At 74.2% G+C, this 57413-nt stretch carries 52 protein-coding genes (2 of these 52 cut by a window edge); 20 read left to right on the top strand and 32 right to left on the bottom strand.

Translation table 11 applies throughout. From position 1 onward, the window contains the following. On the top strand, window positions 1–900 hold the 3' portion of the coding sequence (locus ACFP6A_RS09330; RefSeq protein ID WP_379603220.1) for an MFS transporter. Its footprint begins 312 nt before the window's first position; the window shows 900 of its 1212 coding nt (coding positions 313–1212); the start codon falls outside the window, past its left edge; the stop codon is at window positions 898–900. On the opposite strand, the gene ACFP6A_RS09325 is transcribed toward ACFP6A_RS09330, so the two are convergent. The 10 genes from ACFP6A_RS09325 to ACFP6A_RS09280 form a co-directional block, all read right to left on the bottom strand. Then, a complete protein-coding gene (locus ACFP6A_RS09325; protein ID WP_379603219.1) occupies window positions 887–1672 on the bottom strand; it encodes a cytochrome c oxidase assembly protein in 786 nt (261 codons plus the stop codon). The genes ACFP6A_RS09330 and ACFP6A_RS09325 overlap by 14 nt on opposite strands. Beyond that, the gene (locus ACFP6A_RS09320; protein ID WP_379603218.1) at window positions 1665–2051 is read right to left on the bottom strand and encodes a DUF2243 domain-containing protein; all 387 of its coding nucleotides are present in this window, start codon (window positions 2049–2051) and stop codon (window positions 1665–1667) included. The genes ACFP6A_RS09325 and ACFP6A_RS09320 overlap by 8 nt, the downstream gene beginning before the upstream one ends. Window positions 2052–2166: 115 nt before the next feature. Then, the gene (locus ACFP6A_RS09315) at window positions 2167–2955 is read right to left on the bottom strand and encodes an SDR family NAD(P)-dependent oxidoreductase (RefSeq protein ID WP_379603217.1); all 789 of its coding nucleotides are present in this window, start codon (window positions 2953–2955) and stop codon (window positions 2167–2169) included. Then, window positions 2955–4430 carry an aldehyde dehydrogenase family protein gene (locus ACFP6A_RS09310; protein ID WP_379603216.1) on the bottom strand — a complete coding sequence of 492 codons (1476 nt, stop codon included), beginning with the start codon at window positions 4428–4430 and terminating at the stop codon, window positions 2955–2957. The genes ACFP6A_RS09315 and ACFP6A_RS09310 overlap by 1 nt, the downstream gene beginning before the upstream one ends. Further along, entirely contained in the window at window positions 4427–5515 is a 1089-nt protein-coding gene (locus tag ACFP6A_RS09305; protein WP_379603215.1) for a P1 family peptidase, read from the bottom strand. The genes ACFP6A_RS09310 and ACFP6A_RS09305 overlap by 4 nt, the downstream gene beginning before the upstream one ends. Further along, window positions 5512–6414, bottom strand: a complete 903-nt coding sequence (locus tag ACFP6A_RS09300; RefSeq protein WP_379603214.1) for an ATP-binding cassette domain-containing protein — start codon at window positions 6412–6414, stop codon at window positions 5512–5514. Before ACFP6A_RS09300 ends, ACFP6A_RS09305 begins: the two co-directional genes overlap by 4 nt. Beyond that, a complete protein-coding gene (locus ACFP6A_RS09295) occupies window positions 6407–7381 on the bottom strand; it encodes an ABC transporter ATP-binding protein (protein WP_379603213.1) in 975 nt (324 codons plus the stop codon). The genes ACFP6A_RS09300 and ACFP6A_RS09295 overlap by 8 nt, the downstream gene beginning before the upstream one ends. After that, entirely contained in the window at window positions 7378–8274 is an 897-nt protein-coding gene (locus tag ACFP6A_RS09290) for an ABC transporter permease (RefSeq protein WP_379603212.1), read from the bottom strand. Before ACFP6A_RS09290 ends, ACFP6A_RS09295 begins: the two co-directional genes overlap by 4 nt. Beyond that, window positions 8271–9221, bottom strand: coding sequence for an ABC transporter permease (locus ACFP6A_RS09285; RefSeq protein ID WP_379603211.1), 951 nt, complete (start codon window positions 9219–9221; stop codon window positions 8271–8273). Before ACFP6A_RS09285 ends, ACFP6A_RS09290 begins: the two co-directional genes overlap by 4 nt. Before the next feature lie 37 nt (window positions 9222–9258). Next, window positions 9259–10824, bottom strand: coding sequence for an ABC transporter substrate-binding protein (locus tag ACFP6A_RS09280; protein WP_379603210.1), 1566 nt, complete (start codon window positions 10822–10824; stop codon window positions 9259–9261). A 207-nt stretch (window positions 10825–11031) separates the two neighbouring features. Here ACFP6A_RS09280 and ACFP6A_RS09275 point away from each other — a divergent pair, with 207 nt between their 5' ends. Further along, complete coding sequence (locus ACFP6A_RS09275; protein ID WP_379603209.1) at window positions 11032–12474, top strand: amidase; 1443 nt, start codon at window positions 11032–11034, stop codon at window positions 12472–12474. A gap of 10 nt (window positions 12475–12484) precedes the next feature. Here ACFP6A_RS09275 and ACFP6A_RS09270 read toward each other — a convergent pair whose 3' ends face one another. The 5 genes from ACFP6A_RS09270 to ACFP6A_RS09250 all read right to left on the bottom strand — a co-directional run bounded on the left by ACFP6A_RS09270 (window position 12485) and on the right by ACFP6A_RS09250 (window position 20252). Continuing rightward, window positions 12485–13045 carry a hypothetical protein gene (locus ACFP6A_RS09270; protein WP_379603208.1) on the bottom strand — a complete coding sequence of 187 codons (561 nt, stop codon included), beginning with the start codon at window positions 13043–13045 and terminating at the stop codon, window positions 12485–12487. Next, window positions 13042–13269, bottom strand: a complete 228-nt coding sequence (locus ACFP6A_RS09265; RefSeq protein ID WP_379603207.1) for a helix-turn-helix transcriptional regulator — start codon at window positions 13267–13269, stop codon at window positions 13042–13044. Before ACFP6A_RS09265 ends, ACFP6A_RS09270 begins: the two co-directional genes overlap by 4 nt. A 55-nt stretch (window positions 13270–13324) precedes the next feature. Continuing rightward, complete coding sequence (locus ACFP6A_RS09260) at window positions 13325–14665, bottom strand: aspartate aminotransferase family protein (protein WP_379603206.1); 1341 nt, start codon at window positions 14663–14665, stop codon at window positions 13325–13327. A gap of 49 nt (window positions 14666–14714) precedes the next feature. Beyond that, window positions 14715–16211, bottom strand: a complete 1497-nt coding sequence (locus ACFP6A_RS09255; protein ID WP_379603205.1) for a CoA-acylating methylmalonate-semialdehyde dehydrogenase — start codon at window positions 16209–16211, stop codon at window positions 14715–14717. A gap of 117 nt (window positions 16212–16328) precedes the next feature. Continuing rightward, window positions 16329–20252 carry a replicative DNA helicase gene (locus ACFP6A_RS09250; RefSeq protein WP_379603204.1) on the bottom strand — a complete coding sequence of 1308 codons (3924 nt, stop codon included), beginning with the start codon at window positions 20250–20252 and terminating at the stop codon, window positions 16329–16331. 854 nt (window positions 20253–21106) lie between these two features. On the opposite strand from ACFP6A_RS09250, the gene ACFP6A_RS09245 reads away from it, so the two are divergent. Continuing rightward, a complete protein-coding gene (locus ACFP6A_RS09245; protein ID WP_379603203.1) occupies window positions 21107–22390 on the top strand; it encodes an MATE family efflux transporter in 1284 nt (427 codons plus the stop codon). A 93-nt stretch (window positions 22391–22483) separates the two neighbouring features. Here ACFP6A_RS09245 and rplI read toward each other — a convergent pair whose 3' ends face one another. The 6 genes from rplI to ACFP6A_RS09215 form a co-directional block, all read right to left on the bottom strand. Beyond that, on the bottom strand, window positions 22484–22933 hold the full coding sequence (gene rplI, locus ACFP6A_RS09240; protein ID WP_379603202.1) for a 50S ribosomal protein L9: 450 nt from the start codon (window positions 22931–22933) through the stop codon (window positions 22484–22486). Window positions 22934–22946: 13 nt separating this feature from the next. Further along, a complete protein-coding gene (gene rpsR / locus ACFP6A_RS09235) occupies window positions 22947–23177 on the bottom strand; it encodes a 30S ribosomal protein S18 (protein WP_379603201.1) in 231 nt (76 codons plus the stop codon). An 87-nt stretch (window positions 23178–23264) separates the two neighbouring features. Then, window positions 23265–23798, bottom strand: coding sequence for a single-stranded DNA-binding protein (locus ACFP6A_RS09230; RefSeq protein WP_379603200.1), 534 nt, complete (start codon window positions 23796–23798; stop codon window positions 23265–23267). Between the two features lie 64 nt (window positions 23799–23862). Beyond that, window positions 23863–24153, bottom strand: a complete 291-nt coding sequence (rpsF, locus tag ACFP6A_RS09225) for a 30S ribosomal protein S6 (RefSeq protein WP_379603199.1) — start codon at window positions 24151–24153, stop codon at window positions 23863–23865. Window positions 24154–24269: 116 nt separating this feature from the next. Further along, a complete protein-coding gene (locus tag ACFP6A_RS09220; RefSeq protein WP_379603198.1) occupies window positions 24270–25655 on the bottom strand; it encodes a glycosyltransferase 87 family protein in 1386 nt (461 codons plus the stop codon). Window positions 25656–25665: 10 nt separating this feature from the next. After that, the gene (locus ACFP6A_RS09215) at window positions 25666–27924 is read right to left on the bottom strand and encodes a transglycosylase domain-containing protein (protein ID WP_379603197.1); all 2259 of its coding nucleotides are present in this window, start codon (window positions 27922–27924) and stop codon (window positions 25666–25668) included. A gap of 292 nt (window positions 27925–28216) precedes the next feature. Here ACFP6A_RS09215 and ACFP6A_RS09210 point away from each other — a divergent pair, with 292 nt between their 5' ends. The 3 genes from ACFP6A_RS09210 to ACFP6A_RS09200 all read left to right on the top strand — a co-directional run bounded on the left by ACFP6A_RS09210 (window position 28217) and on the right by ACFP6A_RS09200 (window position 31314). Then, entirely contained in the window at window positions 28217–28834 is a 618-nt protein-coding gene (locus tag ACFP6A_RS09210; RefSeq protein ID WP_379603196.1) for a PadR family transcriptional regulator, read from the top strand. Between the two features lie 13 nt (window positions 28835–28847). After that, entirely contained in the window at window positions 28848–29927 is a 1080-nt protein-coding gene (locus ACFP6A_RS09205; protein ID WP_379603195.1) for an inositol-3-phosphate synthase, read from the top strand. Between the two features lie 100 nt (window positions 29928–30027). Next, window positions 30028–31314 carry an MFS transporter gene (locus tag ACFP6A_RS09200; protein ID WP_379603194.1) on the top strand — a complete coding sequence of 429 codons (1287 nt, stop codon included), beginning with the start codon at window positions 30028–30030 and terminating at the stop codon, window positions 31312–31314. Here ACFP6A_RS09200 and ACFP6A_RS09195 read toward each other — a convergent pair. Together ACFP6A_RS09195 and ACFP6A_RS09190 are read right to left on the bottom strand one after the other, a co-directional pair. Continuing rightward, a complete protein-coding gene (locus tag ACFP6A_RS09195; protein ID WP_379603193.1) occupies window positions 31208–32770 on the bottom strand; it encodes a hypothetical protein in 1563 nt (520 codons plus the stop codon). The two genes, ACFP6A_RS09200 and ACFP6A_RS09195, sit on opposite strands and share 107 nt — an antisense overlap. A gap of 102 nt (window positions 32771–32872) precedes the next feature. Beyond that, window positions 32873–34387 carry a CCA tRNA nucleotidyltransferase gene (locus ACFP6A_RS09190; protein ID WP_379603192.1) on the bottom strand — a complete coding sequence of 505 codons (1515 nt, stop codon included), beginning with the start codon at window positions 34385–34387 and terminating at the stop codon, window positions 32873–32875. A 75-nt stretch (window positions 34388–34462) separates the two neighbouring features. On the opposite strand from ACFP6A_RS09190, the gene ACFP6A_RS09185 reads away from it, so the two are divergent. From ACFP6A_RS09185 to ACFP6A_RS09140, 10 genes are all read left to right on the top strand, one after another. Next, entirely contained in the window at window positions 34463–34948 is a 486-nt protein-coding gene (locus ACFP6A_RS09185; RefSeq protein WP_379603191.1) for an NUDIX hydrolase, read from the top strand. Between the two features lie 10 nt (window positions 34949–34958). Then, window positions 34959–37001 (top strand): DUF6049 family protein, encoded by a 2043-nt coding sequence (locus tag ACFP6A_RS09180; protein WP_379603190.1) that lies wholly within the window; start codon window positions 34959–34961, stop codon window positions 36999–37001. After that, window positions 36998–38656, top strand: coding sequence for a murein biosynthesis integral membrane protein MurJ (murJ, locus tag ACFP6A_RS09175; protein WP_379603189.1), 1659 nt, complete (start codon window positions 36998–37000; stop codon window positions 38654–38656). The genes ACFP6A_RS09180 and murJ overlap by 4 nt, the downstream gene beginning before the upstream one ends. A gap of 43 nt (window positions 38657–38699) precedes the next feature. Beyond that, window positions 38700–39110 (top strand): hypothetical protein, encoded by a 411-nt coding sequence (locus ACFP6A_RS09170; RefSeq protein WP_379603188.1) that lies wholly within the window; start codon window positions 38700–38702, stop codon window positions 39108–39110. 127 nt (window positions 39111–39237) lie between these two features. After that, window positions 39238–40866 (top strand): protein kinase family protein, encoded by a 1629-nt coding sequence (locus ACFP6A_RS09165; protein WP_379603187.1) that lies wholly within the window; start codon window positions 39238–39240, stop codon window positions 40864–40866. Window positions 40867–40868: 2 nt separating this feature from the next. Continuing rightward, window positions 40869–41576 (top strand): RNA polymerase sigma factor SigM, encoded by a 708-nt coding sequence (gene sigM / locus ACFP6A_RS09160; protein ID WP_379603186.1) that lies wholly within the window; start codon window positions 40869–40871, stop codon window positions 41574–41576. Next, window positions 41573–42421, top strand: a complete 849-nt coding sequence (locus tag ACFP6A_RS09155) for an anti-sigma factor family protein (protein WP_379603185.1) — start codon at window positions 41573–41575, stop codon at window positions 42419–42421. Before sigM ends, ACFP6A_RS09155 begins: the two co-directional genes overlap by 4 nt. Window positions 42422–42523: 102 nt before the next feature. Beyond that, entirely contained in the window at window positions 42524–43549 is a 1026-nt protein-coding gene (gene trxB / locus ACFP6A_RS09150; protein WP_379603184.1) for a thioredoxin-disulfide reductase, read from the top strand. Window positions 43550–43637: 88 nt separating this feature from the next. Beyond that, entirely contained in the window at window positions 43638–43964 is a 327-nt protein-coding gene (gene trxA / locus ACFP6A_RS09145) for a thioredoxin (protein ID WP_379603183.1), read from the top strand. 131 nt (window positions 43965–44095) lie between these two features. After that, window positions 44096–45268, top strand: coding sequence for an N-acetylmuramoyl-L-alanine amidase (locus ACFP6A_RS09140; protein WP_379603182.1), 1173 nt, complete (start codon window positions 44096–44098; stop codon window positions 45266–45268). An 11-nt stretch (window positions 45269–45279) separates the two neighbouring features. On the opposite strand, the gene ACFP6A_RS09135 is transcribed toward ACFP6A_RS09140, so the two are convergent. Beyond that, entirely contained in the window at window positions 45280–45939 is a 660-nt protein-coding gene (locus tag ACFP6A_RS09135) for a GNAT family N-acetyltransferase (protein ID WP_379603181.1), read from the bottom strand. A 218-nt stretch (window positions 45940–46157) separates the two neighbouring features. On the opposite strand from ACFP6A_RS09135, the gene ACFP6A_RS09130 reads away from it, so the two are divergent. Beyond that, entirely contained in the window at window positions 46158–47453 is a 1296-nt protein-coding gene (locus ACFP6A_RS09130) for a PLP-dependent aminotransferase family protein (protein WP_379603180.1), read from the top strand. Between the two features lie 83 nt (window positions 47454–47536). After that, on the top strand, window positions 47537–48502 hold the full coding sequence (locus ACFP6A_RS09125; protein WP_379603179.1) for a D-alanine--D-alanine ligase: 966 nt from the start codon (window positions 47537–47539) through the stop codon (window positions 48500–48502). A gap of 307 nt (window positions 48503–48809) precedes the next feature. On the opposite strand, the gene ACFP6A_RS09120 is transcribed toward ACFP6A_RS09125, so the two are convergent. The 8 genes from ACFP6A_RS09120 to rpmH form a co-directional block, all read right to left on the bottom strand. Continuing rightward, complete coding sequence (locus ACFP6A_RS09120) at window positions 48810–49937, bottom strand: ParB/RepB/Spo0J family partition protein (protein ID WP_379603178.1); 1128 nt, start codon at window positions 49935–49937, stop codon at window positions 48810–48812. Between the two features lie 34 nt (window positions 49938–49971). Continuing rightward, entirely contained in the window at window positions 49972–51144 is a 1173-nt protein-coding gene (locus tag ACFP6A_RS09115) for a ParA family protein (RefSeq protein WP_379603177.1), read from the bottom strand. After that, window positions 51141–51791, bottom strand: coding sequence for a 16S rRNA (guanine(527)-N(7))-methyltransferase RsmG (rsmG, locus tag ACFP6A_RS09110; RefSeq protein WP_379603176.1), 651 nt, complete (start codon window positions 51789–51791; stop codon window positions 51141–51143). Before rsmG ends, ACFP6A_RS09115 begins: the two co-directional genes overlap by 4 nt. 73 nt (window positions 51792–51864) lie before the next feature. Further along, window positions 51865–52437 carry a protein jag gene (locus ACFP6A_RS09105; RefSeq protein ID WP_379603175.1) on the bottom strand — a complete coding sequence of 191 codons (573 nt, stop codon included), beginning with the start codon at window positions 52435–52437 and terminating at the stop codon, window positions 51865–51867. Between the two features lie 127 nt (window positions 52438–52564). Further along, window positions 52565–53569 (bottom strand): membrane protein insertase YidC, encoded by a 1005-nt coding sequence (gene yidC, locus ACFP6A_RS09100; RefSeq protein ID WP_379603174.1) that lies wholly within the window; start codon window positions 53567–53569, stop codon window positions 52565–52567. 66 nt (window positions 53570–53635) lie between these two features. Continuing rightward, the gene (gene yidD, locus ACFP6A_RS09095; RefSeq protein WP_379603245.1) at window positions 53636–53893 is read right to left on the bottom strand and encodes a membrane protein insertion efficiency factor YidD; all 258 of its coding nucleotides are present in this window, start codon (window positions 53891–53893) and stop codon (window positions 53636–53638) included. Between the two features lie 29 nt (window positions 53894–53922). Next, complete coding sequence (gene rnpA, locus ACFP6A_RS09090; RefSeq protein ID WP_379603173.1) at window positions 53923–54270, bottom strand: ribonuclease P protein component; 348 nt, start codon at window positions 54268–54270, stop codon at window positions 53923–53925. A gap of 37 nt (window positions 54271–54307) precedes the next feature. Further along, a complete protein-coding gene (gene rpmH, locus ACFP6A_RS09085) occupies window positions 54308–54445 on the bottom strand; it encodes a 50S ribosomal protein L34 (RefSeq protein WP_379603172.1) in 138 nt (45 codons plus the stop codon). A gap of 480 nt (window positions 54446–54925) precedes the next feature. On the opposite strand from rpmH, the gene dnaA reads away from it, so the two are divergent. Together dnaA and dnaN are read left to right on the top strand one after the other, a co-directional pair. Continuing rightward, window positions 54926–56377, top strand: coding sequence for a chromosomal replication initiator protein DnaA (dnaA, locus tag ACFP6A_RS09080; RefSeq protein WP_379603171.1), 1452 nt, complete (start codon window positions 54926–54928; stop codon window positions 56375–56377). 497 nt (window positions 56378–56874) lie between these two features. Further along, a protein-coding gene (gene dnaN / locus ACFP6A_RS09075; RefSeq protein ID WP_379603170.1) for a DNA polymerase III subunit beta crosses the window boundary here: on the top strand, window positions 56875–57413 show its start. The gene runs 592 nt beyond the window's last position; the window shows 539 of its 1131 coding nt (coding positions 1–539); it begins with the start codon at window positions 56875–56877; its stop codon lies off the right edge, out of view.

Here is a 57413-nt window from a genome sequence, read left to right as displayed (position 1 = left end):
CTGCTCGTGCTGCGCGGGCTCGGCGGGGTCGGGTCGGCGATGTTCACCGTCTCGGCGATGAGCCTGCTGCTCCGGGTGGCCCGGCCCGAGCAGCGCGGGCGGGCCACGAGCCTGTGGCAGGCCGGCTTTCTCGTCGGCGGGCTCGCCGGACCGGCCCTCGGCGGCATCGTCGCGACCATCTCCTTGCGGGCCCCGTTCTTCGTCTACGCCGGGACGCTCGCCCTCGGCGGCGTCGTCGCCGTCGCCACCCTCGCCGGCGCCCGGCTGCGCGACGACGTCGGCACGGGGGAGGGCGCGCCGCAGCGGATGACGCTGGGCGCCGCGCTGCGCCGGCCCGCCTACCAGGCGGCACTCGTGGTGAACCTCGGCACGGGCTGGGCGCTGTTCGGCGTCCGGTCGGCGGTGATCCCGCTGTTCGTCGCGGACGCGCTGGGCCGCGGACCGTTCTGGGTCGGCATCGGCTTCCTCGTCGGCTCCGCCGCCCAGGCCGCGCTGCTGTGGCCGGCCGCCCGGGTTGTGGACGCCGTCGGACGCCGCCCCGCGATGCTCGCCGGGACGGTGGTGACCACGGCGGGGGTGGCGGCCCTCGCCCTGTGGCAGACGCTGCCGGTGTTCCTCGTCGCGATGGCGGTGTACGGCGGGGGAGCGGCCTTCCTCGGTGCCGCGCCGGCCGCGGTCGTCGGGGACGTCGTCCGCGGCCGCGGCGGCACCGTCGTCGCCGCGTTCCAGATGTCCTCCGACGTCGGCGCCGTCGCCGGCCCGCTCGTCGCCGGCTGGCTCATCGACGGGATGTCGTTCGGGGCCGCGTTCTGGGTGACCGCCGCCGTCCTCGCCGTCGGCGCGGTGCTGAGCGTCCGGATGCCGGAGACCGGCGTCACCACCCGCGTCAAGCGGGCTTGACGCGAGCGACCCGGCGCTGCCGCAGACCCTGCCGTCGGTACCACCCGGCCAGCACGAGGACGGCGAGGGCGACCTCCGCGACGTCCCCGCCGTAGTACATCCACTGGGCGGCGGCCTGGACCTGCTCCACCGGGTGCATCCCGGCCAGCGGCGGCTCGGCGGCCCTCGCGTAGACGAGCTTCGCCAGCCAGGCGTGGGCACCTGCGGCGACGACGAGCACACCGAGCCGGGTCGTCGTCCCCGGCCTGCCGGGGGCCGGCTCGACCGCGGCGACCGACCACGTGAACAGGGAGCCGGCGAGCAGCAGGTGCAGGTTGACGAGGTGGTGCACGACGGGGTCGGTCATCGCCGCGTGGTACAGCGGGGTCAGGTAGAGCACGAACAGCCCGCCGATGTCGAGCACCGCCGCGACCACCGGGTGAGCCAGGACCCGCAGCGGCGCCGAACCGAGGACGGCGACAAGCCGGCGGCGGCCACCGGGCGACGACGCGCCGAGGGCGAGGGTGACCGGAGCGCCGAGGACCAGCCCGAGCGGCGCGTACATCGCCAGCAGCAGGTGCTGGAGCATGTGGCCACGCGCGTCGTGGGCGGCGAACCCGGCGACGGGAGGCGACAGCGCGACGGCGACGGCCAGGGCGCCGAGGAGGAACGCCGCCGTCCGCCACGCCGGCCACGAGCGCCGCAGCCGCCGCCTGGCGATCGCCGCAGCACCCAGGTAGCCCCCGGCCAGCAGGAGGCCGACGGCGGGCCCGAGGGGCAGCGGGTCACCCACGGCCTTCGTCCCGGCTGCGGCGCAGCATGACGAGGCCGGCGACGAGCAGGACGACGCCGACGAGGTTCCACGCCAGGTCGTAGGGCAGCAGGTCCACCCCGTAGCGGACCTGGTGCACCCGGAGCACCTTGTGGTCGACGATCCCGTCGAACAGCTGGAAGACGCCGAGCCCGGTGACGAACCCGGCCCAGGCGGACCGTACCGCCAGCGCCTGCCGGCGGCGCAGGTCGGCGACGAGGAAGAACCCGCCGACGATCGCCACCAGCTCCGCGGCGTGCAGCAGACCGTCGGACATGAGGCCCACCGCAGGAGTCGACCGGTCGTAGAAGTGCTGCCAGGCCAGCACCTGGTGGAAGACGATCTCGTCGATGGCGGCCATGATCCCGACGCCCGATCAGCAGCGCCGCCGTGACGGAGCGGCGCCGGTCGAGGTGTGTCGTGACGGTCCCGGTGTCCACGCTCATACCCGACCGGGTACCCCGCGGTGGCCGAGTTCACGCCTCCGGTGGGGTGAACCGCCCGTCGACCGCCGTCCAGCCCCCGTCCACGAACAGCTGGCTGCCGGTGACGAAGGACGACGCGTCCGAGGCGAGGTAGACGACCGCACCGGCCAGCTCGGACGGCGTCGACCAGCGGCCCAGCGCGCTCTTCGTGGCGTACGCCTGCGCCCACTGCGGCACGGCCCGGATCGGCGCGGTCAGCGGCGTCTCGACGACGCCGGGGGCGATGGCGTTGACCCGGACCCCGTGCGGCCCCAGCTCGGCGGCCGCGGTCCGCAGCAGCTGGACGAGCCCGGCCTTGGTGGCCGCGTACACCCCCTGGCCGGGTTCGACGGTGACGGCGCGGATCGAGGAGAAGGCGACGATGCTGCCCCGGCCGCGGTCACGCATCCCTGCACCGAACGTCTGGACGAGGTGGAAAGCGGCGCGCAGGTTGAGCGCGACGACCCGGTCGAAGTCCTCGGCCGTGTAGTCGAGCACGCGCCTGCGGACGTTCATCCCCGCGGTGACGACGAGCACGTCCGCAGGCAGCTCGACGGCCGCCCGGGCGACGGCGTCGGCGTCCAGGACGTCGAGGGGGTAGGCGCTCAGCGAACCTCCGGCCGTGGCCGTCGCCTCGGCAGCGGCCAGGTCCCGGTCGGCGCACACGACCCTCGCGCCGTGGGCGGCGAGGGCGTACGCGCTCTCGCGGCCGATACCGCTGCCGGCGCCGACGACGACGGCGGTGCGCCCGTCGAGGCGGAACAGGTCGGCGTAGCGGGCCACCTCCGGTGAGAGGTCCATCAGCTGCTCCTCGGGGTCGGCCGGATGACGGCCATCCGGGTGACGGTGAGCTCCTCGATCGCGAACCGCGGTCCCTCCCGACCGGTCCCGGAGTCCTTCACGCCCCCGTAGGGCATGACGTCGGAGCGGAACCCGGGCACCTCGTTGACGACGACGCCACCCACCTCGAGCTCGTCCACGGCCCGCAGCGCGCTCTCCAGCGACGAGGTGAAGACGCTGGCGTGCAGCCCGTAGCGGGAGGCGTTGACGGCGGCCAGCGCCGCGTCGAGGTCGGGCACCGACCGGACGGCGACGACGGGGCCGAAGACCTCCTCGTCCCAGGCGGCGACCCCGTCCGGGACGTCGAGCAGGACGGCCGGGGCCAGCACGCCATCCGGACCCACCCGGCCGCCGTGCACGAGGGTGGCGCCGGCGGCGACGGCGTCCCGGACCCACGCCTGCACCCGGGCGGTCGCGGCCGGGTCGATGAGCGCGGAGACCCGGGTCGCGGGGTCCCGCGGGTCGCCGACGACGACGCCGGCCACCCGGTCGGCGAGACGGCGCAGGAACTCCTCCCGGACGGCCTCGACGACGAGCACCCGCTGGACGCTGATGCACGCCTGCCCCGAGGCGTAGTACCCGCCGCGGACGACGGCGTCGGCGGCGGCGTCGAGGTCGGCGTCCGCGGCCACGACGAGCGCGGAGTTGGAGCCGAGCTCGAGCAGCACCTTCGTCGGTGCGGCGTCCCGGGCGATCCGGTGGCCGACCGCGGCCGAGCCGGTGAAGGACACCGCCCCCACCCGGCGGTCAGTGGTCAGGGTGCGCCCGACGTCCGGCCCGCCGGTGACCAGCTGGACGGCGGACGGCGGACCACCGGCCGCGGCGAGCGCCTCCCGGACGGCGTGCACGAGCAGCAGGGTGGCCAGCGGGGTCTGCGGGGCCGGCTTGACCACCACCGGGCACCCGGCGGCGAGCGCGGGGGCGACCTTGTGCGCGGCGAGCAGCAGCGGGTAGTTGAACCCGGCGATGCCGACGACGACGCCGACCGGCTTGCGGACCCAGAACCCGATCAGCCCCTCCCCCGACGGCAGCAGGTCCAGCGGGACCGTCTCGCCGTGCAGCCGGGCGACCTCCTCGGCCGCGGTCCGCAGGGTGAGCAGGGTGCGCTCGACCTCGACCCGGCAGTCCACCCGCGGCTTGCCGGTCTCCAGCACGAGCAGCTCGACGAGGTCCTCGCCGGCGGCGGCCAGGACGTCGCTCGCCTCCAGCAGCGCCCGGCGCCGGACGTGGGAGGGCAGCCGGCCGACCCGGTCGCGCACGGCGACCGCCGCGTCGAGGGCCGCCGTCGCCGTGGCGACGTCCCCCACCGGGGCGGCGGCGACCGGCGTCCCGTCGTATGGGAAGCGCACCTCGGCCCGCTCGGCGACCTGCACCCACCCGTCCCCGACCGGCAGGCCCGCGGGCAGCCGGTTAAGCAGCCGGGCCGCGCCGCTCACCGTCCGCCCCCGGTGGCGGGGCCGGCTGAGGTCCTGGTTGCGGCCCCGGCCGGGCGGCCCGCCGACGGGTACGCCTCGAGGTAGGAGGGCAGCCGGCCGTCGCGGGTGTCGGCGCCGTCGGCGGCGAGCAGCGCGTGCCCGACGGCGCGGGTCAGGCAGTCCCCGGCGGCGCCCAGGACGGACTGCAGCCCGGCCAGGTCCGGCTCGCCGCGCTCGCCGGTGGCCAGGGCGAACACGGTGTCCCCGTCGAGCATGGTGTGCACCGGCCGGATGCCGCGGGCCATCCCGTCGTGGGCGATGCCGGCGACCTTGGCGCACTGCGCCTTGGTCAGCGTGGCGTCCGTGGCGACGACCGCGAGCGTCGTCGCCAGCGACGGCGCCCCGGCGGCCGCGGCCGCCCTGGCCCGCTCGACGTCCGCGGGGTCGGGGGCGCGGACGGCGTCGAACTCTCCTGGCAGCCCGAAGCGGGTGGCGTACAGCTCGCCGGTGGAGGGGTCGACGCACGAGCCGACGGCGTTGACGACGACGAGCGCGGCGACCGTCGTCCCGTCGTCCAGGACGGCGCTGGCCGAGCCGACGCCGCCCTTGAGCGTGCCGGCGCGGGCGCCTGTGCCGACCCCGACGCAGCCCTGGGCGACCGGGCCGTCCCCGCCGTCGCCGTGGGCCGCGGCGTAGGCGGCGGCGCCGAGCTCGGGACCGGGCCGGCAGGTGAAGTCCCCGCCCCGGCCGAGGTCGAAGATCACCGCGGCGGGCACGATCGGCACCACCTCGCCGGGCCCACCGACCGGCAGCCCCGTGCCGTCGGCGGCGAGGGCGTCGGCGACACCGCTGGCGGCGGCGAGGCCGAACGCGCTGCCGCCGCTCAGCACGACGGCGTCGACGCGGGGGACCATCGCCCGCGGGTCGAGCAGGTCGGTCTCCCGGGTGCCGGGGCCGCCGCCGCGCACGTCCACGCCGGCGGTGGCGCCGCCGTCCGGGGCGAGGACGACGGTCGTGCCGCTGAGCCAGCCGCCGCCGCGCCGCTCGGCGTGCCCGACGCGCAGGCCACGGACGTCGGTGAGGGTGTTCGTCGGTCCGGGCCTCATGGCCGGTCCTCCTGGAGGTCGGGGTCGAGCTCGGGATCGGGGTCGGCGACGAGGTCGGCGGGGGTGGCGCCGGCCAGGGCCCGCTCGACCGTCGGGATGGCGGCGACGAGCCGCCGCGTGTAGGGGTGCTGGGGGTCGGTGTAGACCCGCTCGGTGGGGCCGGTCTCGACGACCAGGCCGTCGTACATGACCGCCACCCGGTCGCACACGTGCCGGACGACGGACAGGTCGTGGGAGACCAGCACCAGGGTGAGGGACAGCTCCTCGACGAGGTCCGCGAGCAGGTTGAGCACCTGGGCGCGCACCGACACGTCGAGGGCGCTGACCGGCTCGTCGGCGAGCAGGATCCGCGGCCGGGTCACCAGCGCTCGGGCGATGGAGATCCGCTGCCGCTGGCCGCCGGAGAACTGGTGCGGGTACCGGTCGGCGGCCTCGGGGCCGAGCCCGACCTCACGCAGTGCCTCCACGACCCGGGCGCGACGGTCACCGATCCCCTGGGCGACCAGCGGCTCGGCGACGATGTCACGCACCCGCATCCGCGGGTCCAGGGAGCTCATCGGGTCCTGGAAGACGAGCTGCAGGGTGCGCCGCAGCCCGCGCAGCCGGCGCTCGGGGACCCCGGCGATCTCCTCACCCTCGATGAGCACCGACCCGGACGTCGGGTGGTCCAGGCCGGCGAGGATCCGCAGCAGGGTGGACTTGCCGCAGCCGGACTCCCCGACGATGCCGAACCGTTCCCCCGCGGCGACGTCGAGGTCGATGCCGCGCAGCGCGTGCACCGGGGGGCTCGCCCGCAGCAGCGAGGTCCTGGGCCGCCGGTAGGTGCGGGTCACGCCGCGGACCCGGACCGCCGACGTGGGCTCGGCCGCGGCCGTCCCCGCGGGCACGGGCTCAGCCACGGCGGTCCCCGCCCGCGGGGTGGAAGCAGGCGTACCCGGTGTCCGGGCCGGTCGCCGTCCACGGGGGGCGCTGGGCGCACACGGCGGTGGCGGCCGGGCACCGGGTGCGGAACACGCACCCGGCCGGGAACCGGCCCGCCGGCGGCACGGAGCCGGGGATCGTGGCGAGGCGGCCGCGCTCGTCGACCGTCGTGAGGTCGGAGGCGCCGACGAGGCCCTCGGTGTACCGGTGCCGTGGCCGGGTGAGCACCTCGTGCACGGGCCCGGACTCGACGACCCGGCCGCCGTACATGACGAGCACTCGTTCGCACGCCGTGGCCACGACGGGCAGGTCGTGGGTGATGAGCAGCAGCGCCGAGCCGTGCCGACCGGCGGCGCGGACCAGGAGGTCGAGGACGAGCGCCTGGACGGTGACGTCGAGGGCGGTGGTGGGCTCGTCGGCGACGAGCACGGCCGGGTCGTTGGCCAGCGCGAGGGCGAGGACGATCCGCTGGCGCTGGCCGCCGGAGAACTGGTGCGGGTAGGCCGCCGCGGCGGCCCGCGGGTCGGGCAGGCCGACCTGGTCGAGCAGGTCGACGGCGCGCTCCCGGGCGGCGCGGCGGCTCGGTGCGGCACCGTGCACGCGCAGCGCCTCGGCGACCTGGCGGCCGACCCGCATCGTCGGGTCCAGCGCGGTCATCGGCTCCTGGAACACCATCGCGATCCGCCGTCCGCGGACCCGGGACAGGCGTCGCTCGCCGGCGCCGACGAGGTCGTGGTCGACGCCGGCGACCCGGACCGACCCGTGCGGGTGCAGCTCCTCCGGGAGCAGGCCCATCAGCGCGAGCGCGGTGAGCGACTTGCCGGAGCCGGACTCGCCGATGAGACCGACCCGCTCGCCGGCGCGCACCGTCATCCCGACGTCGTCGACGAGCCGGACGTCGCCGGCGGTGACGCCGAGCCCGGTCACGGTCAGCACGTCAGTCACCGGAGGTCCTCCAACCGGGGGTCGAAGCGGTCACGCAGCCCGTCGCCGAGCAGGTTGAAGCCCAGGACGGCGAGCGCGATCGCGACCCCGGGGACGACCGCCAGGCGCGGCGCCGTCCACAGCAGCTCCTGGCTCTCCTGCAGCATCCGGCCCCAGGACGGCGTCGGCGGCGGGGTGCCGAGCCCGAGGAAGGACAGCGCAGCCTCGGCGAGGACGGCGATCGCGAAGCTCACCGAGGCCTGCACGATGACCAGACCGGCGACGTTCGGCAGCACGTGCCGCACGCCGATCGCCACCGGGCGCCGGCCGGCGGCGCGGGCGGCGAGCACGTACTCGGTGCGCATGACCTGCAGCGTGCCGCTGCGGATGATCCGCGCAAAGCTCGGCACGGTGGCGATGCCGATGGCCACCATCGCGGTCAGCGTGCTGCCGCCGTAGACGGCGGCGAACATGATCGCCAGCAGCAGGGCGGGGAAGGCGAGCAGCAGGTCGTTGCCGCGCATGATGAGCTGGCCGGCCCAGCGCGGGGCCATCCCGGCCAGGATGCCCAGCGGGACGCCGACCACGGCTGCCACCCCGACGGCGACGACGCCGACGAACAGGGTGGTGCGGGCGCCGACGAGGATCTGGCTCAGCACGTCACGGCCGAACTTGTCGGTGCCCAGCCAGTAGGACGACGACGGGCCGAGCAGCCGGTCGGTGGCGTTGACGAGGGTGGGGTCGTGCGGCGTCCACAGGAACGACAGCAGCGCCGCGCCGAGGACGAGCGCGACGAGCGAGCCGCCGACGACGAGGTTGCCGCCGAGCCGCCGGCGGGACGTGGTGGGGCCCGGCTCCTCGGGCGGGCCGGCGGCGGGCTCGGCGGGCAGTCCCGCGGTCTCCGGTGCGCTCACGTCGCCACCGTCCTCAGCCGCGGGTCGATGGCCAGGTAGAGCAGGTCGACGACGAAGTTGGTCACGAGCACGGCGACGACGAGCACCATGACGACGTCCTGGACGACGATGAGGTCGCGGTTGGCGACGGCGTCCAGCAGCAGGCTGCCCAGACCGGGGATGACGAAGACCCGCTCGATGACGACGGCGCCGATGAGCAGCGTGGCCAGCTGGAGGCCGAGAACGGTGACCACAGGGATCGCGGCGTTGCGCAGCCCGTGCCGCACCAGCGCCTGACCCGGCCGCAGGCCCGTCGCCCGGGCGGTGCGCAGGTAGTCCTCGCGCAGCACGTCCAGGACGGCGCTGCGGACGTACCGGGTGAGGACGGCGCCCTGGACGAGCGCCAGGGACAGCACCGGCAGGACGAGCTGGCGCAGGAACATCCCCGGGTCGCGGTTCGGCGGCGTCCAGCCGTTCGCCGGCAGCCAGCCGAGCCCGACGGCGAACACGGTGATCAGCAGGATCCCGGCGAGGAAGGCCGGGACGGCGACGCCGACCTGGGACAGCGCGGACAGCACGACGCCGGAGAGCCGGCGGTGCCGGACCGCCATCAGCACGCCCACCGGGACGGCGACCACGACGGCCAGGACCATGGCCGTGACGACGAGCCACAGCGTGACCTGCAGCCGGTCGGTGATCTGCGGGCCGATCTCGGCGCCGGTGACGTACGACGTCCCCAGGTCCAGGGTGACCAGCCCGCCGACCCAGTCGAGGTAACGGGTGAGCGCCGGCCGGTCCAGACCGAACTCGGCCCGTAGCTGGGCGACGGCCTCCTCGGAGGCGTTGACGCCGAGCGCGACCCGGGCGGGGTCGCCCGGCAGCACGGCCATGAACGCGAACACCAGCACCGAGCTGACCGCCAGGCTCGCCAGCAGGACGGCGACACGCTGCAGCACCCGGACGGTCATCGGCTCGGTGGGCCCGACTGGCGCGGCGCAGGGACGGTCAGGACCGCGCCAGCCCGGTCAGGTCGAAGGACTCGCCGATCGCGTTCTCCGGCAGGCCGGTGATGCCCTGCTCGGCGACGATGAGGTTCGGCAGGAGGAACAGGAAATCGGCGACGGCCTCCTGGGAGATGAGGGCCGCCGCGGCCTTCATGTTCTCCACCTGCTCCTCCTCGGTGCCGCTGTCGGCCGCCTCGAGCAGCGCGACGAGCTCGGGGTCGCCGTAGCCGGTGTAGTAGTCGGGGTTGCCGAACACGGCGCCGAGGTCGCGCGGCTCGACGTGGGCGATGATCGACATGTCGTAGTCGTGGTCGGTGAACACGGTCTGCAGCCAGGCGGCCGGGAACTCGAGCTGGTCGAGCTCGATGGTGAAGCCGGCCTCCTCCAGCTGGCTCTCGACGACGGTGCCGCAGGACACCGCGTAGGGCAGGGCCGGGATCCGCAGCCGGATCGGCGTGCCCGCGACGCCGGACTCCTCGAGCAGGCGGCGCGCCTCCTCGACGTCGTACTCGTAGTCGCCGGTGCGGTCCTCGTACCACGGGTCGGTCGGGGGGACCATGCTGCCGATCAGCGTGCCGCGCCCACCCCAGCAGGTGTCGAGCAGCGCCTGGTGGTCGATGGCATGGCGCACCGCCTGGCGGACCCGCTTGTCGGTCATCGGCCCCTCGGCGTTGTTCATCGACAGGACGACCTCGCCGTTCGTCATCCCCTCGATGATCTGGAACCGGTCGTCGCCCTCGAACTGGCCGAGCGACTCGGGAGCCTGCACGGTGCCGACGACGTCGATGGTCTCGGTGAGCAGCGCGTTGTTCAGCGCGGTGGCGTCGTCGAAGTACCGCAGGGTGACCTCGGCGAAGTAGGGCGCCTCACCCCAGTAGTCGTCGTTGCGGACGAGGGTGATCGAGTCGCCGCGGGCCCACTCCCCCAGCAGGTACGGGCCGGTGCCTACCGGGTTGTTGGCCAGGTCCTCGACGCCCTCCTGGTCGAACATGGCGCCGATCCGGGTCGTCATCCGGTACAGCCAGTCGTTGCTGGGCCGGCTCAGGGTGACCCGCAGCTCGGTCGGGGAGACCGCCTCGGCGCTCTCCACCACGTCCATCCCGGCCTTCAGCGACGTCGTCCAGTCCTGCTGCACCCGTTCGATGGAGAACACGGCGTCCTCGGCGGTGAACTCCTCGCCGTTGCTGAACACGGCGTCCTCGACCAGCTGGAAGGTGTAGGTCCGGCGGTCCTCGGAGACCTCCCAGGACGTCGCCAGCAGCGGCTCGATGTCGCCGTCCTGGTTCAGCTTGACGAGGCCCTCGTAGACGTTGACGAGCAGCGCCTGCGGGATGGCGGCCCCGTCGGTGGTGGTGAAGTCCAGGTTGGCGGGCTCGGCGACGAGGCCGACGGCCAGCGTGTCGTCGCTGCCGCCGGAGCCAGTCGTGCCAGTGGTGCCGCTGGTGCCGGTGGTGCCGGTGGTCGCGTCGCCGTCCGGCTCGCTGCCGGACCCGGCCGAGCACGCGCCGAGCAGCAGGGTCGCGGCCGCGGCGGCCGCCACGGCGGCCCGCCTCCTGTGGTGCCTCACGTCAGGTCTCCGTCCTGTGCCGGTGGGCGCCGGCCCACCGCTGTCGCGGTCACCGTCCGCCGGAGCGGCCGGTGGTTGCGGCATTCTGACAGCCCGGACCTCGTCCGTGGTGAGACCTGGGACACACTTGACGTTGCGTTGTCCGGGCCGGTGTGCTCGCCCAGACGTGGCGAGCGGGGCGCCGGACCGACCGGGAGGTGCCGAAGGATGACGCAGCACGCGGACCCGCGGACCACGGCGGCGAGCCGGGACCGCGACCCGGCGACGCTCACCGCGCGGGAGCTGGTGGCCCGCTACCGGGACGGGACGCTGAGCCCGGTCGACGTCCACGACGCCGTGCAGGCGGTGATCGACCGGCGGGAGCCGGTGCTCAACGCGTTCTGGGTGCGGGACGCCACCGCGTCCCGGGCCCAGGCCCAGGCGAGCGCCCGCCGCTGGCGGTCCGGTGAGGCCCTCGGCCCGCTGGACGGCGTCCCGGTGACGCTCAAGGAGAACCTCGCCCGCCGCGGCGTCCCGATGCCCGCTGGCACGGCCGCCGTCGACCCCGTGGTTCCCGACGACGACGCGCCGGTGACCGCCCGGCTGCTGGAGGCAGGGGCGGTCGTCCTCGGCTCCACCGTGATGCCGGACTGGGGGATGCTCTCCTCGGGCGTGTCGAGCAGGCACGGCGTCACCCGCAGCCCGTGGGACCCGGCCTGGACGACGGGCGGGTCCAGCTCGGGGGCCGGGGCAGCCGCGGCCGGCGGGTACGGACCGGTGCACGTCGGCACGGACATCGGCGGGTCGATCCGGCTGCCGGGCACCTGGCTCGGCCTGGCCACCCTCAAACCGACCGGTGGCCGCGTCCCGCTCGCCGCGCCGTACCTGGGCCGGGTGGCCGGGCCGATGGCCCGCACCGTCGGCGACCTCGGCGTGCTGCTGTCGGTGATCGCCCGGCCCGACGCCCGGGACTGGACGAGCCTGCCACCCGCCGGGGACGCCGACCGGGTGGTGCGGCCCCGCCCGCCGCGGGGGCTGCGCGTCGCTGTGCACCTGGACGCGGGGTGCGGCGCACCGGTCGACCCGCAGGTGCGAGCAGTGGTGGAGCGGGCGGCGGCAGTCTTCGCCGACGGCGGCGCCCGGGTCGAGGAGATCCCCCCGTTCGCCACCCAGGACCTGCTCGACGACCTCGATCTGTTCTGGCGGGTGCGCTCGTGGAACGACGTGCGGTCGCTGCCACCGCAGCGGCGGGCTGCGGCGCACCCGTTCGTGGCGCAGTGGGCGCTCGGCGGCGCGGACCTGACCGGCGTCCGGGTGCTGCAGGCCTACCAGTCGATCGGTGAGCTGGCGGCCCAGACCACCGCCGCGACGTCCGGGTTCGACCTCGTGCTGTCCCCGGTGGCGCCGGTGGCCGCGTTCCCGGCGGAGCAGCCGATGCCGTTCACCGAGCCGGGCCGGGAGATGGCGCACATCGCCTTCACCGCGCCGTACAACATGAGCGGCCAGCCGGCGGCCACCGTCAACGCCGGGTTCACCGGCGACGGGCGGCCGGTGGGGGTGCAGCTCGCCGGGCGCCGGTTCGCCGACGCCGACGTGCTCGACGCGGCGGCCTGGTTCGAGGAGCAGCGGCCGGACGACGCGGTGCCCCGCTGGCCGGACGCGGCCGGCTGACTGCCGGTTGTCAGCCGACGGGGTCGCCGTCCCCCGAGGACGCGGACCGATGGGCCGCCCGCCGCATCCCCAGGACGCCGGCGACGACCGTGGCGAGTCCACCGACCACGCCTCCGGCGGCGCCGCCCTGAACGAACCCACCGACAAACCCCTCGCCCGGGACTACCTCGACCTCCGGCAGGCGGAGCAGGGGCCGGCCAGCGAACGCCAGGTAGGTGAGCGCCGTGAACGTCAGGGTGGTCCCGGCCCCGTACAGCACGGTCGCGGTGTATGCCGACCGAGTACCGGCGGTCTCGAGGAGCTGCTGCAGGTCGACCCCGCGCCTGCGCGCATACCAGACGGCCGCTCCGGCCGGCATGAAGACCATGACGAGCAGCGCCACCGCGACGACCGGGTGACCGGTAACCGCCGCCACCAGACTCCCGACCATCCCGGCGCAGAAGGCCACCCTCAGCCCCAACCCGCTCGCCTCGAGTGACACCGCCTTCTCCCGCTCGTCGCCGTAGGCCGGGCTGTCGAGGTCCATCACCCGTTCCGCCAGCCGGTCCAGTGCGCCGCGTCGTCCGCTCATCGTCCCTCTCCCGTCCCGTCGCCGAAGAGCTCCTCGACCGTGCCGCCGAGGACGCGTGCGATCCGCAGGGCGAGGTGGACCGAGGGGGCGTAGTCGCCCTGCTCCACGGCGATGACCGTTTGCCTGCTCACGCCCACCTCGCGGGCCAGCTCGGCCTGGGTGAGGCCCCGCCGAGTGCGGAGCTCACGGACCGGACCGGCCGGCGCGGACTGTCGGGGAACCACGACGGCAAGTCAAGTTGCCTTGACCTTGAATGTCAAGGCTACTTGACCTCCCCGGTCAGCGGACGTGGGCGTCGGCGGCCTCGAGCGCGACGTCCAGGGCCGCCAGGCCCTCCTCCGCCTCGGCGGCGGTGATCGTGCACGGTGGGACGACGTGCAGCCGGTTGTAGTTCGTGAACGGCAAGACGCCGTTCGCCCTGCAGGCCGCGACGAGGTCGGTCATCGCCTGGCTGGTGCCGCCGTAGGGAGCCAGCGGCGTCCGGGTCTGCCGGTCCTCGACGAGCTCGACGGCCCAGAACACCCCGAGCCCGCGGACCTCACCGACCGAGGGGTGCCGGTCGGCGAGCCGGGCCAGGCCGGGGCCGAGTACCTCCTCCCCGATCCGCGCGGCGTTCTCGACGATCTTCTCCTCGCGCATGGCGGTGATCGTCGCGACGGCGGCGGCCGTGGCCAGCGGGTGGCCCGAGTAGGTCAGCCCGCCGGGGTAGGGCCGGTCGGCGAACGTCGCCGCGATCGCCGGGCTGATCGCCACCCCGCCGAGCGGCACGTACCCGGAGTTGACGCCCTTGGCGAAGGTCAGCAGGTCCGGGACGACGTCCCAGTGGTCGACCGCGAACCAGGCGCCGGTGCGGCCGAAGCCGGCCATCACCTCGTCGGCGATGAGGACGATCCCGTAGCGGTCGCACAGCTCACGCACGCCGGCCAGGTACCCCGGCGGGGGCGGCATGATCCCGGCCGTGCCGGGGATGGTCTCCAGGATGACCGCGGCGATGGTCGCCGGGCCCTCCATCTCGATCACCTGCTCGAGGTGGGCCAGTGCGCGCTCGCTCTCCTCCTGCTCGGTGGTGGCGTGGAACACCGACCGGTAGAGGAACGGGCCGTGGAAGTGGACGACGCCGGCCGTGCCGGAGTCGGACGGCCAGCGGCGCGGGTCGCCGGTGAGGTTCACCGCCAGGTGGGTGCCGCCGTGGTAGCTGCGGTAGCGGGACAGCACCTTGGGCCGGCCGGTGTGCAGCCGGGCCATCCGGACGGCGTGCTCGACGGCGTCCGCGCCGCCGTTGGTGAAGAACACCCGGTCCAGGTCGCCCGGGGTCACCTCGGCGACGAGCCGGGCGGCCTCCGAGCGGGCGGCGTTGGCGTGCTGCGGGGCGATCGTGCACAGCAGTCCCGCCTGCTCCTGGATGGCGGCGACGACCGCCGGGTGCTGGTGCCCGATGTTCGTGTTGACCAGCTGGGAGGACAGGTCGAGCAGCCGGCGGCCCTCGCCGTCCCAGACGTAGCTGCCCTCGGTCCGGGTGATGACCATCGGGGTGATCCGCTCCTGCGCGGCCCAGGAGTGGAAGACGTGCTTGCGGTCGAGGTCGTAGACCTGCTGCGGGGTCAGGTCGGGGAGCGTCATGTCCGTCCTTACTGCTTAGGTCACTGCTGGGGTCACTGCTGGGGCTGGGTCACTGCTGGGTCGGGAAGCCGAGGTTGAGCCCGCCGTGGGAGGGTTCGAGCCACCGGGAGGTGACGACCTTGCCGCGGGTGAAGAAGTGCACGCCCTCGGTGCCGTGCGCGTGCGAGTCGCCGAAGAGGCTGTTCTTCCACCCCCCGAAGGAGTAGTACGCCATCGGCACCGGGATCGGCACGTTGACCCCGACCATGCCCACCTCGACCTCGTGCTGGAAGCGGCGGGCGGCGCCGCCGTCGTTGGTGAAGATGGCGGTGCCGTTGCCGTAGGGGTTGGCGTTGACGAGCGCGAGCGCCTCGTCGTAGGACGCGGCCCGGACCACGGACAGCACCGGACCGAAGATCTCGTCGGTGTAGACCGGCATCTGCGGGGTGACCCGGTCGAAGAGGGTCGGGCCCAGCCAGAAGCCGCCGTCCTCGCCGTCCGGGTGGACGTCCCGGCCGTCGACGACGAGCTCGGCGCCCGCCTGGACGCCGGCGTCGAGGTAGGAGGCCACCTTGTCCCGGTGGGCGGCGGTGACGAGCGGCCCCATGTCGCACCCGCGCCGCCCGTCGCCGGTGCGCAGGGTGGCCATCCGTTCGGCGATCCGGGCGACGAGCTCGTCGGCGACCGGCTCGACGGCGACGAGCACCGAGATCGCCATGCAGCGCTCGCCGGCCGACCCGAACCCGGCGTTGACGGCGGCGTCCGCGGCCAGGTCGAGGTCGGCGTCCGGCAGCACGACCATGTGGTTCTTGGCGCCGCCGAGGGCCTGGACCCGCTTGCCGTTCCGGGTGCCGGTCTCGTAGACGTAGCGGGCGACCGGGGTGGACCCGACGAAGCTGACCGACCGGACGTCGGGGTGCTCGAGCAGGCGGTCGACCGCCGGCTTGTCGCCGTGGACGACGTTGAGGACGCCGTCGGGCAGGCCCGCGTCCGCCCACATCTGCGCCATCAGCACCGCGGCGGAGGGGTCCTTCTCGCTCGGCTTGAGCACCACCGCGTTGCCGGCGGCGATGGCGACCGGGACGAACCACAGCGGGACCATCGCCGGGAAGTTGAACGGGGAGATCACGCCGACGACGCCGAGCGGCTGACGGATCGAGTAGCTGTCGATCCCGGTCGAGACGTTCTCCGAGAACCCGCCCTTGAGCAGGTGCGGGATCCCGCAGGCGAACTCGACGACCTCGAGGCCGCGGGTCACCTCGCCGAGCGCGTCGGAGACGACCTTGCCGTGCTCGGAGGTGATCACCTCGGCCAGCTCGGCCTTGCGCTCGTTCAGGATCTGCCGGACGGCGAACAGCACCTGGGTGCGCCGGGTCAGCGAGGCGTGCCGCCACTCCTGCCACGCCTCGTGGGCGGCGGCGACCGCCTCGTCGACGGTGCCGGCGTCCGCGAGGTCGACGTGACCGGTGACCTGGCCGGTCGCGGGGTCGTACACCGGGCCCGTGCGCGCCGCGTCGCCGGTCCAGGGCTTGCCGCCGATCCAGTGGGTGATCCGTCGCGTGGTCATGCGGCGAAGTCTGAGCGCTGGAGGGGTGCGGCGACAACCTGCCGGCCGTCACAGGTCACGGGACCTGCCGGCTCGGGGTCGTCGTCGGCTGTTCGTGGGCTCCTCGTGGTCGTCTCCTCACACGCCGTGCGCCATGTCGACGAAGCGCGAGTAGTGGCCCTGGAACGCCACGACGATGGTGTCCGTGGGGCCGTTGCGGTGCTTGGCGACGATGATGTCCGCCTCGCCGGCCCGCGGTGACTCCCGCTCGTAGGCGTCCTCCCGGTGCAGCAGGATCACCATGTCGGCGTCCTGCTCGATCGAGTTGTGGACGGCGATGCCGTTGGCCACGAAGTTGTGCGTGCCGAGGACGGTGGCATCGAAGACCTCCTCCTCGCCGTCCGGCTCGATCGCCACGACGCGGTCCCACAGCAGGTCGTTGACCGCCATCACCTCGAGCTCGGCGTCACCGAGGACGTCGGCGACACGCGCCAGGCGCTCGCGTGACGGGGCGGGCTTCCACATCGCGTTCCCGCAGAACTGCGTGCCCATCGCGAAGGCGAGCTCGCGGTGGCTCATGCCCTGCTCGGCGAGGACGTCGCGCACCCGGTCCCAGACCTGAACCGGGACGGTGTCGACGTTCGGGTTGCCGGACCGTGTCGTGACGACGGGCAGCAGTCGCGCCACCGCCTTGGCCCGCTCGCCGTGCACGCCGATCTCCTGCAGGAAGCGCCGCTGGTCGTCGACGCCGGAGATGTCGAGGGTGTACCCGCGCCGGTCGTCACCCTTCGCGGTCGCGGTACGCAGCCGGGCGGAGATGCCGAAGCGCAGCAGCAGGCGGGACAGGTCGTCGACCAGGCGACGGCTGGTCGAGGCGTAGGAGATGCGCCCACCCGCCCCGTCCTTCTGGACGGTCACCGACCCGTCAGTCGCCCAGAGGTGCCGCAGGAACAGCGCGATCTGGCGCTTCGGCAGGTGGAACACGCCCTCCGGCACGAACTTCTCGTGGCTGCGCAGGCCGAACAGGCCGAGGGTGTCGAGCCACGCCGCGATGGGATTCCGGCGCCCGTGGGTGAGGTGGTAGGGCGCGGGCAGCCGCAGCGTGGTGCACCGAGCCGCCGCGTGCTCGTCACGGACCGCGGTGACGCCGAAGTGCCGCGCCGCGTCCGTCACCGCCGTGAGGTTCGCCTCGTCCACACTGGCGTAGCGGATGGGCTGCCGCCGGACGAACGAGCCGTCACCCAGCAGGTGCGCCAGCAGCACCACCTCGGCGTCGTCCCAGACGGCGACGAGCTCGGGTGCCGGCACGTGCCGAGGCACGCCCAGCCGGTCGCCGACCCGCAGGTCGCCGAGCGCCGTCCACCCGTCGTAGGTGAGGAACGGGTGGTTCGCGGTCGCCCGCACCTGCTTGCCCGAGGCGAGCCGCAGCCGGAAGACAGGCTTGCGGCCGGTCGGGAAGACATGGGTGAGGTGACGGCGCACGTACCGCAGCGAGTCGTCCAGCGCCCACACCGGCACGTCGGTGGTGCCGGCGGCGTACAGCTCACCCATCGTCGTCTCGGCACCGGTGTCCGCCCGCAGGATCCGCGTGTCGGCGGTGAGACACCCCGACTCGCGCAGGTCCGACATCGCGGGCCGCTTGTCGGTGCGCTGCTCCGGGCCGCGGTTGAGCTGGGAGATGGCGATGACCGGCACCTCGAGCTCCTTGGCGAGCAGCTTCAGCGCGCGGGAGAACTCCGAGACCTCCTGCTGGCGGGACTCGACCCGCTTGCCCGAGGTCATCAGCTGCAGGTAGTCGACGATGACGAGCTTGAGGTCGTGGCGCTGCTTGAGCCGGCGGCACTTGGCCCGGATCTCCATGAGCGTCATGTTCGGGCTGTCGTCGATGAACAACGGCGCCTCGGAGACCTGGCCCATCGTGCGGGCGAGCTTGGTCCAGTCCTCCTCGCGCATCGTGCCCTTGCGCATGTTCTGCAGCGGGATCCGCGCCTCGGCGGACAGCAGCCGCATCGTGATCTCGTTGCGGCTCATCTCCAGGGAGAAGATCACGGTGGCGAGCTGGTGGCGGATCGCGGCCGACCGGGCGATGTCCAGGCCGATCGTCGAGTTGTGGACGACGACGTCGTCGGCGACGAAGTTGTGCGTGCCCTCCACGGTGAGGTCGTAGACCCGCTGGACACCGGCCGGCTCCACCGCGACCACCTCGTCCCACCACACGTCGGACGTCGCGAGCGCCCGCAGCTCCCCGGCGTCCAGGCCCCCGGCGTCCAGGTCCCCGGCGGCCAGGCCCTCGGCGGCCAGGTCCTCGGCTGCCTGGGCCAGGTCGGCCCGCCCGAGACCCGCGCCCCGGGAGTGACCGCTGGCCCCGTCACCGGCGGCGGCTGGGGGGGTCACGTCGTCCGTCGCGGCCCCGGCCTTGACCAGCAGCCGGGTGACCTCGGCCGGCAGGGTCTCCACCAGTGCCGCCTGGGCGCAGGCGGCGAGCACCTCGGCGCAGCGGTTCTCCTGGCCGAGCACGCCGACGTCTCGGCAGAAGGTGGCCACCTGCTCCGGGTCGCGGACCAGCACCCGCCAGCCGGCGGTGTCGTCGCGGCGAACCTCGGCCAGGACGCCGAACCGCAGCAGCAGGTGGGCGACGTCCCGGGCCAGCCGTTCGGTGCGCGCCGCGAGGCGCACCTCGACCCGGCCGGCACCGGCGCTCAGCTCTCCGGCGGCCGCGAACAGCCGGCGCAGCAGCAGGCGCACCTGGCGGTCCGGCAGGGCGAAGAAGCCGTCCGGCACCCGCATCCCCGTACCGGTCAGACCGGCGAGACCGACGGCGTGCAGCGCGACCGCGAGGTCGTTGCGTCCGCTGGTCCCGGGGCCCAGCAGCAGGGTCCTTCCGCTGGCCCGCACGTCGAGGCCCGACTCGGCGGCCCAGGCGCGAACGTCCGCCGCCACCGCGTCGTCCCGGACGTCGACACCGACGACGTCCGCGGCGACCAGCCGGCCCGACCCGAGCACGAACCCGGTCAGGGCCACGACGGCGTCCCCGTACGGGGAGGGGCGGCGGCGCGACCACGAGGGCAGCCGCCGGGGGACCGCGATCCGGTCCCCGGGGCGCAGGTCCGCCAACGGCACCCAGCCCTCGAGAGTCCGCAGCGGGTGGTGCGGCGTCGCCGTCACCTCGCGGCCGGAGGCGAGCCGCAGCCGCAGCACCTGCCGCAGCCCGTTGTCGACGACGTCACTGGGCGACACGATCCGCAGTCGCCACCGCTCGTCGAGGGTGTGCACACCCAGGCGCTCACCGGCCTGGCCGCGGGCGACGAACTCGGCGATCGTCATCCGGCGTCCGGTGTACGCGTCGGTGATCAAGGACCCGGCGGCGAGGCACTTGCCGATCGCGGGTCGGGCGGCGATGACGATCATCTGGCCCGGGTGCAGGCCGTTGGTGAGCCGGTCGAGGTCGGCGAACCCGGTCGGGACGCCGATCATGCCGTCGCCGCGGTGGCTCGAGGCCTCGATCTCGTCGATCGTGCCCTCGATGATATCGGAGATCGGCAGGTAGTCCTCGCTGCTGCGCCGGTCGGTGACCTGGTACACCTCGGCCTGGGCGCTGTTGACGATGTCGTCGACGTCCCCGGAGGCGGAGTAGCCGAGCTGGACGATCCGGGTACCCGCCTCGACGAGCCGCCGCAGGACCGCCCGCTCGTGCACGATCCGGGCGTAGTAGCCGGCGTTCGCGGCCGTCGGCACCGAGGAGATCAGGGTGTGCAGGTACGCCGCGCCGCCGATCCGGGCGAGCTCGCCGCGCTTGGTCAGCTCGTCGGCCACCGTGACCGCGTCGGCCGGTTCCCCGCGGCCGTACAGGTCGAGGATCGCCTCGTAGACGAGCTCGTGGGCGGGGCGGTAGAAGTCGGTGCCGCGCAGCACCTCGATGACGTCGGCGATGGCGTCCTTGCTGAGCATCATCCCGCCGAGCACGCTCTGCTCCGCCGCGACGTCTTGGGGCGGGGTGCGCCCGAGGTCCTCCGACGGCGGGCCGGCCGGCTCGTACTCGCCGAGGTCCGCGACCGAGGTCATCGCCGCGTCACCTGCTCCCCCGTCGTCATGTCCGCCTCCTCCTCGGCACCGCCGCGTCGCGACGTCCGTGCCGTCCGCGTCCGCCGTCTGGCCTGTCAGACACCAGTACGACACGGACCACCGACAACGCCGGTGCCGGCCGTTGCTCGCTGCTGCGCGGTGGCACGCTAGGCCCGGTGCCGACCCAGTCCCAAACGCCGCTGTGCACCCACCTGTGCACAGCGTGTGGACGCCGTGTGGAAGCCCGCACGCGCGTCGTCCACAGGTCGTGGACAACCCTGGGGACAACCATGACAGGACAACTCCGGCGCGTGCTCCTGACCGGCGTCGACGCTCCTCCACCGACTGTGGACAGAACTTTTCTCGCGGGACATCGACTCCGGGAGGACGGGGGCTGTTCACGCGTGGTTCAACTGGCCGACGCCTGCCCCATCACCCACGACTCCCACCCGTGATCATGCAATCCCGCCACCCCGCACGACCCACCCGTGATCATGCAATCCCGCCACCCCCCGGAGCCGCACCCCTCGGTGATCATGCAATCCCGCCACCCCGAGAGATGAAAGCTGGTCTTCGTCGCCATGCCAGTCCACGTCCGGTGGCGCGCCTCCACCACAGAATGCTGCGTCCGGCACAGCTTCACCGGCGTGTCGCGCCCACAACCCAGCATTCTGCGAGCCGGAGGGTGGCGGGATTGCATGATCACGACGGGGGGATTGCGACTGATCGCGACCAGGCCGTCGCGAGCACTCACCGAGGGGAGGGAGAACGGCAGGGTGGCGGGATTGCATGATCACCGAGGGAGGGGGCGGGCGGAGGGGCGGGGGCACGACCGGGAGATCCTCCGGCTGGCCGTGCCGGCGTTTGGCGCGCTCGTCGCCGAACCGCTGTTCCTGCTCGCCGACTCGGCGATCATCGGCTACCTGGGCACCGCCCCGCTCGCCGGTCTCGGCGTCGCCGGGGCCGCGCTGGCCACCGCGGTGGGGCTGTTCGTCTTCCTCGCCTACGCGACCACCGGCGCCGTGGCCCGCCGGTTCGGCGCCGGGGACCTGCGGGCCGCACTGGCCCAGGGGGTCGACGGGATGTGGCTGGCCGCCGGGCTCGGCGTGCCGACCGCGCTCGCCGGCTGGGTGTGGGCGCCCGAGATCGTGGCTGCGCTGGGGGCGTCGACCGCGGCCGCGCCGCACGCCGAGGCGTACCTGCGCTGGTCGCTGCCCGGGCTGCCGGCGATGCTCGTCGTGCTCGCCGCGACCGGGGTGCTGCGGGGGCTGCAGGACACCCGGACCCCGCTCGTCGTGGCGGCGACCGGCGCCGGGGCGAACGTCGTCCTCAACGTCGTGCTCGTGCACGGGCTGGGGCTGGGGATCGCCGGGTCGGCGATCGGGACGGTGCTCGCCCAGCTCGGGATGGCCACCGCCCTCGCGGTCGTCGTCGTCCGGGGAGCGCGCCGCCACGACGTGCCGCTGGCCCCCCGGCGTCGCGGGGTCGCGGCCGCCGGCCGGTCCGGTCTGCCGCTCGTCGTACGGACGCTGACCCTGCGGGTGGCCCTGCTCGTCACCACCGCCGTCGCGGCCCGGCAGGGCGACACCGCACTGGCCGCCCACCAGGTGGTCTCGACGCTGTGGACGTTCCTCGCGTTCGCTCTCGACGCGGTCGCGATCGCCGGCCAGGCGATCACCGGCCGGGCACTGGGCGCCGGCGACGTGGCCCAGGCCCGTGGCGCCACCCGCCGGATGCTGCAGTGGGGCGTGACCAGTGGTGTCGTCCTCGGCACGCTGCTGCTCGCCACCTCCCCGGTGCTGCCGGCCCTGTTCACGCCGGACCCGGCGGTCCGCTCGGCGGTCACCGCGGCACTCGTGGTCGCGGCGCTCGCCCAGCCGGTCGCCGGGTGGGTGTTCGTGCTCGACGGGGTGCTCATCGGCGCCGGTGACGGCCGGTACCTCGCGGTGGCCGGCGTGCTCACCCTGGTCGCCTACCTGCCGCTTGCCGGACTCGTGCTCCTTGCTGCCCCGGGCGGCACGACCGGCCTGGTCTGGCTGTGGGTGGCCTTCGGGCTGGGCTTCATGCTGGCGCGAGCGGTCACGCTGGGTCTGCGGGCGCGAGGGGACGCGTGGCTGGTCACCGGGGCGGCCCGCTGACCATCCCGGACGACGACACCGGACGACGACGGGCCTGCCCCAGCGGGGGCAGGCCCGTCGTGACGGCGGCTGTCGTGGAGGTGTTGCGCGGCGTCAGGACGCGGCGACGACCTCGACGTCGATGGTCGCCTGGACCTCCGGGTGCAGGCGGACCTGCACCTGGTGCGAGCCGAGCGACTTGATCGGCTGGTCGATCTCGACCTTGCGGCGGTCGATCTCGGCACCGGTCGACGCCTTGACGGCCTCGGCGACGTCCGCGGGGGTCACGGCGCCGAACAGCCGCCCGGACTGGCCGGCCCGGACCGGCAGGCGGACCCGGCCGGACTCTAGCGAGGCCTTCACCGAGCGGGCCTCCTCGAGCGTCGCGATCTCCCGGCTCTGCCGGGCCTTGCGGATCGCCTCGACCTGCTTCTGGCCGCCCTTGGTCCAGGCGGTGGCCAGGCCGCGGGGGACGAGGTAGTTGCGGCCGTAGCCGTCCTTGACCTCGACGACGTCACCGGGCTCGCCGAGACCGGTGACCTCCTGGGTGAGGATGAGCTTCATCTGTCGTCCCTCCTCAGCGTGCCGAGCTCGAGTACGGCAGGAGGGCCATCTCGCGGGCGTTCTTCACGGCCTTGGCGATCTGACGCTGCTGCTGGACCGTGACCCCGGTGACCCGGCGGGCGCGGATCTTGCCCCGGTCGGAGATGAACTTCCGCAGCAGCGCGGTGTCCTTGTAGTCGACGTACTCGACGCCCTTGAGCGGGTTCTGCTTCTTCTTCGGCTTTCGCACAGCCGGCTTGACCATCGTGGTGCTCCTTCGGTGGGAGCCCGGGTTCTGCTGTGGTGACCCGGGATGGGGGTGGATGAGTGGTTCAGGGAGCGGTTCAGCGGATCAGAACGGCGGTTCCTCGGAGTACGAGCCGCCGCCCCAGCCGCCGCCTGCCTGGCCGGCCTGACCTGCGCCGGAGTGGCCGCCGGAGCCGGGGCCGGTGGCCCACGGGTCCTCCTGCTGCTGGCCACCGGCCTGACCGGCCTGGCCGCCGCCGAAGCCCCCGCCGCCGCGGCTGGTCTTGTTGACCTTGGCGGTGGCGTAGCGCAGCGACGGGCCGACCTCGTCGACCTGCACCTCGTTGACGGTGCGGCGTTCGCCCTCCTTCGTCTCGAAGGAGCGCGACACGAGGTTGCCGGTGACGATGACGCGGCTGCCGCGGACGAGGGACTCGGCGACGTTCTCCGCCGCGTCCCGCCACACCGAGCAGCGCAGGAACAGCGTCTCGCCGTCCTTCCACTCGTTGGTCTGGCGGTCGAAGTTGCGCGGGGTGGACGCCACGGTGAAGTTGGCGACCGCGGCCCCGGACGGCGTGAAGCGCAGCTCGGGGTCGTTCGTGAGGTTGCCGATCACCGTGATCTTGGTCTCGCCGGCCATGGGGCCTCCCTCGTCTCGGACGTGTCTGCAGGACGGTAGCGACGTGCTCCGACAAGCAGAGCGGTCAGTGCACCTCGGGGCGCAGCAGCTTGGTCCGCAGCACGGCCTCGTTGAGGTTCAGCTGCCGGTCGAGCTCCTTGGCGACCTCCGGGGTGGCGGTGAGGTCGACCACCGCGTAGATGCCCTCGGACTTCTTCTGGATGTCGTACGCCAGCCGGCGACGGCCCCAGATGTCGACGTTCTCCACGGAGCCGCCGCCACTGCGGACGACGTTGAGGAACCTGTCGAGGGACGGGGCGACGGTGCGCTCCTCGAGCTCGGGGTCGAGGATCACCATCAGCTCATAACGACGCATGCTCAGAACCCACCTCCTCTGGACTCGGCGGTCACGGTCTCTCCGTGACAGGAGGGTTGGTGCGTCACGACGTCGGACGCCGACCTGCGGCGTCCGACGGTCCAGGGTACCTGCTGTCAGCGGAAGCGGACGACGACGGCGTCCGCGGCCCCCTCGAGCGGACCGGCCGCGGGGTCGTCGCGGCCCAGCCCCGGGGCGTCGGCCGGAGCCCGCACGGGGTCCCGCTCGGGGGACCGGGACAGGGCCACGGCTCGGGCGGCCAGCCAGCCGATCGCGGCCAGCCGGAGCACCAGCAGCGTGCCGTACGCCCACGGCGGCAACCCGCGGTCGGGCTCCTGCAGCCCGTACAGGTACAGCCAGGTGCCGGTGGCGTAGCCGAGCTCGGCGGCGCCCCACAGCAGGTGGTCGCGCCACACCGGGACGGCGAGCGCGGCGAAGGGCAGCAGCCACAGCGACGCCTGCACCGGCACGGCCGGGGACACCACGAGCACGCCGGCGACGAGGACGACGACGAGCGCGGGCAGCCGGGGCCTGTGCGCCAGGGTGAGTGCCCAGGTCAGCACCCCGACGACGACGGCGACCACCGCGCTGAGCGCCAGCCACCGGACGACGCCGGCGGGCAGCGGCGCCCCGGCGAGCTGGGGCAGCAGCCACAGCGACCCGTAGCCGGCGTCCAGGCTGAGCGTCCCCTGCCACGACGCGGTGAAGGCGGCGGGACTGACCGCGAGCACCGGCAGGCTCACCGCCCCCCACCCGGCGAGGGCCGCCCCGGCGAGGGTGCCGGCCGTCCGGCGCCGCCCGGCGCGCACGGCCAGGACGAGCACGGCGAGCAGCACGAGCAGGGCGGTCGGCCGGACGACGACCGCCAGGCCGAGCAGGACGCCGGCCACGCCGGGGCGGCTGCGGGCCTGCGCGAGCACGCCGAGCACGGCGAGCGCGACCGCGACGAGGTCGAGGGAGACCAGGGCGGCAGCCGGGACGACCGGGGACACGGCGACGAGCGCCGCGTCCCACGGCCGCCGACCGGCGAGGGCCGCGACGGCCAGCACGGTGACGACGAGGGCGACGGCGACGAGCACCACCGCGAGGTCGAACACCCACACCACGGCGTCCGCCCCGTCCGGGGCGAGCGCGGCCAGGGCGGCGAGCAGCCAGCCGGTGCCGATCGGCTCGGTCAGACGTGTCCCGTCCGCGCTCGACGGGTCAGGGGTCGACAGGTAGGGGAGCACGCCGCGGTCCAGCCCGGCGGCCGAGACCACCGCAGGGACGTCGGAGTAGCAGGCGTGGGTGAGCTGGTCCGGGGACGCGAACCGTAGCGCCCGGCACGGCTGCCGCAGCAGGACGGCGAGCACCAGGGTGGGGACGGTCAGCAGGGCGAGGACCGAGGTGGCGGGCCACCGCCCGCGCCCGGCGGCCAGGTGCCGGCCGGCCGGTCCTCCGGCGACCTCGCTGGCCACCCGGGCGACCGGGTCCTCGCGGGTCGGCGCGACCGGCCTCGTCACGGGGTCCCCGTCAGGCGCCCGGCTCGACCGGCGGCTGCTCCCCGGAGCCGTCCCCCGCGTCCCCGACGTCCCCGCCGGTGGGCTCCGGGTCGGGGCAGAACGGCAGCGTGGGGTCGATCTCGCACAACCGGCGCCGGTCGCCCTCCGGCGGCGGCGGCGTGGTCGTCGGGCTCGGTGTGCTCGTGGTCGGGGTCGGCGTCGGCGTGGTCGTCGTCGTGGTCGTCGTCGGCGTCGGGGTGGTCGTCGTCGTGGTCGTCGTCGGGGTCGGGGTGGTCGTGGTCGTCGTCGGCGTCGGGGTCGGCGTGACCTGCTCGCGCGGGACCTCCCCGACGTCCGCTCGGGGCAGGAAGTCGACGACCTCGACGCCCTCGAGCGCCGAGCTCATGTACGCCGTCCAGATCTGCGCCGGGAACGAGCCGCCGGTGATGGAGCGCCGCCCACCGAACGGCGGGATCTCCAGCTGCTCCCCGTTCGGCCCGACGTTGTAGATGCCGACGACGGTGGCGAGCTGGGGCACGAAGCCGGCGAACCAGGCCGACCGGCTGTCGTTGGAGGTGCCGGTCTTGCCGGCGGCCGGGCGGCCCAGGGCGCTGGCGGCGCGGCCGGAGCCGGCCTCGACGACGGCCTGCAGCGCGTACGTGGTGTCGGCCATGACGTCCTCGGCGATGACCCTCCGCTCCTCGATGTCTGCGGCGTAGACCGTCGAGCCGTCCTGGTCGATCCGCTCGACGAGGTACGGCTCGTGGTGGACCCCCTGGGCGGCGAACGTCGCGTACGCCTCGCCCATGGCCATCGGGGTCACCGACGGGCTGCCCAGCACGTTCGAGGGGGTGGGCGGGGTGACCGCGTCCTGCGGGATGCCGGCGCGGACGGCGACGTCGGCCGTCGCGTCCGGCCCCACCATCTCGTTGAGACCGACGTAGACGGTGTTGACGGAGTTCTGGGTCGCCCGGACCAGGTCGATCTCGCCGTACTGGGCGTTGTCGAAGTTGTTCACCGGTACCGGCTCGCCGGACTCGTCGACGTAGAAGTCGGGGAACTCCATCGGGCTGTATCCGGGCAGCTCGGTGCGCAGGGAGATGCCCTGCTCGAGGGCGGCAACCAGGGTGAACGGCTTGAACGTCGACCCGGCCTGGGCGATGTCCTGAGTCACGGCGTTGCGCTGGCGGGTGAGGTAGTCCTCGCCGCCGTACATCGCGCGCACCGCCCCGGATGCCGGGTCGATGGACACCAGCGCGGCCTGCAGCGTCTCCGGGCGGCCCTCGACCGGCAGGTTCTCCGGGTCCTGGACGGCCGCCACCGCGGCCTCCTGGGCGTCCTTGTCGATGGTGGTGACGATGGACAGGCCGCCGCGGTCGAGGTCGTTCTCGGTGAACGCGGTACGGGCCAGCACCTCGTCCCGGACGCCGGTGAGCAGGTAGCCGGTCGGCCCGGCCAGCCGGTCGGTCGGCTCGTAGGCGATCGTCTCGGGCATCGGCTGGGACGCCGCGGCCTCGTCGACGTACCCGAGCTCGGCCATCCCGGACAGCACGTACTCGTAGCGCTCCTGCGCCCGCTCGGGGTTCTCGGCCGGGTCCCACCGGCTCGGGGCCGGGATGATCCCGGCGAGCAGGGCGGCCTCGTTCACGGTCAGCTCCCCGGCGTCCTTGCCGAAGTAGGCCTGGGCGGCGGACTGGATCCCGTACGCGCCGCGCCCGAAGTAGATGGTGTTGAGGTAGTCGGCGAGGATCTGCTCCTTGTCGAGCTGCTGGTCGATCTTGATGGCGATGAACGCCTCTTGGATCTTGCGGGTGAGGGTGCGGTCGGACTCCAGGTAGTAGTTCTTCACGTACTGCTGGGTGATCGTCGACCCGCCCTGGGTGGAGTTGCCGCGCAGGTTGTTCCAGAAGGCCCGCGCGATACCGGTCAGGGAGATCCCGCGGTTCTCGTAGAAGGTGCGGTCCTCGGCGGCGATCACGGCCTGCTTGACGTGCTCGGGGATCTCCTCGGGAGCCAGGATCGTGCGGTCCTGGGCGGCGAACTCGCCCATCACCGACTCGCCGTCGCTGTAGTAGACCGTCGTCGTCTGGGCATCGACGAGCTCGTTGGGGTCCGGGATGTCGGTGGCCGCGTAGCCGACGGCGAACAGCCCCCCGGCCAGGACGACGCCGAGCAGGACGAGTCCCCCGAGCACGGCGGCCCAGCGGCGTCCGCGGTTGCCCGGGCGCTCGCGGCGTCCGGCGGGGGCCGACCGGTTACCGGCGGGACGAGGCTGGTCTGGACGTGCCACGGTCTCTCTTCCAGGTCTACGGGACGCTGCCTGCCGGCAGCCCGGTCAAGTATGGACGAGATCGGCCGGTGCCCCCCGCCGGTAGCCACGCGGTGTACCGGCGGTGACGCCGAACCGACGGGCCGGTTCCCGGTTTGCCAACACCCCGGCCCCCGCATATCGTTCCGATGTATCGAACCGATACATCGAACCGATACATCGAGCCGGTACATCGGGCCGGGACGTGGAGCCGGTACATCACCACCGTGCCCGTGACACCGCCGGCCGGCCAGTCGAGAAGGGGGCGTGCCAGGTGAGCCGTCGCAGCAGCGTCATGACGCTCGCCGTCCTCGGCCTGCTGCACGAGTCCCCGATGCACGGCTACGAGCTGCGCAAGCGGCTGAACTCCATGCTCGGCTCGTTCCGCGCGTTCTCCTACGGCACCCTGTACCCCTGCCTCAAGGAGCTGCTCGCGAACGGCTGGATCGCGGAGTCCAGCACCGCCACCGCGGACGCCGCGCTCCCGCACCCGTTGTCCGGCAAGCGGGGCCGCATCGTCTACCAGCTCACCGCTGAGGGCAAGGAGCACTTCCAGGCCCTGCTCGGCGAGGTCGGCCCGACGGCGTGGGAGGACGAGCAGTTCGACGTCCGTTTCGCGTTCTTCGGCCGGACCGACGCCGAGACCCGGCTGCGCATCCTCGAGGGGCGGCGCAGCCGGCTGCAGGAGCGTCTGGACGGCGTCCGCCAGTCGATGGCGCGCACCTGGGAGCGGCTCGACTCGTACACCCTCGAGCTGCAGCGCCACGGCCTGGAGTCCGTGGAGCGGGAGGTCCGCTGGCTGGACACCCTCATCGAGGACGAACGACTCGGTCGGTCCGACGGCTCGGCCAGCACCCGAGGCCGGCCGTCGGCAGGCCACGACGACAACTAGAAGGAGCAACCGAATGGGTTCCGTCCGCGTCGCCCTCGCGGGGGTCGGCAACTGCGCCGCCTCGCTCGTCCAGGGCGTCCACTACTACCGCGACGCCGACCCGGCCGGCACCGTGCCGGGCCTCATGCACGTGCAGCTGGGGGACTACCACGTCCGGGACGTGCAGTTCGTGGCCGCCTTCGACGTCGACGCCAAGAAGGTCGGCTTCGACCTCTCCGAGGCCATCCTGGCCAGCGAGAACAACACGATCACGATCGCGGACGTCCCGCCGCTCGGGGTGACCGTCCAGCGCGGGCCCACCCTCGACGGTCTGGGTCGCTACTACCGGGAGACGATCGAGGAGTCCGACGCCGACCCCGTCGACGTCGTCCAGGCCCTCCGGGACGCCGAGGCCGACGTGCTCGTCTGCTACCTGCCGGTGGGCTCGGAGGACGCGGCGAAGTTCTACGCCCAGTGCGCCATCGACGCCGGTGTGGCGTTCGTCAACGCCCTGCCGGTGTTCATCGCCGGCACTCCCGAGTGGGCGAAGAAGTTCACCGACGCCGGGCTGCCCATCGTCGGCGACGACATCAAGAGCCAGGTCGGCGCCACCATCACCCACCGGGTGCTGGCGAAGCTGTTCGAGGACCGCGGCGTCGTGCTCGACCGGACCTACCAGCTCAACGTCGGCGGCAACATGGACTTCAAGAACATGCTCGAGCGGGAGCGGCTGGAGTCCAAGAAGATCAGCAAGACGCAGGCCGTGACGAGCAACGTCCAGCACGACATGGGCCGGCGCAACGTGCACATCGGCCCGTCGGACTACGTCGAGTGGCTGGACGACCGCAAGTGGGCGTACGTGCGGCTCGAGGGCCGGGCGTTCGGCGACGTGCCGCTCAACCTGGAGTACAAGCTCGAGGTCTGGGACTCCCCGAACTCCGCCGGCGTGATCATCGATGCGGTGCGGTGCGCCAAGATCGCCCTGGACCGCAAGATCGGCGGCCCGCTGCTGTCCGCGTCGTCGTACTTCATGAAGTCCCCGCCGGAGCAGCACGCGGACGACGTCGCCCGCACCAAGGTCGAGCAGTTCATCCGCGGCGAGGTGGACCGCTGAGGCGGCACCGCAGCTGACCCGCGGCACCCGGCGCCCGGGTGGGTCCCGGCGGACCCGCCCGGGCGTCGTCGCGCGCACCGGCCGCCCCTAGGTTGACCGCGTGACCCCTCCCGGCACCGCCCTCGGCGACCTGCGTGCCGTCCTCGCCGGACCGGGGTTCCGCCGGCTGCTCGCCGTCCGGGTGACGAGCCAGGGCAGCGACGGGCTGATGCAGGTGGCGCTGGCGTCGCTGTTCTTCTTCTCCCCGGAGCGACAGGCCACGACCGCCGGGGTCGCCTCGGCGTTCGCCGTCCTGCTCCTGCCGTTCACCCTGGTCGGACCGTGGGCGGGGGTGCTGCTGGACCGCTGGCAGCGCCGGCAGGTCCTCGTCTGGGGGAACGTCGTCCGGGCGGTGACCGTCACGGCGACCGGGTGGGCGCTGGTCGAGCTCGGGACCGGTCCGGTGCTCTACGGGCTCGTGCTGCTGGCCCTGTCGGTCAACCGGTTCCTGCTCGCGGCGCTGTCCGCCGCCCTGCCGCACGTCGTGGCCGCCGACCGGCTGGTGACGGCGAACGCGGTGAGCCCGACGATCGGCAGTGCCAGCGCCTTCGTCGGGGCGACCGTGGGGTTCGCCGTGCGCCCCGCCTTCCCGGACGGCGACACCGGCGACGCCCAGCTCCTCGGGGTCGTCGTCGCGGTGTGCCTGACGGCGGCCCTGCTGGCCACCCGGCTGGGGCGGCGGAGCCTGGGGCCCGACGAACCGGAGCGAGTGTCCGCGGCCGAGGCGCTGCGCCGGCTCGTCGCCGATCTCGTCGCCGGCGTCCGGCACGTCCGCGACCGGCCGGTCGCGGGCTGGTCGCTGCTGTCGGTGGGAGCACACCGGCTCGCCTTCGCCGTGACGTTCATCGCACTCATCCTGCTGTCCCGGAACCGGCTGAACCCGCCCGGCGACCCGGACGCCGCGCTGGCCACGCTGGGCGTGGTCGTCGCGGCGTCCGGGGTGGGGTTCGTGGCGGCGGCGGTGGTCACGCCGGTGGTGGTCCGGCGGCTCGGCGCCCCCGCGTGGGTCAGCGCGACCCTGCTGCTGGCCGCCGCCACCCAGGCCACGCTCGTCGTCGGTGTCTCGACCGCCTGGGCCGTCGTCGTCGGCCTGGTGCTGGGGCTGGCCGCGCAAGGACTGAAGATCAGCGTGGACACGATCGTCCAGCACGAGGTGGACGACGCCTTCCGCGGGCGGGTGTTCGTGCTCTACGACGCCATCTACAACGCCGCCTTCGTCGGGGCCGCCGCGCTCTCGGTGCTCATCGTCCCGGACGACGGGTACGCCCGCTGGTTGTACGCCGGTATCGCCCTCTGGTACGCCGGGGCGGGGCTGGCCTACCGGCACCTGCTGCGGCCAGGGCGCTGATCCCGAGCCCGACGAGGGCTGCGCCGGCGATGGCCGGGACCACCGCGACACCGCCGGTGCGCGGCAGCTCGGGCACGGCCGGGGGAACCGTCGCCTCCGGTGGGGCTGACACCTCCGGTGGGGCTGACGCCTCCGGCGGTGCGGGCACCTGCGGCGGTGCCGTGGCCTCGGGAGGTGCCGGGCTCGGCGGCGGTGCGCCCTCCGGCACCGGGGGCACGGTCGGCTCCGGTGGCGCGGGCGCCTCGACGAGCGTCGTCTCGGCGGCCAGCCCGAACCGGCCGGCCCACCCGGGCTGCCGCTCGTCAGCGGGCACCCGCTCGGTCCAGACGTACCAGCCCGGGTGCTCCGGCGTGAGCGGCGGGGTCTCGTACCTGCCCGGGCCGGTCACCACGGTCTCCACCGTGCCCACTGCCGGTGCGCCCGGGGGTGCCTCCGGTGCCGGTGCCGGGGCCTCGGGGAACGGTCCCCACAGCGTCGAGGTGACGACCACGGCGTGGCCGTCGGGCCACGTCCCCTCGACGAGGCCGACCTCGAGGTGGTCGGTGACCGGCGTCCCGGCCGTGACGCGCTCCGCGGAGGTGCGGGTCACCACGGACGGCGCGAACGGCAGCAGCACGTCCGCGGTGGCCTGCCCGGTCACCGGGACCGGTGGCACCGGGGTGACCACGCGCTGCACGCCGGCCCGGTCGGCGGTGTGCAGCGTGACCGTGCCGGCCGGCACCGTGGCCTTCGCCGCCACGGTGACCGTGCCGTCCCCGGTGAGGCGCAGAGGCACCTCGAGCGGGCGAGTTGCGGACACCCGCGGCTCCTCGGTGCCCCCAGCGTCCCCGCCGTCCCCGGCCGGTTCGGCCGGGCCCGTGACGGTCACGTCGACCGGCCACCCGGCGACCGGGGCCCCGGAGGCGCCGGCCAGCAGCACCCGGGCCGTCGCAGACCGGGCCTGCGGGTCGACGTCGAGGGACACCTGGAGGTCGTAGGGCCCCGCGGCTGCGGCCGCCTCCGCGGCCAGGGCGCGTACCGTGGGGCCCAGGTCCACCCCGTGCAGGGTCGGCGGCTCGGACGGTACCCGCGTGCGGGGGTCGTGCGGCAGCTCCGCGGAGGTGTGCACGAGGTAGGCGAGCGCGGCGTGGACCTCGTCGGTCTCCTGGGCCGCGTACCGGGTCAGCAGGTAGCTGGTGCGGGGCGCCTCGAGCGGCCGGCCGGTCCAGGTGAAGCCCGGCTCGGGGGCGGCCCGGCCTGCGTCGACGCACCACGCCCACGGGTCACCGCCGAACGTGCCGTGGCTGCCCAGCCACGTCGCCGGGTGGGCCAGACCGGGACCTCGGTTCCGCTCGTCCACCTGGGCCCAGACCCCGGTGGCGCCGAGCCCCAGCACGCTGGCGACCGCGACGAGCAGCGCCCACACCAGCCGGAGCAGCCGCCGGCTCCCCACGTCGTCCCTGTCCGTGTCCGCCATGCCGGCGAGCGTGGACCGAACCGGCGGACGGGACGGGTCACCGGTCCCGGGCTGTGGACGACGGGACGTGGCCGGGGGCTGTGGAGGACAGGACCGGCCGGGTCAGGACCGGGACTCGGGCTGCTGCGCCCACCACTCCAGCAGCGCGGCCCGGGCCTCCTCCTCGCTCATCGGCCCCCGGTCGAGCCGCAGCTCGAGCAGGTGCTTGTAGGCGCGGCCGACGACCGGGCCCGGTCGCACCCCGAGGATCTCCATGATCTGGTTGCCGTCCAGGTCGGGGCGTACCGCTGCCAGCTCCTCGCGCTGGCGCAGCTCGGCGATCCGCTGCTCGAGGTCGTCGTAGGCGCGGGACAGCCGGGCCGCCTTGCGTTGGTTGCGGGTGGTGCAGTCCGCGCGGGTCAGCCGGTGCAGGCGCTCGAGCAGCGGACCGGCGTCGGCGACGTACCGGCGGACCGCGGAGTCCGTCCACCGCCCCTCGCTGTACCCGTGGAAGCGCAGGTGCAGCGCCACCAGCGTCGACACCTGGTTGATGGTGCTCTTGTCGAACCGCAGCGCCTTCATCCGCTTGGCGGTGAGCTTCGCACCGACCACCTCGTGGTGGTGGAAGGAGACGCCGCCGCCGGGCTCGAAGCGTCGGGTCGCCGGCTTGCCGACGTCGTGGAAGATCGCGGCCAGCCGCAGCACGAGGTCCGGCCCGGGGACCGGCCCGTCGGGGCCGTCCTCGAGGGCGATCGCCTGGTCCAGCACGGTCAAGGTGTGCTGGTAGACGTCCTTGTGCCGGTGGTGCTCGTCGATCTCCAGCCGCAGCGCCGGCAGCTCGGGCAGCACGTGGTCGGCCAGGCCGGTGGAGACCATGAGCTCGAGGCCGGCTCGCGGGTCCCGGGCGAGCACGAGCTTCTCCAGCTCGGTGCGCACCCGCTCGGCCGAGACGATCTCGATCCGGCCGGCCATCGCCTGGATCGCCGCGAGCACGTCCGGGGCCACCCGGACGCCGAGCTGGGCGGCGAACCGGGCCGCGCGCATCATCCGCAGCGGGTCGTCGTCGAAGGACTGCTCGGGCGACCCTGGCGTCCGCAGCAGCCCCCGGGCCAGGTCCGTCGTCCCGTCGAACGGGTCGACGAACTCCATGCCCGGCAGCCGCAGGGCCATCGCGTTGATGGTGAAGTCGCGCCGGGACAGGTCGCCCTCGAGGGTGTCCCCGTAGGCGACGACGGGCTTGCGGGAGGACGGGTCGTACACCTCGGACCGGTAGGTGGTGACCTCGACGACGAGGTCGCCCTTGCGGGCGCCGATGGTGCCGAACTCCCGACCGATGTCCCAGTGCGCGTCCGCCCACGGCGCCAGCAGCGCGAGGGTCTCCTCCGGGCGCGCGCTGGTGGCCAGGTCGAGGTCGAACACCGAGTCGCCGAGGCGCCCGAGCAGCGCGTCCCGCACCGGCCCGCCGACCAGGGCCACCTCGTGCCCGGCCCGGGAGAACAGCTCGCCCAGCTCGACGACCACCGGCGCGTTGCGGAGCACGGCTGCGACGGCGTCCGCCCGGGCGGCCTCGAACGCCGCACGGACCGGGTCGGGGGCCACGTCACCGGTCTGGCCGGGGGTCGAGCTCTGCTGGGGCACGACGTCCAAGCCTGCCAGACCGGGCCGGGACGTCGGACCAGGGCCGCGGCAGGGCCGCTGGTTACAGTGAGCCGCATGCCCGCCGCCCCCCGTCGAGCCCGGCCCCGTGGCGGCCGTTGGCGCACGGTCGAGGAGACCTCGGCGGGCGGGCTGGTCGTCGACCTCGCCGCCAGCCCGCCGGCCGTGGCCGTCATCGCGCGGGTCAACCGGGCCGGGCGGCTCGAGTGGTGCCTGCCGAAGGGTCACCTCGAGGGCGCCGAGACGCCCGAGCAGGCGGCCGTCCGGGAGATCGAGGAGGAGACCGGCATCCGCGGCCGGGTGGTCGGCGATCTCGGCACCATCGACTACTGGTTCGCGGTCGAGGGCCGCAGGATCCACAAGACCGTGCACCACTACCTGCTGGAGGCGACGGGGGGTCGCCTCACCGTGGAGGGGGACCCGGACGCCGAGGCGGTCGACGTCGAGTGGGTGCCGATCGACGAGCTCGGGTCCCGGCTGGCCTTCGCCAACGAGCGGAGGATCGCCCGGGCCGCGACCGCGCTGCTCGCGGACAGTGCGTGACGGCCGGGCGATGAGGGGCCGCCTGCTGCTCGTCGTGGTGCTCGCGCTGCTCACCGTCCTGCCCGCCACGGTGCCGGCGGCGGGACAAGACGGTGTCCCCGCCCCACCGCAGGACCCGGCTCCGGTCGGCGACCGGATCGTCCTCGACGTCCACCAGGTGACCCCCACCGTGCTGCGCCCCGGCGGGGAGGTGGCGGTGACCGCGACCCTGCGCAACACCGGTGGGGTCGCCGCCACCGACCTGCTCGTCCGCCTGCAGGCCTACACCGTGCGGCTGCCCACCCGGGACGCCGTCGACGCGTGGGCGCAGAACCGGTCGGGCATCCGAGCGGGCAACCAGCCGCTCGCGGAGACCCGGATCGACGAGCTCCCGCCGGGCGGCACCGCCGGGATCACCCTGAGCGCACCGGCCGAGGCCCTCGGGCTGTCCACCGCCGCGGTGGCCTGGGGACCGCGCGGCCTGACCCTGGAGGTGCTGCGCCGCCCGAGCTTCGAGCAGGCGGCGGTGGCCCGCGCGTTCACCGTCTGGGACCCCCGCGAGGAGGTCCCGGCGGACGAGCGGATGCCGCTGTCGGTGCTCGTCCCGGTGACCGCGGGCCCCCCTGACGTGGCGAGCGCCCGCCTGCCGGCGTCCGCCGTGGACGCGCTCACCGCCGACGACGGTCGGCTCGGGCGCCTGCTCGCCGCGACCTCGCCGTCGCACGCCGCGTGGGCGGTCGACCCCGGCCTGCTCCGCTCGGCGGCGGACACCCCGGCCGGCCAGCAGTGGCTGGCCGCGGCCCGGGACGCCGCCGACGGACGTGACGTGCTGGCCCTGCCGCAGTGGGACCCGGACCTGGTCGCCCTCGCGGCCGCCGGAGGGCAGGCCGGGGACCTCTACGCGCTGGCCCGCCGCCAGGGCCGGGACGCCGTCGGTGACCTGCTGGACAGCCCGGTCCGGGCCGAGGCGGCGTGGCCGGCCGGGGGCGGGGCGGACGAGCAGACCCTCGCCCTCGCCGTCCGCGCCGGGGCCACCGCCGTCGTCCTCGGCGCCGGGGCCCACCCGCCGCTCGACCCGGACGCGGTGGTCTCCGGCCGCAGCACGGTGCCGGCCGGCACCGACCGGCTCGACGGCCTGCTCGCCGACACCTCCCTGTCCACGGTGCTCACCGACGCGACGGACGGCGACGGCGACGTGCTGGCCCGGTCCCGGCTGGCCGCCGAGACGGCGGTGCTGGCCCGGGCGGCCGGGGACGACGTCCCGCACCTGCTCGTCACCCTGCCCCGCGGGTGGGACCCGTCCCCGGACGCCGCCGCCGACGCCTTCGCCACGCTGACCGGGACGCCGTGGACCCGTCCGGCCCCCCTCGACGCGCTGCTCGACGCCGCCCCGCCCGAGGTGGAGCGGGCAGCGGTCCGCCAGTCCGACACCGGCCGCTCCGCCGCCCTGCCCGCCGAGGGCCTGCGCCAGGTCGCGGAGGCGCTGGAACAGGTTCGCCGGGTCTCCTCCGCCCTGAGCCGCCCGCAGGACGTGCTCGAGGCCGCCGAGGCCTCGGCCGTGGCGGCCACGTCGGTGTCCTGGCGGGAGGCCAGACCCGCCTGGCAGGACGCCGTCGCGGAGCTCGGCGCCCGGGCCGAGCAGGTGGTGTCCGGCGTCCACGTCGTCGAGGGCAGCACGGTGAACGTCGTGTCGGCCGCCGCCGACCTGCCGGTCACCGTCGCCAACGAGCTGGACCAGGACGTGTCGGTCGTCGTGTCGGTACAGCCGCGCAGCCCGCGGCTGGTCGCCGACGACCCGGTGGAGGTCGTCGTCGACGCGGGCGGGGCGCAGCGCGTCGCCGTCCCGGTGCGTGCCGTGGCGAACGGCGACACCGAGGTGGAGATCGCCCTGTCCGCGCCCGACGGCACCTCGCTGGGGTCCCCGGTGGTCGTCCCGGTGCGGGTGCGCGCCGACTGGGAGACCCGGGGCCTGCTCGTCGTCGGCGCCGTCCTGGCACTCGTCCTGGTGAGCGGCCTGGTCCGCACCATCCGCCGCGGCCGACGGCGCAGCGAGTCCACCGGGGTGGTCCGGTGAGCCTGCTGCGCTCTACGGCGGTGATGGCGGCGGGGACCGCGACCTCGCGGGTGCTCGGGTTCGTCCGTGCGGCGGTGCTGGCGTGGGCGATCGGCGTCAACGCCCCCGCAGCGGACGCCTTCGCCCTGGCGAACACCATCCCGAACAACCTCTACATGCTCATCGCCGGCGGTGTCCTCAACGCCGTCCTGGTCCCGCAGATCGTGCGGGCGGCCCGGCGCGGCGACGGCGGCCAGGAGTACACCGACCGGCTGCTGTCGGTCGCCCTGGCGGTCCTGCTCACCCTGGCCGTCGGGCTCACCGTCGGCGCACCGCTGGTCGTGACGCTGTACGCCAACGACTTCGACGGGGACCTGCTCGCGCTCACCGTCGCCTTCGCCCTGTGGTGCCTGCCCCAGGTGTTCTTCTACGGGCTGTACACGCTGCTCGGCCAGGTGCTCAACGCCCGTGGGTCCTTCGGCCCCTACATGTGGGCGCCGGCACTGAACAACGTCGTCGCGATCGGCGGCCTGCTGGTGTTCGTCGCGCTCTTCGGCTCCGGCGCCGCGGCGCACCCGGTCGAGGACTGGACCCCCGAACGGATCGCCGTACTGGCTGGCACGGCCACCCTCGGCGTGGTGTCGCAGGCCCTGGTGCTCGTCGTCCCACTGCGCCGGACCGGCTTCCGCTTCCGTCCGCGGGGCGGGTGGCGCGGGATGGGTCTGGGGACCGCGGGCCGGGTCGCGTCGTGGACGTTCGCCGGTGTCCTGGTCGGGCAGCTGGGCTACCTGCTCGTGACGAACATCGCCGCCGCCGCACGGGAGGCGACCAAGGACCTGCCCCCGCAGCTCGCCGCGCAGACCCCCGGCTACGCGGCCTGGGGGCTGGCGTACCTGCTGTTCATGCTGCCGCACTCGCTGATCGCGGTCTCCCTCGTCACGGCCCTGTTCACCCGGATGAGCGGTGCCGCCGCGGACGGGGACGTCGCCGCCGTCCGCCGGGACGTCTCCGGCGGGCTGCGGGTCCTGGGCGTGGCCTCGGTGCTGGCGACGGTGGGCCTGCTCGTGCTGGCCGGCCCGGCGGGCCGGCTGATCAGCGCCCAGGCCACGGACGCCGAGGCGCAGGCGATCGCCCGGGTCGCCGCCGGGATGGCCCTCGGCCTGGTGGCGTTCAGCGCCTCGTACCTGCTCAACCGGGCGTTCTACGCCTTCGAGGACGCCCGGACGCCGTTCGTCGTCCAGGCCGTGGTCGTCGCCGTCTGGTCGGTCGGCAACGTGCTGGCCTGGGCGCTGCTCCCGCCGCGGGCCATGGTGGTCGGGGTGGCGGTCGCGATGAGCGTCGCGCACGTCGTCGGGGCCGTGCTGTCCGCGGTGCTGCTGCGCCGCCGGCTCGGCGGGCTGGACACCGCCCGGGTGGTCCGTACCCACGTCCGGCTGCTGGCCGCCGGGACCGTCGCCGGGCTCGTCGGCGTCGGCGTCTCCGCCGTGCTGTCCGACCTCACCTGGTCCAGCCGGACCGGCGCGCTCGGCACCGCGCTCCTCGCCGGCTCGGCGATCACCCTGACCTACCTGCTCGCGCTGCGGGTGCTCCACGTCGACGAGCTCGACGACGTCCTGCGCCGGGTGCCCGGGCTGCGCCGGTTCGCCCGACCGGGACGGCGCGGCGAGGTCCGGTAGGGCCGGGCTCAAGTCGGGGCCACCGGGTGCCGATGCGCAGGCCGTGGAGGGGGTCCGTGCCCGCCGCCGGGACGACGCCGGCGGCATCATCGTGGGCTGGCTGACCAAGCTCGTCGTCGTCGGGGCGGTCGTCGGCGTCGTCGCGTTCGACGCGGTGTCGATCGGGGTGTCTCGCCTGGCCGTCGAGGACGACGGTGCCCTGGCCGCCCGCGAGGCGAGCACCGACCTCGGCCGCACCCGCAGCGTCCAGTCCGCCTACACCGCGGCGCTGTCCGCGGCGACGGAGGCGAACCCGCTCAATGAGGTGCCGCCGCAGTCCTTCGAGGCCCTGCCGGACGGGACCGTCCGGCTCGTGGTCGGCCGGGACGCCACGACGTTCGTCGTCCACCGGATCGGCTGGATCGCGGACTGGGCGCACGTCGAGGCGCACGTGGAGGGCCACCCGCTGCCCTGACGCTCCACCACGACCGACCGGGCGACACGGCCAGCGCCGGGCCTGCCGAGCACCGCCGGCACCTAGCATGAGGGCGCCGCGGCGACGGACGCCCCGGCGCGCCCGGTCGGCGCAGACTCAGGTGGAGGTGACGGTCCTGGACGGCGTGGGCCACGGCACGCACCTGGCGGGGCGGTTCCGGCTCGAGGAACGGCTGCAGGTCGCCCCGGGCACCTCGCTGTGGCGGGCCGTCGACGTCGCCCTGGAGCGGCCTGTCGGCGTCCGGGTGGTGAGCGGGCAGGCGGCCGCGGACGCCCTGGACGCGGCCCGGCGCGCCGCCGTCGTCGACGACCCTCGGCTGCTGCGGGTGCTCGACGTGGGCACCGAGACCGTCGGCACGGGTCCTGGGACGGGACAGGTCGCCTACGTCGTCTCCGAGCTCGTCGCCGGGGAGTCTCTCGCCGAGCGGCTGCGGTCCGGTCCGCTCCCCGCCGCCCGGGTGCGGGTCCTGGTCGGCGAGGCGGCCCGGGCCCTGGCGACCGCCTCGCAGGCGGGCCTGCACCACACCCGGCTGACCCCCGCCTCCCTCGTGCTGGGCACCGACGGGGCGGTGAAGGTGGCCGGGCTGGCCGTGGACGCCACCCTGGCCGGACCGCCGGACAGCCGCGAGGACGTCGACCCGCACGACGCCGCGGCGGCCAGCCGGGCGGACGCGGTCGGCCTGGTGGCGCTGCTGTACGCCGGGCTCACCGGACGCTGGCCGTTCGGCAGCGTCGACGGCGTGCCGGCCGCGCCGCTGGTCGCCGGCCGCCCCGTCCCGCCGGCGGACATCGTGCCCGGGGTGCCGAACGACCTCGACACGCTGTGCGCCGTCACGCTCGGCCCGCACGGCGACGGTCCGCGCACCCCGGCCGAGCTCGCCGACGAGCTGGCCCCGTGGGACCGCAGCACGACCGTCGACGACGCCGTCGTCGCCGGCCCGGACGTCGAGGGCCCGGACGTCGAGGAGCCTGGGACGCGACCACCGAGCCGGTTCCCGGTGCAGCTGGCCGCCGGGACCACCGGGCCGACAGCGGCCTTCTCGTCGCCGGACCCCGCCGGCGGCGCAGGGCTGCCGGACGACGACGTCACGGTCGGCCGCTCCCGGCGGACGCAGACCGCGGTCGCACTGGTCGCCGTGGCCGCCCTCGTCGTGATCGGCCTCTACCTGGCGGTCGGGTCGCTGCGCACCATCGGCGAGCGCGACCCTGCCGCCGCACCTGTCACCCCGACGCCGTCCGCGGCACCGTCCGTGGAGCCGACGCCGACGCCGACGCGGACGCCCACCACCACCGCGAGCCCGCAGGTGCCGGCCCCGCAGGTCCAGGGAGTGCGCACCCTCGACCCGCTCGGGGACGGGGAGGAGAACGACGGCGAGGCGCCGCGTGCCGTCGACGGCGACGACGCCACGGCCTGGACGTCCAGCACGTACAGCACCGCGGCCTTCGGCAACCTCAAGGACGGTCTGGGCCTCGCGGTGGACCTCGGCCGGCCCAGTCTCGTCTCCGGCGTCGACCTCCTCGTCCGCGGCAGCGGCGGGGTCGTCGAGGTCCGCAGCGCCCCCGGTCCGGGGGTGGAGGACTCCCAGGTGCTCGCCACCGTGGAGACGACCGGCGAGGCTCAGGCGATCGACCTCGAGACGCCGGTGGAGACGCAGTACCTCGTGCTGTGGTTCACCACGCTGCCGCAGGTCGGTGGCGACTACCGGGTCGAGCTGGCCACGGTCGAGGTGCGCTGACGGTGGCGGGCGGGGTCGGCGACCGGGGCGAACGGGGTGTGCTGGACCACGGGGACGCCAGGAGCGACCGGGACCTCCTCACCGCCCACGCCGACGGCGACCCGGACGCCTTCGGCGAGCTGGTCCGACGGCACCGCGACCGGCTGTGGGCGGTGGCCGTGCACACCCTGGGCGACCGGGAGGAGGCCGCCGACGCGCTGCAGGAGGCGCTGGTGTCGGCGTTCCGGCACGCCGGCTCCTTCCGCGGTGACGCGGCCGTGACGACGTGGCTGCACCGGATCGTCGTCAACGCCTGCCTGGACCGGGTGCGCCGGGCCCGGGCCCGGCGCACCGACCCGCTCCCGCCGGCCGACGTGGCGGACCGCCGGGACGACCATGCCGCGACCGAGGCGCGCCTCGACGTCCACGCGGCGCTGGCCCGGCTGCCCGAGCACCAGCGGGTCGCGCTGGTCCTCGTCGACCTGCACGACCTCACCGTCGCGGAGGCCGCCCAGGTCCTCGGGGTCGCCGAGGGCACGGTGAAGTCACGGTGCGCCCGTGGTCGCGCCGCGCTGGCGCAGGCGCTGCGTCCGGGGAACCCTGCCGTCGCCGAGGACGTCCCACCACCGACGACCGGTTCGACCCCGACGTCCCCGACGCCCCGTTCGAACCCGACGTCCCCCGCGACACCGACCCAGCCCGCTCCCCGCACCCCCGGAGACCCGACGTGAGCACGGACGCCGGCCGCGCCCACCCCGCACCCGAGGAGCTCGACCTCCTGCTCGGGCCCGGGGCGGAGCCGGACGCCTCCGCCGAGGCGACCGAGGTCCGCGCGCACGTCCGGGACTGCGCGACGTGCGCCGCTCTCGTGACGGAGATGGCGACGGTCCGCGAGCTGCTGCGCACGGCCGGCCGTGACGTCCCGCCGCCGCCGGCGGACCTCGACACGCGGATCGCCGCCGCGCTGGCCGCGGCGGCAGCCGGCCCGGAGCCGGCCGGGGGCACCACCGGCACCACCGTCGTCCCGCTGCAGCGGCCGCAGCCGAGGGTCCCGCGCTGGGCGACCGTCGCCGCCGGCCTCGTCGTCCTCGCCGGCAGCGCGCTGACCGCCGGCCAGCTGATCGGCGGCTCCGGGTCGGACCAGGCGACCAGCGCGTCGGACCAGGCCGAGAGCACCGACGCCGCAGGTGAGGTGGCCGGGGCCGCGGCCACCCCGGTCCTGCGCAGCGGCACCGACTACGGGCCGGACACCCTGCCCCGGCAGGTGCTGGCCCTGCTGAACGACCCGCAGGAGCGGGCCGAGGAGCCCGCCCAGGAGTCCGCCGACGGCCCGGCGGGGACGCTGGCGGCGCCCGTCGAGGAGCCGGTGGCGACACCGCAGGGGCTCGCCGAGTGCCTGGTGGCGCTCGGCGCCCCGGGCGCGGTGCCGCAGGTGGTCGACCTCGCCACCTGGCAGGGGGAGCCGGTCGCCGTCATCGTCCTCGACGAGGGCGACCGGCGCGGGGTGTGGGTGGTGGAGCGCACCTGCGCCCCCGGCGCGGACGGCCTCGTCCACTACGCGTCCGTCACCGGCTGAGGCGGGAACAGCCGGGGCCTACGATCAGTTGACCGCCACGGACCGTCAGACATACCCCGCGCGGTATCCGCGGGCCCCGACCGGAAGCAGGCAGGCGAGGCAGTGAGCGAACAGACCACCGACCAGATCCGCGACGTCATCATCGTCGGCTCCGGGCCCGCGGGCTACACCGCGGCGCTGTACACGGCCCGGGCCAACCTCCAGCCGCTCGTGCTCACCGGGTCGGTGACCGCCGGTGGCGCGCTGATGAACACCACCGAGGTGGAGAACTACCCCGGCTTCCCCGAGGGGCTCATGGGTCCCGAGCTGATGGAGCGCTTCCAGCGCCAGGCCGAGCGCTTCGGCGCCGAGCTGGTCTGGGACGACGCGGTGGCGCTCGACCTCACCGGCGAGGTGAAGACGGTCACCACCGGCAGCGGCGCGGTGTACCGGGCCCACGCCGTGATCCTGGCCACCGGGTCGGCCTACCGGGAGATCGGGCTGGAGAACGAGCGCCGGCTCTCCGGGCACGGCGTCAGCTGGTGCGCGACGTGCGACGGCTTCTTCTTCCGCGACCAGGACCTCGCCGTCGTCGGCGGAGGTGACTCGGCGATGGAGGAGGCGACCTTCCTCACCCGGTTCGCCCGGTCGGTGACGATCGTGCACCGCCGCGACTCGCTGCGGGCATCGAAGATCATGCAGGAGCGGGCGATGAAGGACCCGAAGATCCGGTTCGCCTGGAACTCCGAGGTGGTCGACGTCCTCGGCGAGGACAAGGTCACCGGTATCCGGCTGCGGGACACCGTCACCGGTGAGGAGCGGGACCTCGAGGTCGGCGGGCTGTTCGTGGCGATCGGCCACGACCCGCGAGTGGAGCTGTTCAAGGACGTCGTCGCGCTCAACGAGAAGGGGTACGTGGCGGTCGAGGGCCGGTCCTCCCGGACGTCGGTGCCCGGCGTGTTCGCCTGCGGTGACGTCGTCGACCACGAGTACATGCAGGCGGTCACCGCAGCCGGCTCGGGCTGCGTCGCGGCGCTGGACGCCGAGCGGTTCCTCGCCGCCCGCGGGGAGGCCGGCGACCCGGACCAGGACGTCGCCCAGGCGGCGGGCCGCCCCGAGCCGGCCGAGCCCGCCGGTCTGCGGCCCTGAGCAGGCCCACCACCGCTGTCACCGGCCTGCCGTACGGTGACTGTCTGCACGCCATCCCTGTCCGCACCCGACCGAGAGGAGACGCCCCGTGGGCGCCACCCAGGCCGTGACCGACGCCACCTTCGAGGCCGAGGTCCTGCAGTCCGACAAGCCGACCCTCGTGGACTTCTGGGCTCCGTGGTGCGGCCCGTGCCGCCAGGTCGCCCCGATCCTCGAGGAGCTCGCCGAGGAGTACGCCGACAAGATCAAGGTCGTCAAGCTCAACACGGACGAGAACCCGCGGACCGCGGCGTCCTACGGCGTCACCTCCATCCCGACCCTCAACGTCTACCGGGGTGGGGAGCTCGTCAAGACCGTCATCGGCGCCCGGCCCAAGCCGGTGCTGGTCAAGGACCTCGCCGAGTTCCTCGGCTGAGCGCCGGCACAGTCGCTCCGGCGACCGGGTGTGCCCGGCAGACCGGGCGGACCGGGCGGACCGGGCGGACCGGGCGTAGCATCGCCGGAACCTGCCGGCGTGGGTGTCCGGGTGCAGAGGTGGGGGTCCGGGTGGAACGTCTCGACGAGCTGCTGCGCCGCGGTGACCGGGGGCCGCGGGTCGCCGCCGTGCGTGAGCAGCTCGCCGCCGTCGGCCTGGACTGCGCCGCCGCTCCCGGCGAGGACCCCGGGCTGTTCGACGCCCGTCTCGAGCGCGCCGTCCGGGGCTTCCAGCAGCAGCGGGGGCTGACCTCCGACGGGGTGGTCGGCGCCGAGACGTCCCGCGCCCTGGACGCCGCCCGGTGGCGGCTCGGCGACCGGATCCTGCGCTACACCCCCGGCCACCTGGTGCACGGCGACGACGTCACCGCCCTGCAGGAGCGGCTGAGCTCGCTGGGCCTGCTCGACGACCGGGTGGACGGCGTGCTGGGCCCGGCCACCGAGCGGGCGCTGCGCGAGCTGCAGCGCGGTCTCGGCCTCACCCCGGACGGCACCTGCGGCCCGGCGACGCTGCGGGCCCTGCAACGGCTCCAGCGGACCGTGCGCGGCGGTGACGTCGGCGCACTGCGGGACACCGAGCGGGTGCGCCGGTCGGGCAGCAGCCTGGTGGGCCGCGTCGTCGTCGTCGACCCGGGTCACGGCGGGGACGACCCCGGTGCCGTCGGGAACGGGCTGCGGGAGGCGGACGTCGTCCTCGACCTCGCGCTGCGCCTCGAGGGCCGGCTCGCCGCCTCGGGGGTGACGGCGGTGCTGACCCGGGGGGCGGGGCAGAACCCGAGCACCAGGGACCGGGCGCGGCTGGCGGACGACGTCCGCGCCGACCTGTTCGTCTCCCTGCACTGTGACGCCGCCACGGGCACCGCCGGGCAGGGGGTGGCCACGTCGTACTGGGGCGACCCCCGCGTCGGCACCCGGTCACCGGTCGGGGCCCGGCTCGCCGACCTCGTGCAGCGCGAGCTCGTCGCCCGCACCGACCTCGTCGACTGCCGGACCCACGCCCGCACCTGGGACCTGCTCCGGCTCACCCGGATGCCCGCGGTGCGGGTCGAGCTCGGCTACCTCACCGACCCCGGCGACGCCCGCCGGCTGGCCGACCCCGCGTTCCGGGACACCTGCGCGGAGGCCCTGCTCGTCGCCGTCCAGCGGCTCTTCCTGCCCGAGGACGAGGACCCGGCGACCGGGACCTTGCGCGTGGACGACGTCCTGGCCCGGGTCCGGGCGGCCGACGGCCGCGACCCTGCCTGATCAGGACCTGATCAGGAGCCGGTGAGCACGGGGTGGCGCACCCCGGCGAGAATCCGCTCCAGCGCGGCCTCGACGTCCTCCCGCCAGGACAGCGCCGTGCGCAGGTCGAGCCGCAGCCGCGGGTAACGGGGGTGCGGCCGCACGGTGGTGAAGCCGACCGCGAGCAGGAACTCCGCCGGGACGACGCAGCCCCCCGGGGGGGCCTCAGCCGTCCGGACGTCCGCCGGGTCAGGCGGGACCGCAGGCGGGGAGGCGTCCCCGAACGCCTCGATGGCCCGCAGCCCGCGCCGGGTGAGGTCCTTCGCCGCACCCTGGACGAGCATCCGGGCCAGGCCCCCACCCCGGTACAGGGGCAGCACGGCCGCGGTCATGAGCAGCACCGCGTCCGGGGACACCGGGGAGGTCGGGAACGCCGTCGAGCGGGGCACGAACGCTGGGGGCGCGTACGTGACGTACCCGGCCGGGACGTCGTCGACGTAGGCGATGCGGCCTGCGGTGCCCCACTCCAGCAGCACCGCGGACAGCCAGGCCTCCTTCTCGAAGGCGGCGTCCCCGGCCCGGACGGCGCGCTCGCCGGCCACCGGGTCGAGCTCCCAGTGCACGCAGCGGCGGCAGGCCGCCGGGAGGTCGTCCAGACGGTCCAGCGTCAGCGGGGCGAGGAAGCGGCTCATCCTCCCCGACCGTCAGCCGCCCGCCACGGGACGACGCCGGCGGCGCGGCCGGAGCAGCTCCGCCACGAACGCCACGACGGCGCCCGCAAGCAGCCCCGCAGCGACGGTCCGGGCGACTCCCATGCGACACTCCCAGGCGACGATCTGCTGCAGCGGCCCGCCGGTGCGGGTTGCACGCGAGGCGGGTAGGAAACATCGTACGGCGAGGGAGGGACCCGATGGCCACGGGGAACCGGCTCGACCCGTGGGTGGACACGTACGCCACCCGCACCCGCGGGATGACGGCGTCCGCCATCCGCGCCCTGTTCGCGGTCGCCAACCGTCCGGAAGTGGTCTCACTCGCGGGGGGCATGCCGAACCTCGCGGCGCTGCCGATGGACGCCGTCGCCGACGTCGTCGACGACCTCGTGCGAACCTCCGGGGCCACCGCGCTGCAGTACGGGTCCGGCCAGGGAGACCCGGTGCTGCGGGAGCTGATCACCGAGGTGATGGCTGAGGAGGGGATCGTGGCGTCCGCCGAGGACGTCGTCGTCACCACCGGCTCCCAGCAGGCGCTCGACCTCGTCACCCGGGTGTTCGTCGACCCGGGGGACGTCGTGGTCGCGGAGGCACCGAGCTACGTCGGGGCGCTCGGGGTGTTCTCCGCCTACCAGGCCGACGTCGTCCACGTGCCGATGGACGCCGACGGCCTCGACCCGGTCGCGCTGGAGGAGACGCTGACCCGGCTGCAGGCCGAGGGCCGCCGGGTCAAGCTGCTCTACACCGTGCCCAACCACCACAACCCCGGCGGCGTCACGCTCGCGGCCGGGCGCCGGGCCGCCGTGCTGGAGACCGCCCGCCGCCACGGCGTCCTCGTCCTGGAGGACAACCCCTACGGCCTGCTCGGGTTCTCCGGCGACCCGCTGCCGGCCCTGCGGGCCACGGACGCCGAGGGGGTCGTGTACCTCGGGACGTTCTCGAAGACCTTCGCGCCCGGGCTGCGGGTCGGCTGGGCCCTGGCCCCGCCCGGCGTCCGGGACCGGCTCGTGCTGGCCAGCGAGGCGGCCATCCTGTGCCCCAGCGCGTTCGCCCAGGCGGCCGTGGCCGGCTACCTGTCCCGCCACGACTGGCGGGGGCAGATCAAGGCGTTCCGGGAGCAGTACCTCGAGCGGCGGGACGCGATGCTGGCGGCACTGGAGGACCACCTGCCGACCGCGTCGTGGACCGTGCCCGGCGGCGGGTTCTACGTGTGGCTCGGCCTGCCGGCCGGCCTGGACGCCGCTGCCATGCTGCCGCGCGCGGTCACCGAGCGGGTCGCCTACGTGCCCGGGACGGCGTTCTACGCCGACGGCTCCGGAGGCAGCCACCTGCGGCTGTCGTACTGCTACCCCTCCCCCGATCGGATCACCGAGGGGGTGCGGCGCCTGGCCGAGGTGGTCCGGGCCGAGACCGAGCTGATCGACACGTTCGGTGCCGCCCCGGGCGCCACCGGCCGCGGTCCCGCCGGCGACGCCCCGGGGCCGGACGTCACCTGACCGCCAGGCCCGACCCTCCAAGTGACGCCCCGACGACGACCCCGACGACGAGCCAGGTCCGACAAGAACCGAGGAGCCCGACGATGGCGAGCAGCGGCACCGGTCCCCGAGTCCTCGTGCTGGCCGGCGGCCTGTCCCACGAGCGTGACGTGTCGCTGCGGTCGGGGCGCCGTGTCGCCGAGGCGCTGCGCGCCGCCGGCTGCGAGGTCACCACCCGCGACGTCGACGCGGACCTCTTGCCCTCCCTCGAGTCCGACCGTCCGGACGTCGTGTGGCCGCTGCTGCACGGCTCGACCGGCGAGGACGGCGCGGTCCGCGACGTCCTGGAGCTGCTCGACCTGCCGTACGTCGGCGCCGAGCCGGCCGCGTGCCGCCGGGCGTTCGACAAGCCGGTGGCGCGGTCCGTGGTGGCCGCAGCCGGGCTCGCCGTGCCGACCGGGGTGGCCCTGCCGCACTCGGTGTTCCGTGAGCTCGGGGCGCGGGCGGTGCTCGCAGCCCTCGTCGACCGGCTCGGGCTGCCCCTGGCGGTCAAGCCGGCCCGCGGCGGCTCCGCGCTGGGGGTGAGCGTCGTCGAGGAGCCCTCGGAGCTGCCGCGGGCGATGGTCGACTGCTACGGCTACGGCGAGGTCGCCCTCGTCGAGCGCGCGGTTCGCGGCACGGAGGTGGCCGTCAGCGTGGTCGCCGACGAGGAGGCACCGCGCGCCCTGCCCGCGGTGGAGATCGTGCCTGCCGCCGGCACGGTCTACGGCTACGACGCCCGGTACACCGCCGGCGGGACCGAGTACTTCGTTCCGGCCCGGCTCGAGGAGAAGGCGGCGAGCGCGGCAGCCGAGGCAGCGCTCACCGCGCACCGCACGCTCGGCCTGCGCGACCTGTCCCGGACGGACCTGATCGTCGACGCCGAGGGGACGCCGTGGTTCCTGGAGACCAACGTCGCGCCCGGCATGACGGAGCTGTCACTGCTGCCGCAGGGACTCACCGCCGCCGGTGACGACCACGGCTGGGTGTACCGGCGACTCGTCGAGCGGGCCCTCGCCCGACGGGGGTGAGGACGGACCCGGCCTTGTCGAGGACCAGGGCGGGAGGCAGGCGGCAGCAGGCCGTCGAGAGCGAGGCGGGCCGGCAGTTGTCGTACGTACGTTCGAGTCATAGTTCCGTTGTCGTCCCGCTGGCTCGACGGCTCGTCGGTGCGGCTCGGTGAACCTGGCTTTCCACACGCGACGCGAGCACCGCCTCCAGTCGCGTACTTCCGCACGACATCACTGATGAGCAGAACGTGCAAGAGGAACGAGGCCACCTCAGTGTCCGTGCGCAATCGATGCGGGAGCCCAGGACTGCCGGGCAGGAGTGTCCGGCTCAGTCCTGGTCGGGCGCCGACGAGGTACGGCCGCGCAGCACGCCGGCGTCACCAGGGGCGAGCATCTCGACGATCCGGTTGAGGTCCTCGAGGGTCGCGAACTCCACCGTCAACCGGCCCTTCCGGCGTCCGAGGGCGACGGAGACCCGGGTGTCGAACCGGTCGGACAGCCGCTCGGCAAGCGCGTCGAGCGCCTCGTGCCGCTCGCCGGCTCGAGGGCGACGCCGGGGAGCCGGTGGCTCGTCGTCCCCCCCGACAGCGACGATCTCCTCCGTGGCCCGCACCGACAGGCCCTCGGCGACGATCCTTTGGGCGAGTCGTTCCATCGCCGCCGCGTCGGAGAGCCCGAGCAGTGCCCGGGCGTGCCCTGCGGACAGCACGCCCGCCGCCACCCGCCGCTGGACCAGAGGCGGCAGCCGCAGCAGACGCAGAGTGTTGGAGATCTGCGGTCGCGACCGGCCGATGCGGGCGGCCAGCTCGTCGTGGGTACAGGCGAAGTCGTCGAGGAGCTGCTGGTAGGCGGCGGCCTCCTCCAGCGGGTTCAGGTCGGCCCGGTGGAGGTTCTCCAGCAGGGCGTCCCGCAGCAGATCGTTCTCGCCGGTGTCCCGGACGATGGCCGGCACGGTCTCCAGCCCGGCCCGCTGGGCGGCCCGCCACCGCCGTTCGCCCATCACCAGCTCGTAGCGCGACTCACCCTCGGGGACGTCGTCCGGAACCTCCCGGACGACGATCGGCTGGAGCACCCCGATCTCCCGGACCGAGTGCACGAGCTCAGCGAGAGCGTCCTCGTCGAACACCTGGCGAGGCTGCCGCGGGTTGGGCCGGATCCAGTCGACGGGGATCTCCGCGAACTGGGCGCCGGGTACCGGCAGCAGACCCTCCGGTGCCGCGGTGCCGCCGGCGTCCGCGTCGTCGTTTCCCGTGAAACCATCACGACTGTCAGCGGACGGGGTGGCGCCGCCGCCCGTGTCAGGACCGGAGGCCCCCTCGGTCTCCGCCTCGTCGTCCCGCGCGGCGCCCGGAAAGAACACGTCGACCGGCCGGTCCCCGACCGGTCGGCCGCCGGCAGGGGCGGCCGGGATGAGCGCTCCCAGCCCCCGGCCCAGACCACGACGCCTGTCGCTCACCGTGTCTCCTCGCTCGTCATGGTCTCCTCGTTCGTCACGCAGACGCCCCGTGCTGCTCAGCCCGCTCGGCCAGCTCTCGGGCGGCCGCCAGGTAGGACAGCGCGCCACTTGATCCCGGATCGTAGGTCATCACCGTCTGACCGTGGCTCGGCGCCTCGCTGATCCGTACCGAGCGGGGGACGGTCGTCCGCAGCACCACGTCGGGAAAGTGGTTGCGCACCTCCTCGGCGACTTGGGCGGCCAGCCGGGTCCGTCCGTCGTACATGGTCAGCAGAATCGTCGACACGTGCAGCGTGGGGTTGAGGTGACCTCGGATGAGCTCGATGTTCTTCAGCAGCTGCGTCAGTCCCTCCAGGGCGTAGTACTCGCACTGGATCGGGATGAGCACCTCCTGCGCGGCACAGAACGCGTTGACGGTGAGCAGGCCCAGACTCGGCGGACAGTCGATGAGCACGTAGTCGACGCGCGGCTCTCCTCGCTCCTCGGCACCCTCGAGAAACGTCTCGAGCGCACGCCGGAGCCGGGTCTCCCTGGCGACCATGGAGACGAGCTCGATCTCCGCTCCGGCGAGGTCGATGGTGGCCGGAGCGGCGCGCAACCCCGGGACGTCGGGACAGGGCTGGACGACGTCCGCGAGCGGGACACCCTCGACGAGTACGTCGTACACCCCCGGCACCTCGGCGTGGTGCTCGATCCCGAGGGCGGTCGAGGCGTTGCCCTGGGGGTCGGTGTCGATGACGAGCACCTGCAGACCCGCCTGAGCGAGCGCGGCGGCGATGTTCACCGCAGTGGTCGTCTTGCCGACCCCGCCCTTCTGGTTGGCGACGGTCAGGACCCGGGTCTGCTGCGGTCGCGGCAGACGCCGCCCAGACAGCTGGATCCGCCGACGAGCGTCCTCGGCGACACTGCGGGCCAGGGGGGTGGTGTCATCCGCCTCCGGGATGACGTCGGCGAGCTCGCGCCGAGTGTCCTCGTCCGGCTCGGTTTCACGTGGAACCGGATCCTCGCCGCTCGATTCACGTGAAACAGCTGCGGGTCCGTGTCCCTTCGCGCTGGCCTTGGCGCTGGCCTTGACGCTGGCCTCCGACGACGGGCGCGGTCCTGGCCACCCGAGCCCGGTAGGCCGGGCTCGCGGTGCGGAACCGGTCGAGGACCTGTCCGGCTCGGGCCAGCCGAGGCCACGTGCGACACGGACCGCCTCACTCACCGCGCCCTCCTCCCAGTCCGTCCGCTGGCGACCGCGACCCTAACCCGGACCACCGTCGTCGGGGTCTGCAGGAGGTCGGCGCCGCACTCGACGACGTCGGCGCCGGCGGCTCCCAGGCGACTGAGGGCGGGGCGGGCGGCGTCCAGCTCGTCCCGCGCCGTCCGCCCCTTGATCGCCAGCAGCTCCCCACCAGGCTCGACCAGCGGCAGCCCCCACTCCGCGAGACGTCGCAGCGGGGCAACGGCACGGGCGGTGACGACCGGCGCGGCGAGCTCGCCGTGGAGGTCCTCGGCCCGGGCGCGACGCACCACGACGTCGAGGCCCAGGTCGGCGACGACGGACTCCAACCAGGCCACCCGGCGTTCCAAAGGCTCGACGAGAGTGATCCGCAGGTCGGGTCGCGCGACGGCCAGAGCGACGCCGGGTAGCCCCGCGCCGCTGCCGAGGTCGACGACCGCCACACCCTCGGGCACGAGCTCGGCGAGCACTGCGCAGTTGAGGACGTGCCGGCTCCACAGTCGCGGCAGCTCACGGGGCCCGAGCAGACCCCACTCGACGGCCGTCGTCGCCAGGTGCTCGACGAAACGTGCCGCCACGGGCAGGCGCGCACCGAAGACGGTGGACGCGGCGGCGGGCGCGGGCTCCACGTGACCGCGTGCTGGCGGAGTCGGGTCCGTCACCGGCAGCCTTTCGCGGAGAACCGGTACCGACGCTGCATGGTCACTCCTGCGGTGACAGCACGACGACGCGCCGCTCGGGCTCCTCGCCCTCGGACTCGCTGCGCAGGCCGGCGGCGGCCACCGCGTCGTGAACCACCTTGCGCTCGAACGGCGTCATCGGCTCGAGCCGCACCGGCTCCCCGCTGCGCCGCACCTCGGCGACGGCGCGCTCGGCGAGGGCCTCGAGCTCCTCACGGCGGGCGGCCCGGTACCCCGCGACGTCGAGCATGAGCCGGCTGCGCTCACCGGTACTCGTCTGCACGGCAAGTCGCGTGAGCTCCTGGAGAGCCTCGAGCACCTCTCCGTCCCGGCCGACAAGAGCGCGCAGGGACCGGGAGGCGACCGGGTCGGCCACGATCGAGACCGTGGCACGTCCGTTCTCCACGTCGATGTCGATGTCGCCGTCCAGGTCGGCGATGTCGAGCAGCTCCTCGAGGTAGTCCGCAGCGACGTCGCCCTCCTCCTCGAGGCGGGACGAGGCAGCGGACCCGGATCCCGTGCGGCTCCGCGAGCCGGGAGCGGACGCCGCCGGTGGTGCATCCACGTCGGGCGTCAGGTGAGGGGAGTCGGTCACGACAGGCTCCTTGCGTCGGTGCGGTGGTCGGCCGACCACCAGGGTCTCGCAGCGTCTCGGCGGGTTCTCGAAGGGTCTAGCGGCATCTAGGAGGATCTAGCAGGAGATGTAGCGCAGGTCAGCGGCGTCAGGTGGAGCGGCGGGCTCCCGACCCGCCGCCCGAGCCCTTGGCTGGGCGGGTCCCCGACCGACGACGGTCCTTGCGCTTGGGCTGCGGCCGCTGACCCCGGGGCTTGGTCGGCTCGATCACCTGCGTCGTCCCCCCGCCGGCCGTCGTCCCGGCCTCAGCGGCCGGCGTCACCGCCGACGATCCGCGGCCGCGCCGGGCCTTGCGCTCCTGGAGCGCCTTCTCAGCCGGGGAGCCGGGCGCCGGCATCCGCCGGATGACGAACAGCTGCTGGCCCATCGACCACAGGTTGGTCGTGAGCCAGTAGATGAGCACGCCGATCGGGAAGTTCACGCCCGACACGGCGAAGATCACCGGCAGGGCGTACAGCATGATCTTCTGCTGCTGGGCGAAGGGGTTGTCCAGCGCCGCGGCCGGCATGTTCTTCGTCATCAGCTGCTTCTGCGTGATGAACGTCGTCGCCGACATCGCGACGATCAGGATGACCGTCAACACCTTGACGCTGATGTCGTCCGAGTTGAGGAACGTCGACGACAGCCGGGCACCCATGAGGCTCGCCTCGTTGGCCTGGACGGCGAGCTCCTCGGTGAGCGGACCGATGGCCTGCCGCTTGCCGACGTACTCGTTGAGCACCCGGAACAGAGCGAAGAAGATCGGTGCCTGCAGCAGGATCGGCAGGCACGAGGAGAAGGGGTTCGTCCCGGAGCTCTTGTAGAGCGCCATCGTCTCCTCGGTCATCGCCTGACGGCTGGCCGGGTCGGTCTTCCCCTTGTACTTCGCCTGGATCTTGCGCAGCTCCGGCTGGATGAGCTGCATGCCGCGGGACGCCTTGATCTGCCGGACGAACAGCGGGATGAGCAGGATGCGGATGACGACGACGAGGCCGACGATGCTCAGCGCCCAGGTCCAGCCGCCCGCCTCGTCCATCCCGAGGGTCGTCAGCAGCGCGTGGAACTGAACCATGATCCACGCGACGGCGATCTCGAGCGGCTTGAGAATTCCCACGGTCGGGCTCCTGGCGGTCGGGCGGGTAGCAACCGGCAGGCACGGCTACCGGTCTCTGGTCTAGGTCTACGGCACGCGGGTCGGCTGCCGGTCCCGGCGCGGCGGGACGTGGTCGACGCCGCCGGCGCTCCACGGGTTGCACCGCAGCACTCGCCACACCGCCATACCGGTGCCACGGACGGCGCCGTGCTCGCGCAGGGCACCCACCGCGTACGCCGAGCACGACGGGTAGTACTTGCAGGTCTGCCCCAGCAGCGGCGACACCAGCAGCTGGTAGACCCGCACGAGGCCGATGAGGGCGAGAGCGGGCAGGCGACGGAGCAGGCCCAGGACGCCGTCCGGCCGGGCGCCGGTCACGACGTCCCGTGCCGGGACGATCGCCGGAGAACGACGCGGACGGCGGAGTCCAGCTCCGCGCCGAGCTCGGCGGACGAGGCGCTCGCCGCCGGGGGCAGGGCGCGGACGACGACCCCGGCCCCGGCGGGCAGGGCCCCGAGACGGGCGGCCATGAGGTGCCGCAGCCGCCGCCGGACCCGGTTGCGGGTGACGGCGTTCCCGACAGCGCGCGAGACCGCGAACGCCACCGTCACCGGAGCGTCCGGCCCGTGCTGCAGGTCCGGGACCAGGTGCACGACGAGCCGGCTGCGTCCGGCGCGCACCCCACGCCGGACCGTCCGGTCGATGTCCTTCGACCGGCGCATCCGGTGAGCGGCCGGCAGCACGACGTCGCGACTCGGATCAGGCGGAGAGCTCGCTGCGGCCCTTGCGACGCCGGGCAGCCAGGATGGCCCGCCCGGCGCGGGTACGCATCCGGTGCCGGAACCCGTGGTTCCTGGCGCGGCGACGGTTGTTCGGCTGGAAGGTCCGCTTGCTCACTGTTTCTCCACACTCCACGGCTCCGACCGTGCGGGGCGCACGGGGACGGCGGTCGTCGGCCGCCACCGGACGTCCACGCACGCAGAGCGCGTGGACATGCGACAGGGGCCGGTGACACGGCAGCACCCCACGGTACGGTCCGTCCCCGACGGGGGTCAAACAGAGTGCCGCCGACCGGCTCAACACCTCGCCGCGACCCTTGTCCCGGGGCGGCGGTGTTGTTACCGTCCTGCGCCGTCGGTCACCCGTCGCCGTCCACGGCCGCGGACAGGCGGGCGCGGGTCCCAGCGACGCCCCCGAGGACGGGTCTCTCCACAGGGTGTGGACAACCCTGTGGACGGCGAGCGTCCCCGATGCGGTCTACTAGGACGCCGGACGGGTCGCCGTCCGGCGTCGACGGCACCGCACGCCGACGTGCACAGGGCACCGTCGTAGAGGGGGACCGGTCATGGAGGAGCACAGGCTCGTGGACCAGCGCCGATGAGTGAGCCGACGGACCTGCACCAGCTCTGGCGGACGGTGGTCGGCGCCCTCGGCTCGGACGACCGGGTGAGCGCCCAGCAGCTGGGGTTCCTGCGCCTGACCCGCCCGCTCGGCGTCCTCGACGGCACGGCCCTGCTCGCCGTCCCGAACGAGTTGACCAAGGAGATCCTCGAGCAGCGGGTGCGTGAACCGGTCCTGGAGGCGCTCGCCGACCAGCTGGGTCAGCCGGTGCGGCTCGCGGTGACCGTCGACCCCGCCATCGACCTGGACCACCTCGCCGACGACAGCAGCGACAACAGCGACGGCACCGAGGACACCGACCTGCTCGGCACCGACAGTCCGGACGTCGCCGACGTCTTCCCGCCCCGGCCGGTGGGCTCACGTCGTGAGCGTGAGCGCGGCCGGGAGGTGGAGCCGGCCCGGCTCAACCCCAAGTACACCTTCGACACCTTCGTCATCGGTGCCTCCAACCGGTTCGCGCACGCCGCGGCGGTCGCCGTCGCCGAGGCCCCGGCCAAGGCCTACAACCCGCTGTTCGTCTACGGCGAGTCCGGGCTGGGCAAGACGCACCTCCTGCACGCGATCGGCCACTACGCCCAGCACCTCTACGGCGGCGTGCGGGTGCGGTACGTGAACTCCGAGGAGTTCACCAACGAGTTCATCAACTCGATCCGGGACGACAAGGCGAGCGCCTTCCAGCGCCGCTACCGGGACGTCGACGTCCTGCTCATCGACGACATCCAGTTCCTCCAGGGAAAGGTGCAGACCCAGGAGGAGTTCTTCCACACCTTCAACACGCTGCACAACGCCAACAAGCAGGTCGTCATCACCTCGGACCTGCCGCCCAAGCAGCTCTCCGGCTTCGAGGAGCGGATGCGGTCCCGGTTCGAGTGGGGCCTCATCACCGACGTCCAGCCGCCGGACCTGGAGACCCGGATCGCCATCCTGCGCAAGAAGGCGGTCGGTGAGCGGCTGCAGGCACCACCGGAGGTGCTGGAGTACATCGCCAGCAAGATCTCCACCAACATCCGGGAGCTCGAGGGCGCCCTGATCCGGGTCACCGCGTTCGCGAACCTCAACCGCGCCGAGGTCGACCTCGCCCTCGCCGAGGTCGTGCTCAAGGACCTCATCACCGACGACGACGCCGGCGAGATCACGGTGTCCACGATCATGGCGCAGACCGCCGACTACTTCGGGCTGACCATCGAGGACCTGTGCGGGACGTCGCGCTCACGGGTCCTCGTCACCGCCCGGCAGATCGCGATGTACCTGTGCCGGGAGCTCACCGAGCTGTCCCTGCCCAAGATCGGCCAGGCCTTCGGTGGCCGCGACCACACCACGGTCATGCACGCCAACCGCAAGGTCCGCGAGCTCATGACCGAGCGGCGCTCGATCTACAACCAGGTCACCGAGCTGACCAACCGGATCAAGCAGCAGCACCGCGCCTGACCGGTCCGTCCGGATCAGCACCCTCTTGGGCGGGCCCGGAGCAGATGAGGACCCGACGCAACCATGTCACCCGTTTCCCACACCTGTGGACAACTCTGTGGATCATGTGGACGGACCGGCCTGTGCCTGGGGACGAAGGGTGGACACGACGTTGGACGACGTCCGGGAGCGCCGGCACGTGCACAGCCGTCCACCGGTCGACCGGCCGCGGTGCACACCCGGCACACACCCCGACGCGCTGCCTGACCAGGCCTGACGTCCGTCGTCCACAGGATCCACAACCGTGAGTACGACGACGGTCCTGTCGTGCGAGGAAAGTTGATCCGCGCACAGTCAGGGATGCGCACTCCAGGGGCGGCTTCACCCGTGGAGCCGGTTGTTCACTGACAGCGCCGGCTGCCGTACTGTCGTCCCGCGCACGCCGGTCGGCGGGTGCGTCCGAGCACGGGCTGGTCGCGACCGCCGGGTCGCGCGCCGGGGAGAAGGAGCGTGGCTGCGTGAGGTTCCGGGTCGAGCGCGACGTCCTGGCCGAGGCGGTGGGGTGGGCGGCCCGCACGCTCCCGACGCGTCCTCCGGTGCCGGTGCTCGCCGGCGTCCGGGTCGACGCCGACACCGCGGGAACCCTCGTGCTGTCCAGCTTCGACTACGAGGTGTCTGCCCGGGTCGAGGTGCCCGCAGAGGTCGCCGAGGGCGGGACCGCGCTGGTCTCCGGGCGGCTGCTGGCCGACATCTCCCGGAGCCTGCCGAACCGCCCGGTGGACGTCGTCGCCGAGGGCAGCAAGGTCACCGTCACCTGTGGGGCCAGCCGGTTCGCTCTGGCCACCATGCCGGTCGAGGAGTACCCCGACCTGCCGCCGATGCCCTCGGTCGCCGGCACCGTCTCCGGTGAGGCGCTGACCTCAGCGGTCGCCCAGGTCACGGTCGCGGCGAGCCGGGACGAGACCCTGCCGATCCTCACCGGCGTCCGGATGGAGATCGAGGACGACCGGATCACCTTGCTGGCCACCGACCGCTACCGGCTGGCCCTGCGGGAGAT

Origin of the sequence: Quadrisphaera sp. GCM10027208 (assembly GCF_042658805.1) — a bacterium.
Taxonomy (GTDB): domain Bacteria; phylum Actinomycetota; class Actinomycetes; order Actinomycetales; family SCSIO-59966; genus SCSIO-59966.
Note: the sequence above shows the minus strand (reverse complement) of the source record. Positions and strands in the feature narration are given on the sequence as shown.

Excerpts from the sequence above, each read along its gene's own strand:
- ACFP6A_RS09305 (WP_379603215.1), bottom strand. The coding sequence starts at position 5,515 with ATGAGGCCCGGACCGACGAACACCCTCACCGACGTCCGTGGCCTGCGC.
- ACFP6A_RS09185 (WP_379603191.1), top strand. The coding sequence starts at position 34,463 with ATGCCCGCCGCCCCCCGTCGAGCCCGGCCCCGTGGCGGCCGTTGGCGC.
- ACFP6A_RS09260 (WP_379603206.1), bottom strand. The coding sequence starts at position 14,665 with ATGACGCTCCCCGACCTGACCCCGCAGCAGGTCTACGACCTCGACCGC.
- ACFP6A_RS09130 (WP_379603180.1), top strand. The coding sequence starts at position 46,158 with ATGGCCACGGGGAACCGGCTCGACCCGTGGGTGGACACGTACGCCACC.
- ACFP6A_RS09285 (WP_379603211.1), bottom strand. The coding sequence starts at position 9,221 with ATGACCGTCCGGGTGCTGCAGCGTGTCGCCGTCCTGCTGGCGAGCCTG.
- ACFP6A_RS09315 (WP_379603217.1), bottom strand. The coding sequence starts at position 2,955 with ATGGACCTCTCACCGGAGGTGGCCCGCTACGCCGACCTGTTCCGCCTC.
- ACFP6A_RS09255 (WP_379603205.1), bottom strand. The coding sequence starts at position 16,211 with ATGACCACGCGACGGATCACCCACTGGATCGGCGGCAAGCCCTGGACC.
- rpsR (WP_379603201.1), bottom strand. The coding sequence starts at position 23,177 with ATGGTCAAGCCGGCTGTGCGAAAGCCGAAGAAGAAGCAGAACCCGCTC.
- ACFP6A_RS09270 (WP_379603208.1), bottom strand. The coding sequence starts at position 13,045 with ATGAGCGGACGACGCGGCGCACTGGACCGGCTGGCGGAACGGGTGATG.
- ACFP6A_RS09180 (WP_379603190.1), top strand. The coding sequence starts at position 34,959 with ATGAGGGGCCGCCTGCTGCTCGTCGTGGTGCTCGCGCTGCTCACCGTC.
- rpsF (WP_379603199.1), bottom strand. The coding sequence starts at position 24,153 with ATGCGTCGTTATGAGCTGATGGTGATCCTCGACCCCGAGCTCGAGGAG.
- ACFP6A_RS09320 (WP_379603218.1), bottom strand. The coding sequence starts at position 2,051 with ATGGCCGCCATCGACGAGATCGTCTTCCACCAGGTGCTGGCCTGGCAG.
- ACFP6A_RS09125 (WP_379603179.1), top strand. The coding sequence starts at position 47,537 with ATGGCGAGCAGCGGCACCGGTCCCCGAGTCCTCGTGCTGGCCGGCGGC.
- ACFP6A_RS09135 (WP_379603181.1), bottom strand. The coding sequence starts at position 45,939 with ATGAGCCGCTTCCTCGCCCCGCTGACGCTGGACCGTCTGGACGACCTC.
- rplI (WP_379603202.1), bottom strand. The coding sequence starts at position 22,933 with ATGAAGCTCATCCTCACCCAGGAGGTCACCGGTCTCGGCGAGCCCGGT.
- ACFP6A_RS09275 (WP_379603209.1), top strand. The coding sequence starts at position 11,032 with ATGACGCAGCACGCGGACCCGCGGACCACGGCGGCGAGCCGGGACCGC.
- ACFP6A_RS09195 (WP_379603193.1), bottom strand. The coding sequence starts at position 32,770 with ATGGCGGACACGGACAGGGACGACGTGGGGAGCCGGCGGCTGCTCCGG.
- ACFP6A_RS09250 (WP_379603204.1), bottom strand. The coding sequence starts at position 20,252 with ATGACCTCGGTCGCGGACCTCGGCGAGTACGAGCCGGCCGGCCCGCCG.
- dnaA (WP_379603171.1), top strand. The coding sequence starts at position 54,926 with ATGAGTGAGCCGACGGACCTGCACCAGCTCTGGCGGACGGTGGTCGGC.
- ACFP6A_RS09205 (WP_379603195.1), top strand. The coding sequence starts at position 28,848 with ATGGGTTCCGTCCGCGTCGCCCTCGCGGGGGTCGGCAACTGCGCCGCC.
- ACFP6A_RS09230 (WP_379603200.1), bottom strand. The coding sequence starts at position 23,798 with ATGGCCGGCGAGACCAAGATCACGGTGATCGGCAACCTCACGAACGAC.
- rnpA (WP_379603173.1), bottom strand. The coding sequence starts at position 54,270 with ATGCGCCGGTCGAAGGACATCGACCGGACGGTCCGGCGTGGGGTGCGC.